Below are 42,621 nucleotides of genomic sequence, written 5' to 3'. Positions count from 1 at the left end.
TGAAATCATACTCCGGGGCCACCTCCCGGAGCGCATCCACTCGACACGTATCGAGTATGACGAGCGCGTCCCAGTCTCGTTCATAGACGTTGGTCCCGATAGGATATCGGGACAGGACAGACATTGCCGCGCCCACGTACTGGTAATATGCCCGCTCGAGTAAGGATGTCACAGGACTAGCTCTCATCGACTAGCAGTATCGTTATTCACTTCGTGTATCCTTCTGAAAGGCACTAAGCCGAGATTTTTTCACTGAATCGTATTTGGATTAGTAAACTCGTGTCAGATGGCCTAAAACGAGATTGGTAGTAATTAGCGCCTCTACGTGGAGTTTGGTTTCGCAGACGTAGATAGTCAGTCGTTCCTGAACGCCTTTCACGCTGTCATTCCGCTGGGAGGGTATCGTCGTGCCACTGCCGCTGGCTCTGAACCGTTCCACGACATTGACCGATGACTACGATTGCCTGACGAATTTAGCTGGGATGAACGGTCTTGTTCCTGAGGAACGATTAGATGACGCTATACACGCTCTCGAACGTTCTCCTGCGTGGGTTCACACCCATCGCGATAACCCCCGAGCGGTCCTACGACTAACCGAGGAGAAAGACAATGACCAACTACACCATCGGCCGCTGGCTGCTTGTGGCGCTCGCGATTGTCGGACTCGCGCTTGCCCCGGGCCTGGTCAGCGCACACGGCAACGAAACGACCGCAGACGACGCGCCCCCGTACGACGGGAACGCCGACGACTGGGCGGCCTGGATGGACGGCCACATGACCGACCATATGGGTCCCGGTAGCGTCGAGTGGATGGAGTCCCACATGGGTGTGACCGTCGATGAGATGGCCCAGGACATGGCTAAGGACGACCACGACCGCGGGATGTACGGGCAGGGCCACTGCTGACGGCTCCTGACCGTTTCGATCGCTTCGACCAAATATCGAAACCCACCACTAATTCACAATCATGACGAAACCCACCAATACTCTCGGACGCACTGCTCGTCGACTCGCGTTACTCGCCGTCCCACTGCTGGTCGCAGCGACTGGAACAGCTGCTGCCCACGGCGGCGAGAGCTACGGCGGCGGCATGATGGGCGGCGGCTGGGGCCTCTTCGGCGGAGCGATGGGGCTCTGGGGACTCCTCTGGATGGGGCTCCTCATCGCCGTCCCCCTCTACCTCGTCTATGCGCTTCTCAACCGAGAAACCGACGGGGATGACGAGGGGCCGCTCTCGGTTCTCCGAGAGCGCTACGCCCGTGGCGAACTCTCTGACGACGAATTCGAGCGGCGACGTGAACAGTTGGAACGTGCCGGATGAGCCATTCGGTACTAGTTCCAACACGGATGACTCCATCCGTGACGACCACTTCGGAACCCCACCCTTAAGTCAATCAACAGAGTACCATATTGCATGACGTACACAATACAAACGTCCGTGTCCGGTGACTTCGACCAAGTAGTCGAGACAACGGTCGACGCGCTCAAAGATGAAGAATTCGGCGTCCTCTGCGACATCGACGTCCAAGCGACGCTCGAGGAGAAACTCGGCGAGGAGTTCCGACAGTACCGCATCCTCGGTGCGTGTAATCCGGGACTGGCCCACGAGGGCCTGAACGAGGAGATCGAACTCGGCGCACTTCTCCCATGTAACGTCATCGTCTACGAAACCGACGATGGCGAGATTACGGTGAGTGCCGTCGACCCACAACAGCTCGTCGGCATCGCCGGCAACGAGGCACTCGACTCGATCGCGAACGAGGTCCACGACCGGTTCGAACGCGTTCTCGCCAGTGTCGCGGACGAATTCGACTCCGCGTCGGAGGTCTGAACCATGGCATCATCAAACCAACTCGACACCACAACCATCGTTCTCCTCATCCTCGGGGCGATCATCGTCCTGCCTTTGCTCACGATGGGGATGGGATTCGGCGGGATGATGGGATACGGTGGAATGATGGGCGTATCCGGAACGACCAGCGGTTGGTGGCCACTCGTCGGGATGCTTGTCCCGCTGGTCTTCCTCCTCGTCTTGCTCGGTGGAGGATATCTCCTCGTCCGTCGCGTGGCTGAATCACCGTCGTCTCAGACTCCCGCCATGGAGGAGTTGCGCATGGCGTACGCCCGTGGTGATCTCACCGAAGAAGAGTTCGCGGCGCGTCGCGAGAAGCTTGAACGGTCGGACTAACGGACTCTCGAAAGAGCAAGCACAGCGATTTCTGCCGATAGCCAGCGTCCCTTCGACGACCAATGGTTCGGGGCTACACCTGTGACACCCAATATGAAAGTGACGGGGAGGTATTTCGTCTGCGAGCACTGCAACACTACCTGTCACCCTCAGTGTATGGCGCGATACGAGGCGGAAGTCTATCCCGGGTGTATGAGAGAACCGAGGACCTGGACAATCGAATTCAAGGGCCCCTACTTGACATCCTCCCCGCCGTGAACGGCGAGGATTCCAACGCGGGACAGCGGGCCGGTCCCACGTCCCCGCTGGCAACTTCTCGCCTGCCGAACGAGGTCCGGCGAGGCGATACCGGGTTCGTGCGCGATACGTCGGCCCCGCGAGGGGTGTGGCGTGTTCGGCGTCCATTCGGACGCGGTATCCGCTTGCACCGTGCATCCCGTTCGTCTCGAAGAGACGGCGGGGATGCCCCCCGTCGCAGGTTTCCCCGCGTCCGGGCACGGGCCGTGCCATCGGCCTGCCTGCCCTTCGCGCCACAGTGGGCAGGCACAAGCGAGCGAGCATCGCTTTTTGATTGCCGCCTCGCGGCGACCTCGGTGACGCCCTTTCGGGAACGGTGTGGTGGCCTTCGTCGTCCGGGCGGACCCCAATCCAACCGCCAGTCTTTGCTCGTTGTGCTTACCACGACATACACTGTCAGGGAGTTTAATACCGACGGTTGCGGCCCTGTTGTCGGATTCATCCCCGCGCTAAAGCACGGGGCTTTCTCCTTGATTTTCCGTAAACCGCCGGCAGGCGGGAATCAATTTTCTGGATGCAACTGGCGAAATACGTTTTTGACTCGTGCCCGTAGCACAAATGTGTCTACAACTGTCGAACTCCCCAACGCCGACGAAGCCTGTGCGTACTGCGGGTCGCGCATCTTCAAGCACGATCCAATCTGTGTACGTGACTGCGCCGATGACTGTGGGTCGCCGACGTACTTCTGTAACTACGCGTGTCTCTCGGCGTACGTGGACGACAACGACCTGACGACCGGTAATGCGTGTGAGTGGTCGCCCGACGGCCCGGACTGCTGTTGAGTGGACTCGCCCTAGTGACGACACGGAGCAACGTCGCTGCTGTCTCCTCCGGTAGAAGCCATTCCTGGAGTTGTACTGGCAGCCAGCCAACTTTATGCACGTAGTCGACGAACATTTCTAGCGAGTATCACTATGTCGACAGAGCGCACGTCCGACGGCTTGCTCCGCATTGTCCTGATTGTCCTCGCGGTGATCGTCCTGTTCCCGCTGTTGATGATGGTGTTCGCGATGCCGATGATGGGAATGATGGGCTGGTGGTGGGGCGGCGGCATGGCCGGCGGGCTCTCACCGCTGTGGGGTATCGGGATGATGCTCGTCTGGCTCGTCGTCCTCGTCGGCATCGGCTACCTCCTCTACCGAGGTCTCGTCGGCCGCGTCGGCTCGTCGATGGCCAACGAGAGAGCACTTGAAGAGCTCAGGGTGGCGTACGCTCGCGGTGATCTGTCCGAAGAAGAGTTCGAGGAACGGCGCGCGAACCTTCGCCGCGAGGAGTCGCAGTAGGTCACGAATATGTCTCCGACAGGACAGCGGCGAGAATTCTTGACTGCGCTCGGAGCCGGCCTCGCGAGTCTGTCGGGATGTGTGGGGACTCTCCCAGGCAGTGGGGATGGCGTTGACAGAACGATTTACGTCGGGGCCTACCACTGGGGCTTCGTCATCGTTGATGACTCCGGCGAAGAACAGGAGCGTGTCAGCCTGCAACGGAACGATGTTCTTCGGGTGGTTTCGTTCAACACGCTCTCGAGCCAAGCCATGCAATCGCTTCCACAGGCGATTCGTGAGGCGATTCCTGACCACGAAGTGCTCGAAGAGCGAAACGAGGAGCGCATCTCGCCCCCTGCTGACGGCGACTTTCACGAACTGTTGGAGGCAGCAAACGAACAGTATCCCGACCACAGCCTCGCAATCATGCCATCCGGACAGATGCATATGGGCGGTGGAATGATGATGCACCCCATTGCACTCCTGCAGAGTGCCACTAGACCTGTCGTTCGTCAACTCAGTGCCACACGACGTGGTGATTACACGCTGAGCTGCCTGACCTACTGCGGCTACGGCCACTCGTACATGGAAATTGACGGTGGCATCGTCGTCACGTGAGCGGTCGTCACTTGCCACGAACCAACAGTCAACTGCTGCTAGCACTCTCGCCGGACGAGCCCGTGAACTGCCTCGGTTGTTCGAGCCAAGACATCATTCTGGGAGTGGGTCGATCAGCACCGTCGCCGTTCCATCGAGGACGATCTCGTCAGCGTCATTCTCGACGCGCGTCGTGAGTCGATACCGGTCGGCTTCAAGCTCGTCGACGATTTTGCACTGGGCTGTCAGTGACTCGCCGATGTCAACCGGGCGTCGAAACTCGAGATTCTGCGAGATGTAGATCGTGAGGCCGGGGAAGCACGCGAGGGCGGCGCTGAGCAGTCCGGAGACAAGCGTCCCATGAACGATTCGGTGACCGAATCGCGTCTTCTCGGCGAACGCGTCGTTGAGGTGGAGAGCGTTCGTGTCGCTGGTTGCTTCGGCGAACTTCCGGACATCGTCCTCGGTGATCACTTTCGAGAAACTGACGCTGTCTCCCTCCTGGAGAGACGTGGGATCTTCGATGTCGATATCGAATTCACCTTTTGCACGGCCATATGGCAGGCGAGGGAGCATGGATCCACTCACCTCGACGAGATGTGGGTGGGGCGTCCTGAGGTACTGCTGCGGAGCGCTTTCGAACAGGTCGCGGCAGTCTGTCGAACAGAAATGGAACGTCTCTTCCTGATACTCGGTAGTCGCTTCTGTGGCGTCTATCGGGATTTCCATCCCGCATACGGGATCAACTGGCATGAGTACAGTCAGCGGATTTCATCGCTTTGTTGGATGAGTGCAATCGCCGTATAGAGATTACTGTAGTGACAGCCCATCAACGTATGTGTGACTTGGCGCTCTCACGATTTCTGAAGCGAGAACGGAATGTGTTCTCTTTTTGCATTGGAGACAGAGATGCAGTGAAGTACCTCGGGGACAAGCCCCGAGGCACTCGCCTTGTCCCGCCTGTAGACCCGGTAGATCTGCGTATCAGTCGCTCGCTCAGAGCAGTCCCAGCATGAATCCAATACCCATGACGATAAGAACAGCAGCGGAGAATACGGGAAGGTACGGTGTGTACTGTTCGACTTTCGCTTCGTAGTTTTGATAGCCCGCAATCAAGAGCATCGTCAGGCCGACGATACCGATGATGACGGTAATTGCATACACGCTCATCAGTTCCAGACAGTAATTCGACCCGGCACACATCGCGATTATCTCGAACTCCTCTTCGTGAGCGAATCCAAGAACGAAGGCGAACCACGCGATGCCGAACAGTCCCCGGTCGGCAGCGTCATCAAGCTCACCATGTGAATGTGAGTGGCCACCGACGAACGGCACGAAGCCCTTTAGCCGTGAGATCCATCCACCCTCATCATGGTCATGACCGTGCGAATGCCCATGGTCATGGTCAGCTGAGTGCACCGGTCTATACGAGGAGTCCTGCTCGTGATCGTGACCGTGTGAGTGGCCAAGATCGTGATTATCGTCGTGATCATGCGAATAACCGTCCCGGTGGTCGTTGGGATGGGGTGGGTCGTGACCTTGGCCGCTGTCGTTACTGGGCTGCCCGTGTGAGTGGCCATGGAAATACTCGCGAATCCCGAGCGCGATGAGTAAGACACCGGCGACGAGACTGACTGGCCCGCCAATCTGGACGCCACCAAGTACCGTAATCGGTTCGTTAACCTGCGTGAGATTGAAGTACTCTTTTGCATAGAAGAACACGCCGACCATCGCGATACTGCTGATGAGGTGCCCGACACCGAGGATGAAACTCGCGGCGAACCCGTACACCCACTTGTTGGCCTGATCGAGTGCATACGATGCCGCGACTGGCCACCCGTGCCCCGGTTCGATGCCGTGCACCGCACCGAGGATAATTGCACCGAGGAGCAGCCCGACTGCCTCGTTGTGTAACATCTCTCTGGGAAAAAATCAGTCGAGAACGTGCATAACGGTTGTTAATACCGGAACTGGGTTCAATCATACTGGGACCTCTTGAGTAGCGGCACCAAGACAGCAGTTATGCGGACGAATTGCAATACCCCGGGCGATATCGCCACAGCATTCGATTGCGTATTGTCGCTTTTCCGCAGATAAGAGGCCAGTCTCCCTGCGAAGGGTAGTGTCCTACCGACGATAAACTTTGTCCGCTTCGGACAATGCAAGCCAAAAGAAGACCCCATCTCGGCACTATTCATAGCTATGTCCGAGCAAGCCTTGATAGCGTTAGCGAGTTCGCCCATTCCGGAGTGGGCGCTCCAGTGGGCGCACCAGATCGAGCAGACGCTCGCGCCTGCTCGGGACGTCATCAAGCCGATCCTGTCGAGCTGGTGGACGCTGGGCATTTGGTTTACAATCAATCTCATCTCGCTGGGCGTGCTGTGGTGGGACTTCGAGAAATACAACCAGAACATCCCATCGCTCATGAAGTTCGTCTGGTCGCTCGTCATCGCCTACTCGGGGCTGTTCGGCCTCGGCGTGTACTGGTTGACGGGCCGAACACAGCTCGACAGCGATTCGCTGTGGAAACAGGGCTTCCGCTCGACTTCGCACTGTTACTCCGGGTGTGGCGTGGGCGAGGTGATCGGGATTACTGCCGCGACTATCATCCTCAGTGTCTCGACGCTCTGGTTGGTCGCACTGACGTTCACGCTCGCGTTCGTTGGCGGATTCGCGCTGACCGTCGGCCCGCTAATGCAGGAGGGTGTCGGCTTCAGAGAAGCGATGTGGGATGCCATCTGGAGCGAGACGCCTAGCATCACCATCATGGAAATTGTGGCCATCGGCACCGATCTGCTGCTGGCCGGTGAGGCGGGCTGGACGACGCCGCTGTTCTGGACGGCCCTACTGTTCTCGCTGACCATTGGGTTCTTCGCCGCCTACCCCGTCAACGTCGCGCTCATTGCCGCCGGCGTGAAAGAAGGAATGGGCAACCCTGCCGAAATGGATGGGAGTCCGAACGGGGCCAACAATCGACAGGCACATAGCACTGACTGAAACTGCAACTACCTACTTTTCAGAGGTATCGACATGCCCGGAGAGTGGTTCGGGTGGCCATCTATGCTGCCCACCGCTGTTGCGTGTCTACTGTCTCTCTACCGAGTAGAAGAACCGATAGCAGTGTATTCCGGTAGTGTAGCTAACTGGGTAACAGCCGAGCATCTGAACCAGCAGTAGCAAGCAGATTGGTTAATCCGATTCTGCCCAATCAATCGTCTGCAATGTCGCTTACAGAAACCGTTTCCGAGATCGACCACCTGAGCGAGGAACAGCGCGACTGTATCGAGAACTGCAACGCAGCAGCGCAAATCTGTGAATGGTGCGCTGACGAGTGCCTCGGGAGCGAGGACATGGAGGAGTGTGCTCGACTGTGCCGCGACGTCGCCGACATCACGTCGCTGCACGCTCGATTCATGGCCCGCGACTCCGATTACAGTAGTCAGCTTGCCGAGGCCTGTGCTGATGCCTGTGAGGACTGCGCCGACGAATGTGAAAGCCACGACGCCGACCACTGCCAGACTTGTGCCGACGTCCTTCGCGACTGCGCTGAAACCTGTCGCAACATGGCCTGAGAGGGGTTATCTTCGAAGCGTGGAGCCGAGAGCGGCACTTGAACGGCGTTGCTGACTACTGCCCGCTACTCAGCAACGTTTTTTGGAGAAAGTGTCTGGCTGAGCGAATTTGCAATGGAGTGGGGCCCAGTAGTTACCATCTGAACAGCCACGTCAGCGATAGCAGGGCACGTGCCACCGCATCCATCACCGTCGGTTCTGTGCCGATTCGTTCGTTAAAGCGAGTTCGTCACAGGGTTACCCGGACAACTCCCCTACAACAATGATACCAGCCGTCGTCGCTTTCCGGTCGCTGTTCCCCAAGCGATCAAGGCTGACGGAGCATTGCTCAACCAATCCTTCGGCTATGTCGCGAGCCATCGCAAGCAGATCATCGCTACCACCCGCGATCAGTATCTCTCAAATACGTTTGACTGTCCAGTGATGGAGTTCTTTTCTAACCTCAGCGGGCAGAACAGTTTCATTATGATTGTTTGAACTACTGTAGTCTACACTACGATAGTCTGAACTACGCTATCTGCGTGTTTTATTCGTGAAGCCACTCGTACCACTCACTGAGATCGACGAGTTGGTTTTCGACTCCATCATGTCCATATTGATTGAAAACCTCGTCAACTGTCCGAGCAAGCCCTTCTGGATCGGTGTCTGGTAATTTCTGGTCGTAGTAGAGGAAGATACCGCCATGATCATACTCATGGTGTAGTGACTCGAAATCTTTCGCGTTGTTCGATAGGAGAACATTGCCATGCTCACCACACCATGCTACCAACTCGGCATCAGTCGTGTACTCTACAAATCGATCTTTCGCCTGTTCGACGGAGTGGCCACGTTCTTGGAGTAGTCGTTCGAAGACTCGACCGACGTGTTCGTCGAGTAGAATCTGCGCGCCTGTCACTGCACAGTCTCTTTAGGTTTCAGTGACGAGTCCCGAACTCGGTCAAATGCTGCTTCGTTCTCGGCTTCGAGTTCGCGCATCTCGTCAATATGCGCGTAGTAGTAGGACAGCGATTCGTAGACGTCTGCAAGGGCAACGTCGAGTTGATCCGCAACATGAGCAGGCGACTGTCCGCTGTCGATTACCCGTGCAGCAACGTGCCGAACGCCGATACGCGTGCCATCGATTCGTGGCTCGCCACCGAGCACATCGTCGTCACGGGTGATATTCATGGCCGTTAATAGGCACTCTCGTCGGTTATATCTTTCCGGTCGCTAGTTCACCTCCCTGATCGGCGCTTCGTTTGTACTGAGCGACGCTTGAGAAGTCTCTGAAACGGTGTTCTAAGAGAGGTAATCTGTCACCTATTGTGAACCAGGATTTGGGACTGGTCGCTCCGTTCGTGTGACGAACATTCACTCCACTCCTGCAAAGAAGGGGTCGCTCCCGGTTACTGCAGCTAGCACACAGCAATGCCAGCGGCAGCAGGGTACGTGCCGCCGAATTCAGTAAGGTTGGTTCCGTATCGATCTGGTCGGTAGGTCGTCTCGTCAGAGGGTGGTGTCCCCTCACCGTAGCAGTAGCGGATCAACAGGACTCTCAGATGAAGAACACCGAGTTGATTTAGGTTCGTCTCATGAACACAGGTATAGATGGCGCGAGTCGTCCATTATCACCATCCGCAAGCCGAGAATTTCTCGCTGAAGTATAGCTCGGCGTCATCAGCGGATTTAGTTGCCCGACAGTTGGATCTGGACGGCGCGACAAAGCTCATCGGCTATCCGTTTACGACTCCAGTCTACGTTCTCTACGAAAGCGAAACGGAGATCGAAAACGCAGCAGACATTGATATCGACAAGGAGTGGCTTCGCGACCGAATTACCGAACTCCCCCGCTCGGTGCAAGTCGTTGCTTTTCGATTGGTGGAACTATTGGAAGCAGCCGTGGATGTCCAAGAGGCAGACGAATTTCACCTTTACAAGGAATTTGAACCACAGAAGATTCAGCAAGCACTCAACCATGTTTCGTGGGACGCCCCGCTTCCAGAGGTCGCTGGCGACGTGATGTCAAACCTTATTCTCCGCCACTCGCTACCGAACGCGAACCATCGGACCGGAATCGCGATGCTGCAGTTCTGTATCGAGAGTGTCGACCCGGATTTCGATATGCCACGGACCCACCTTGACGATGAAACGTGGCAGGAGTGGGTTGATCCGTATATCGTCGAGTCGAAACGTCTGATCACGGTCCGGCGAAACAATGTTCGATTCAAACGGCTCGCAGAGTTAGGCGTCGATGGTGTAGAGCGGAAAGACGGCATTCGAATCCAGTTAGCCGAATTTGACTTAGACATGCACTGGCGTGAAGCCCTTACGACGTACGCGACGCAGCACGAAGCACACTGTCGGGCGTTTGCTCGTGCAACTCTTCAGCGAGCAGACCGCGACGCGCTCCTGAGTCGAACCGGACCGACAAAGCGGGAGTTCATCGACTACTTAGAAGCAGGCCTCGTCGAACGGGACTTCAAAAACCTGTTTTGATCAGTCGCGAAGCTCCGCAACTGACTGACCGACCTCGCGGACGTGCTCACTTCGCTCGAGGTCGAGTTCCTCGGCAAGGTAATCGACTGTCTCTTCGAGGCTCATAGCTGAATGGAGTCTTCCGAGCGGGATAAACCTAGTGCTGTGCCGACTATTATGGTTCACTCCCTTGACTGCGCTGGCGCTCAGATAGTATAAGAGGAGGGAATCTTCTGTACATTGGAGGTGCTGACAGCACTTTCGGAGAGATTTCTTGCCGGGAAAGTCGTCACACCTGTTGTGAACAGGAAATCGGGACTGGTCGCTCCGTTCGTGTTACGAACACTCACTCCACTCCTGTAAGAATGGGGTCGCTTCTAAGTACTGCAGCTACGAACAGTAAGGAGTTAGAGACAGCCCTAACTGGGTCAGCCAGTCGGAACAGATTTTGGATCACCGCGTGTCGAACGCGTCAATCACGTCGCTTGTCGAGTAGGTCTCGACCAGCGCCTGTTCATCGAAATCAGCGTCATCGCTCCAAATGGCTGCATCGCTGGCGAGTGCACACGCAAGATAGAGCACATCGTCTGGGTCGGTGTCGCCGAGTTCCGCTTCTGCCCTCTCGATAGCCGGATAGAAATCGTCGGCTGGAACCACCTCGATATACTGGAATAAGAGCTCGAGGAACTGTATGACTCGATCCGGTTCCATCCCGGATTTCTCGACGATCAGGTCTTCATAGGTCTCAATTTCATCATGGACGAACGCAGGTGTCAGGAGGTCCGGATTAAGCGTGACGATGAGTTCTCGGGTTTTCGAATCCGCGATGAGCGCAGAGATAACGACGTTGGCATCGATGACCAGCTTCATTCGTCGAGTTTACGCCGATTCTTCGTCGACACGCTGGCGTCCACGTTCGTTGATCTTCTCGGCGAGTTCCTGCACGTCGTTCTCGGTGAGTTCGCTTTGGCCGGCGAGTTCGTCCATCACTTCGAGTGCCTCGATTTTCTCTTGGATGGTCTGTCGCGTGACTTCACTCCAGTTGATTTCCGGGTGGTTTTCCATTCGTGCTTTGAGGTCGTCGTCCACATTGACTGTAATACTGGGCATACAGTAATCTATGCTGACACAGAATACTGTGTCTTTCGGTGCGCCTCTTTGATTAGCTCCGGTTGCTTCTGCCTGCACGGTCGATTTGTTCAGTCACCGTACGGGAGCCGGCAGATCGCATGACTCCGATTCTGCTGAAAGGTCCGTCACACCCGTTGTGAACAGCGAATCGGGACTGGTCGCTCCGTTCGTGTTACAAACACTCACTACACTCCTGCAAGAATGGGGTCGCTCCCGGTTGCTACAGCTAACGAACAGCAGCGTCGGCGACAGCAGGGCACGTGCCACCGCGTCCATCAACGCCGGTTCTGTGCCGATTCCCGTCTTATCCCGTGCTCGTCACAGGGTTACCCGGAAGACTCCACCACAACGGGCGTGACGCCGCCCGTCGTTGCCTTCCGATCACCGTTCTCCAACAGATCGAGGCCGACGTAACGTTTCTCAACCAGTCCTTCTGCTGTCTCGGTGTCCATCGCCAACAATTCCGTCTGCGTCTGCTCCCGGCCGACTTGCCGAGTCTTCTCGACCAGATCATCACCGCCAATTTCGATCAGTTTCTCCCAAACACGCTTGACTGTCTGTCGGTGCGGCTCCTTCCCCAGTTCCGCGGTCAGCGCAGTCTCGACATCGTCCTTGGTGAAGAAGACGCCACTCCCGTCAGTTCGCTCAGTGGCGAACTCTGGCCAGCGCTTGGCCACGCTAATCGCACGGTACGTGTTCTGGCGGTTCGACCGTTCGACGAACATCGACTTGACTTTGGCCTGCCGGCAGTTCGCGAAGAAATCCAGCGGCGACGAACTGGGCTCGATACCCTCGGGCAGTGTTTCTGCGTCTTCCTGCTGATCAGGGTCAGCTTCGAGTTGCTGAGCCTTCGCGATGGCACTCTTGGCGATCTCGTGGGTTTCCTCCTGTTGCTCTTCAACATCGTCGAGGCGGCTCTCGGCTTCGGCTGACTGCCCAACAGCGGTCGTCGCGATGTCGTGGGTCTGCTCCTGCTGAGCTTCGAGTTCCTCGACACGGTCCTGCAGTGAGTCGATGGTCGCGACCAGTCCTTCGAGAACACTCGAAACGGGGGGTGCCGTTTTCCCCTCTAACTGCCCCACGAGTTCCTGTAGGGCCTCGGTATCGGGCGCATCGTCGTCACTAATATCCATCCCCAGCTGGGCGGCCAGTTGGTCGTCGGTGGCTGTGCTCTCGGTCTCGTTCTCGTCGGCGTCGGTGTTGCGTGGCATACTGACCACAGGGCCCGTGCTCGGAATCGAACCGAGCAGTGCCGACCACGGCACGGGCTAGGCGTGACTGGGCGACAGCAGCGACTGGCTACTCCTCGCACCACACAGGACACAAGCCCGACCGCCGTCGGGACCGAGCATCCTCATCCCTCGACCTCCGTGCGGCGTTCGATGACGACGTCGTGGCCGTAGTCGCCGTCCCGATACTGCACGGCGAGATTCTCGACCGTGGCAAAGTCCTCGTGCCACTCGGTGTAGTGGACCAGATCCCCGACCTGGTAGCGCAGTCGCCACTGCGTCGTCTGTGTGGGCGCTGTATCGCTTGCAGGAGTCTGAGAGGGGTCTGTCCGGGCCATCACCGATCACCGTCATTGTCCGCCGAGAACGGATTGTGAGGCCGCTGATAGAGTCGAACTGAGCGATGAGGCTGACGGGAAGACCCGTATATATCTAGTGAGAAGCTTTTTACAACTAATTGGTAAATGAAGTGAATGCTGTCAGAGGAACAGCCGTGAATCTTCGGTTCTCGCGTCCGGTGGTCTGGTACTCCCATCGGACGCTTCGGCCCCGTACACGAACACGGACGCGTCTCCCAGCCGCGGCCATTGTTCTCATCCTGACTGGGGCCGTGGGCCTGCCAGTCCGTTGCAGTGTAGGTTCGCTTGTGCCCACGCGATAGTAGTCCGGCGCGAGTCATCGGCTTTCACGCTCCCGGCGTGCAGCGCCATCGAAACCCGATTCATCCAGCTGCCGGCAGTCCTCGACTGGCACACAGAACCGCGCGAGCTCGGTGGTCTGTGTCACCGCGAGTATCAGCTCCTCGCGACGGTGGCGGTCACCGGCCGAAGCAAGGCGCTGGATCGTCTCGGCGGCCAGATCCGCGAGCAAGACACCCGTGACAGTATTGTCGGCGTCGTCGACGGCGGTGACGAGCAGCCGTGGCTCGCTGTCGAGTTCGGTCAGCGCGACGACCGCGCCGACGGCGGGCGTCATCGATCTCCTCCCGACGCGCGTTTCGTCGCCGCCCAGTGCTGGTGGGACGACCGCGGTTGTTCGTGAGTCTCAGCGCTGGCTGGGCAGGCTCGTGTGACTGGGCCAGTCATGACTGGTCGGCCTCCGTCAGGGTGTGGGCACCGCCGTCGGCGACCGGCCGCGGGCGGTCAGTGCAGCGGGCGAGGGTCTCGGCCTGGTGGGTGAGGAGCTTGTGGCCGGCCTCAGTGAGGGTGTAGGCGTTGGTGCGGTCGTCGAGCGGGTCGCAGGTGATGAGGTTCTTGTCGGCGAGGGTATCGAGATTCTGGTAGAGGCGGCTGTGGTTGATCGGCTCGGGGTAGCGCTCGTCGAGGTAGGCCTTGAGTGCGAGGCCGTAGGGTTCGTCGTCGACGGCGGCGATGGCTTGGCAGACATCGCGCTGGAAGCCCGTGAGGGCGTAATGAGTCGTCATGCTGGGCCTCCTTGGCGGGCTGTGCGGTCGTTGGCGGGACTCCAACGGCTACTGTGGGCACGTGAACAACAGACAGGCCGTTGATGTCGTGATCCGAAACGACGACGTTGGTCGGTGGTCGGCTGGCGATACGACGCAGTCCGTGGGAAGGTTTCAAGGCTCCCCGTTGCGTGTGCGTTCATGCGGTTCTGGACCGACGCGGCGCCCGTGTTGCAGCACGGCGTCGCACTCGGTTTTCCAACGACGCCCGAGGAGCGACGCGTCGGTTGTGCTAGAACTGTGAGATGCGCAAGCACTTAGTGCTTTGCGTTGCTCGTAGCAAATATGTGCCAGAGAACGTGGAAGTGCGATACTGATTCAAATAGCGATTCCTTCGGAGTTACTTTGAACGTGGCAAGTGACAAGGACGCTATGGGCAAAGAGGAGCGGAAAAGACTGGTTCTCGGGCTCCTCGTAGAGAGCGGGTTACACCTCCCGCCTGCTGTGATATTCCATAACTGTAAACAGCAAGGAGCAACCTTTGAACGGCGTTCTGTGGATAATTATCTTCGGGAGCTTCGTAAAGAGGGGCTAGTTGAGAAGATACCAAATACGAAAGGCTATCACAGAGCCACTCAGAAGGGCCGAAATTATTATTTCGGCAATTAAATACTCAGTCGAGTTGCGCTGTTCAGCGCAAATACTAAGTGTCCACAGGTGGTTACTATCGAATAGGAACACACGCGCCGCTGGTCGATTTCTGCGGTTCAGGAAATCGCCCCGGTGTTGGAGCACCGAGACGCGTGGTTCCATAGATGGAAACCAATGGCAACTACGCAAGCCAATCCCCAAGAACGTATCGCCCGCAACCGACTGACCCAGCGCCCGTGCTTCGTCGGCGTCGACGGTGACGACGCTGCCCACTACTGGGACAGCTACGAAGCTGCTGTCGTCGTTGTCGACGCAAATCTGAACGCTGAGAAATTCGAACTTGTCGAAACGCCCTGTCAGACGCTTTGTGATTGGTGCGAGCACACGCGCACGAAGCGTGGCTGGGACGTCGGCCCGCACGTCGGCGGCTCACTGGTCGGCGATCTCGTGCGAGGTGTCGAAGCATGAGCTGCACCGTTGACGACCGCAAACAAGTGCGGCGGGCTGCACGAGCGATTCGGGATTCGGTGCCGACCATTGCCGTTGACGTCGTTGCGCCGAACGCGAGTCGCCATGACGCGTGGACGCTCGACGCCGTGTTACGTGAGCGTGAGAGTGTGCCGCCCGAAGTGCTTCGTGAATTGGCGCTAGCTGGGCTGACGCTGCAGCCGGTGCCATCTCAGGTCGGGTATCAGCACGTCGTGGCGACGGTGTAAACGTGTTGTAACTAGTTGATTAGAAACAGAACATTCGAATCCGACATCGTTTTCTTTCTTGTCACGACAATGTCTTAAGTACCAGGCTCGGCTGCATCGCATCTCGGGCCGCTACCGCCAATTTCCACTTCTACACTACCCAATTAAACGGCAATGATTATACTGCACTCTACGGGGTAGCGCCAGTCGCTGTTTCCAAACGCACTACTTTACCACTCGTTTGCCGACCCATCTGTCGTAGCACGTGATACTATCCTGATCGGACCTTATTCTGACTTATCGGGGAGGCTGAGAGAAGTCAGAAGACCTCTAAATAACCCTCAATGACTTCTTGCTCCTCCTTCGCGAGGTTAAACAGGTCGTAGACTGCGTCGTCAATATCGGCTTCGAGTTCTTCGATGTCCACTTGCTCTACTTCCTCGCGGTCTTCGTCACGTCGGGCAAGCAGTTCCTCAACGCCGTCGTCACTTCGAGGAATTGGAATAGTCGTCTCCTCACCACTCTTGACGTTTCGACCGTCCACGGCTACCCGCACGTAATCGGCTCGCGCCTTCCGTGCCCCTCGGTCGTCGGAGTACATTGCGGCGTCGCTAATCGTGTCTGACCGTCCGGCCTGCACGGTGAAATCTCCCTCAACGTCACCTTGCACTTCGGCGCTCACCGGATAGCGACGGGTCTGCCACTCGTAGGTGATGTAATCGACTTCGCCACCGTAGTCGCCGAGATACGCCTCGGGGAAACGGTCGGTCTTGCTGTCAAGGTCGATGGTGTCAACGATTTCTTCAGCCTTCTCGCGCATCAACCCGTGGACCCCCGCGCTGTCTTCAGTCACGCAGGGCAATTTCTCGACGTACTGTGAGCGGTACTCGTAGAATCCGCCCATCTTGACTGTCGTGATGTGTTTAAAGTAGAAATCGAGTGCTTTTGAGTTGAGTTGGCAGGCCATCTCCTCGGTCAGGTTCCGATGGGATTCATTCAACTCAATTCCGTATGCCGTTTTGAAGTACCATACGCCTTCGCTGTCCATCATGAACCGGGCATTTTCGGAAATGTGGGCACCAATGATTTTTGGCTTCTCGAACCGTTCATGGCTCTTTGGATAGATGAAAGCATACCAGTCGTCTCGCCCTTCCATTCGGCCACTTTCTCGCCCCTCCAATACCTCACGGTGGGCCTCGAAGTAGTCCCAAGTTAGCGGGAGGTTCTCCCGTAAGTATTCAGAGTCATATGCCTTCGTAGTCGGTCCGTCTTCATTATTTTCAACATAGTGTGGCAAGATAACATGAAGGCCGGACCATTCACCACGCCACCGTTCGATGTCTTTTCCCTTCAACCACGGACACAGTAAATCTGTCTCGATCTCGTATTCTTGGTTCTCGCCCGTAGGGACAACTCTGACTGTGTCACCTCCATCTTCGGGTTGTATTCGGTCAGCATTGACCGGCGTGACCAAATAGACTTTATTCGCGCTCGTTTGTGTACCAGCGAAGATAGCGTCCGTAATGTCCCCGAAGTTCCCGGTACTGTTCGACTCCAATTTCTCGAAGACCTGCAACTCTTCCGGCGGCATTAGCGCCCAGTAGTCGTCCTCCGCGAGCTTCTTTTGCGGGAAATCGAACACGTCGATAAACTCATCCTCGTAGCCCGGCTCGCCCCGGTGATCGCGCACCGACTCAATAATAGTGTCATCCAATTCACGGTCGTCATTGCCGTCCGTTTCAGCCTTGACTCGGACGCATCGGATGTCGTTGTCTTCTCGGGCAGCCTCCTCGGGTTCGTCTTCGAGAATCACGATGGCAGGGTAATTGGTCGCGTCCTCGAACACGCCGGAGTCACGGAAGTCATAGACTTCCTGGATACGACTATCCTCCAACAGAACCTTACGAAGGCCTTCACCATAGTCTGTGACCATGAATTGGTTAGGAGTGATGAAGCCCAGTTTGCCCGTCTCGTCTCGAAGCCAATCGAGTCCTCGCTCGTAGAACGGACAGTAGATGTCATAGTTGCCAGTCGTCGCATCATACAGCTGGTCCATCATCGCTTTCTGTTGATCGGGGAGGTTCTGGGTGCGGACATAAGGCGGATTCCCAACCACGTAGTCGTACTCCATGTAGTTCTTGACAACGAGGGCCAACACCGTGTCCTCGAACATCTTGAACAACCGCCCGTCGTTGTGTTCCTCTTTGAGGTACCGCACGTTTTCCAGCATGTCATTGACGTACGGTTCTAAGAACTCCTCCATCCCAGAGTAGTCCTGCGACGTGTAGCGGTTGACGCGCTCCTCAAGCCCGCTCTGATAGGTCCAATCGAAATCCCTGCCGAACTCCTCGGCAAGTGCCATGTGGTCCTTCACAGTGTCCAAGACGCCTTGTAGTGCCGCGAAGTATTCGCCGAAGTTCTTGACGTCCGTCTCGGATTTTATCGTCGGATACAGCGGCATCCGTACTCGGCGAACAAGGAATCCGTCTTCCGTTTCTACGCCTTCCTCGTCTTCGACCTCGACTGGGAGTGGGACCGGAATCTGTACCTCTGTCTCGTCTTCTTCCCACGCATCCAACGGTGACTGCCAACTATCCGCGTCACCTGTGCCGAGGTCAACGCCGGAGAGCTTTCGCTCGTTGCGGAGCGTATCGGTACGGTAGATAGGGAGCCGACGGAGCGTGAAATCCCGGTTGCTACCCTTCGCCTTTCGATACGCCGGAAGAATTGCGACCACGAACCGAATTTGCGCCATCAAGACGGCGAACGGGTGTATGTCGAGACCAATGATTCTGGGGCGGGTGCAAAGATCCTTGAGGTGTTCTTCCCAATCGGGTTCGTCCTCATAGCGTTCTACGTCTTCGATGTATCGTTGAACGGCTTCTACGAGGAACGTGCCGGACCCGCATGATGGGTCGATGAGTCGCTGGTTCGAAACTCCCCGGTCGTACCCCACGCCGTCCATGATGTAATCAACGACTGGCTGTGGTGTGTAGAACTCGCCAAGCGCTTTTCGCGTTTCTGGGTCGAAGTACCGCTGGTAGAGGTCCCCGAGGAGGTCACCTTGAACGTCCGCGAAGTCGAACCTGAGAACGTTGAAGAACATTTCGGCGACGGCCCGACTGAAACGGTCCCGAGTAGCCTCGCTGATTCGTTCGATACTCCCAGTCCCTTCCGCGACCTTCTTGAACTGGTTTGCGCCAGTCTCATGGCCCCGGGACAGTTGTTCTTCATAGCCGTCGGTCCACCAGACGAAGATGTCGTCTTGGAATAGACCCTCGACCAACTGGTCCTGCATATCGTCAATCAGATTATCAGCGGCTACCGGGAAGGCATCGAGATTGATTTTGTCGCTGAAACCCTGTAGCCCGCGGAAGTAGTCACCCATCCCGTTGTAGCCCGTCCCCGCGAAGAAATCGTGGTCCTCTGTCGCCTTTGCCAACAAAAGCCGAGCAAGGAGTGCGTGACCACTTTCCAGACAGAACATGAAGTCTCGGAGCGACTGCTTGCCGTTGATGAACGGCTCCCATGACCCAGGTACCTCGTCCGGTTCATCTGCATACGTGGCTTCCCAGAAGTCGTAGGCTCCTTTCACGAACTTCGCTTCTTGGTCATCGCGCAGTTCGTGGAGCAGGTCCATCATCCCAGTAACGAGGTCGGCAAAGGGACTGTCTTTTTCGAGTCGGAAAGTGTCGAAGAAGTGTTCCTGCCCCAGCTCCGCTTGCTGATCCAGCGGTATCGGGTCGATGTCCGAAAGGAACTCGTTCACGTCATCAGGGTCAGTGAGGTCGAATTGCCGTTTCTGAAGGGCGCTAAACAGATCTCTTGCGTCGCCCTCGGTTACGGACTCGGTTGAGAGAGCCAGCATCGGCCGATCTCGGTTCCGGCGATACAGTCGGAGTTCTTCACCGTTCGTCAGAACGCCGAAGTCTGCCCGGAGGTTGTCCATGTAGTGGAATAGCTGGTCTTCGTTGGATACGAGGTCTCGCCCGGTGGTTTTGAACTCGTAGACCGCAGTAACAGCCTCGTTAGTGTCGAGCGTAATGTAATCCGGGCGGCGGTCATCGGGAAGGGTGAACTCACTTCGGATGTCCGTCCCGGTCCCCTCGTACCCCAGAGCAGTATAGAATCCCGTTTCGAGGAACAAATTTTCAACATCCCGCTCACTCATATCCTCATCGGTGCGTGCCCCGATGGAATCGAGAGAGTCAAAGAACTCAGTCGGACTCGGCATGTATCTGCTTCTTTACTACCGGTTGATAAACGTTGACTAAACGAACTGCTCTTACTTGTCCGTCTTTGTGGTCCATGATCTGTTTCTCAGATAGCTCGCGATCGTGCGATTTCGGTACTACTGGTAGGGCTCTCTCGGTGTCGATCTCTTCGTTGATGAAAAAGAGATAGCGTGAGAGCATTATTGACACGTCTTCCATTGTTGGTTTCCTACCGAAGTGAAAATCGGGGTGCGGCGTAGAAATCAGCAAGTACGGACTGATTCGAAGCTGTAGTAGTTTCAATCCCCAGTGTGAGACCTCATTCTGTATCAAGAACGCCGTTCCTGATCAGATGACGCCGATAAATTGGTGAGAGGCTATTAACCTGGGCCGCTAACTTGGTTTTATATTCTTCGTCATTATCTACGTTGGGCGTTTCCAAATCAAGTGCTATCGACCGGTCAATTCCCATATCCATTAGTTGAAGCCGTTCGGATTCGTATGAGCCGCGTTCAAGTCGCTTGTCAAAATTTAGCATAAACTGGTTATCATAGTCCTCAATTCCATCAAAAATATCACACAGAATCTGGTAATATTTTACAAGCATATAACGAACGTCGTCATTGATGATCCGCATGAGCTCCTTGATTACGGAATCGATATTCTGGTTCCCAAGTGCGTCTTGTCTTAGATCTATTAATTCATTATAACTCCGACCATTGAGCCAGTGATAGGCAGTGTATTTGAGGTGGTTTAGATTGTGCGAGTACATTGATTCGGATCGCGCCGGTTCGATGCCGTATTCAGGATCCGCAACGAAGTGAAATATTGTATTGAGATGCTGGGTGACTGAAAAGAAAGACTGTTTTAGGTCAGTAGTGACGACCTCCCATGGCTCGACAGCTGAGTTCACATTTTCGTATAGCCGGTTCTGAAGGACTGGATCGACTGTAGGATTCTTTCTAAGAATCTCGACTGGGATCCGGATCTCTGGTAGGTTAGATTCTAGTTCTTCGAGAACAGCTGCTGCCTTTGACTCCGCTAATCCTTTGCCAGTAAGATACTCTTTGATACTCTCAGGCTGCTTCAGGTAGCGATTGCGAAGGAGGACAATTGTGTATCGAAGTCCGTCATCTGTTATCTCGTTTGTATCTCCTGTCGCAACTAACTCAAGGAGGTCATCGGTACGGTTTTCAATTGTGTTAGTAGTTGCAGCTGTGACTTCCTTGTTAACTGATGTGTTAAGTCGCTGGTCGGCCCATTCATCATTTTCTCGATCAATATAGTAGATTGTCCCATAGAGTTGATTTCCAACCCGTCCAACTCTGCCAATCAAATTCTGCATCTCGAAATCAGAAAGGGTTTTTTCGCGCCCTTTTCCAGGATCAACGAGATACATCCGCTGGGCAGGCAAGTTTACACCTTGAAGGAGTGTAGAGGTGCAAGCAATCAAATCTAGTTTCTCATCCCGATAGAGGGTCTCGATTTCGTCGCGAGCAACTTGAGGAACACTCCCGTGATGAAAAGCGACACCACTTTGAATCGCTTCAATGAGCGCGTAGTCTTCATGGACTGTCCGCTCCAAATATTCTATAAGGCCCTCCGTTTCTGGCGGTTCTGTCTGACTGCGCGATGCAGCAACTCCAAGGGCCATATTTTCTGTGGCTCTCCTCGTCTTACCATAGGCAAGTGACTGATCCCCCATCCCGAATTCTTCGACGAATCGCCGTACTGTCTGTTTCTTATTATTGAGTGTACTGTAGCTCAGACCAGTTGGGCGATTCAGATCTAATTCGAGTGTATTCCCAGAGGGACTTTTGAGTTCCACATCAATTGTGTCTGACCGTTTCCGGAAGGTAAAGCGAGCCTCCAATTGAAAGACCGGGTTGAAAACGGTCTTAATATCGTCTGCTTCTCCATGAACAACCCCTTCCAAGGCATCTGCAGGATTATCGATATAGGGGCCCGCCGCAATAATTTGAGTGTTGGGCCAAACCGATTCCAAGTTTTCTAGAACATTCTCAAAGAGTGGGCCTCGACCGCCGTCTTCTAACTGCTGAAGTTCGTCCAAGAAAACTAAATCGAGGTCAATATTTTCTTCCTCCTCATAGTCAAACAGCTGTAAGCAGCGTTCTGGAGTGATAACAAGAAGAAATGAGTCCTCGACTTCGTCTAAATGTGCGCTGGTGCGTATATCAATGAGTTCGCCAAGTTCTGTGCGAAATTCCGAAGCTACTTCTGAGATAAGTGCTCGGGATGGAACGAGATATACCGCTTGATACTCCTCGGAAGATGCGATTGAGTGTCGAATATATTGTTGCATTAGGAATGACTTCCCTGAGGAGGTGGGTCCGGAGAAAACTACGTATTTTTCATCAAGATGATCCCAGACACGTTGCTGAAACCGAGTGAGAACCGTCTCACTATCTAATCGGTGATATTCTTCAATAGCGTCCAGTTCAGCGGCTAACAGGGATTGTGAAGGATCACTAATTGATTCGACCAACTCCGCTGTTGAATCGTTGAGTGCGTGAGCGCTTGGAAGGCTGCCTAGTCGAGAGAGAATTGTATACAGATACTGTTGATAGATTCTCTTTGAGTCCTTATCACAGGTAGTGTATAGTAGAACAGCAGTAGCCAAGGCTCGCTTTCGATGGTCATCGTTTGAGCTGTTGGCGAGAATTGACCCCATCCAGGCTGCCCTTTGGCGATCTTGTTCAGAAAGAGGAGCAGTATATTGTTCACCGATATCTTTTCGAAACACTTCCTCTGTTAGCTCGTCGAGAGTTTGATTCAAGAACTCGCTATTAGCTGCGACGTCGTACGTACTCATGCAGTCCCCTCTTCTGTCTGGTCAGCGTCTGATTCAGGACTCTCTTCATCGAGGATGTGACGGAGCCCGGGGTCGATAGCTAATAGCATCCGTTTTCGAAATTGGTCAATATCCGGTACTGGTAGGAAGAGGAACAATAAGTGGGCACGCCTAAGACGATCAGAACCATTCTCAACTTGATTTTCTGCCTTTGATAGCGGCTCTAGGTCAGCAATACGTGTTTCGATAAGACTCTGAATCTCTTCTTCAGATGTTGATACGCTCTCAGCATCGGTAAGCTCTTGATCTTCATAACAAACAAAAATTGGATGAAGAAGCGGATGATCGTCAGGTGAAGCGGAAACAACATTAGAGAGATAATCAAACTGCTCTTCGTTGAGGTTTTCACTAAATCCTCGCGGAGCGACGCTCAACTCTTGGTCAAGATATCGATGGGACTGCTCTTCGTGGAATTCTGAAATGCTACTTACTGCTTGTCGAATCCCTCTTGTGAGGTCTTGATAGACCTTTGCTTCGCCAATACCAAGGCATTCGTCGCCGTCAAAAGTTCCGAAGAAAAGGTTATCGCAGCCGTAGACTTCGTGACTATAGTTCTGTTTACGGGAGATCTTGTGAGAAATCATAGGTAGGTCAAGAAATCCATCTGCTAATAAAAATAAGATAAATTCGCCCAGTGTACCATCTTGTCGAAACTGCTTCCCAATACCAGCCATCTCCTGTGCTTTGATGCGCGGAGTTTCTCCTTGTTCTTCAAGACGTTGTATCTCATCTTCAGAGAAAACATAGTACACGAAGCGGTTTCGTAGGAACTCTTCTAGACCATTAAAGGAAAAGCCGGCTGGTGAAATTTGAACACAGTAGTTCTTAATATGGAGGTTATCAACTGAATCAGAGTCTGTTACATAGACGTACTCTTCAAGGTCTGTTTGACTGATAACAGTCGCATCCTCCCAGTTGAAACCGCTCATCTTGTTACTAAGTGGTAACAACCAACTCTCTTAACTCTCCCGACAGCATTTATCTTTTGAGCAGATCTTGTATTTGATAGGAATTGGTCTACAATATCCAAAGTAGTACCCGATAGTGATCACCCCCACGTCCCATCAAGCGACGCCTGCAAAGACCGATTCTCGCTCAGAAACTCGCGCCGATACTGGCGTGGCATCTTCTCTAACGCCCACACATCGATCTGGTCGGGATCGAACAGCCGCGGAAACGCCTCGATTTGAGCTACCCCATTCGAGCGAATATTCGAGGACAGCAAGTCCATGTCCCAGTACCCCTCAGCCAACGCCACCGTTTTTAGTGAATCAGCTAGCGAAATGGAATTACGCTCAACCGGATTCGACGTCCGACCACCATCTGCCGGTGGCCCATAGATCGACCACTCGACACCGTCGGTGAGAATCCCGTAGGGTGAAATGAACCCCTCGATGCCGAGATACTCTTTGATATCCTCTGCCCCACGCTCGACATCGTTCATGGCCTTCACCTCGCCAATGTAGGGGATTTCAGTACTCGTTAGTTCGAAATCCGGCCACCGTTTCCGATAGACACCAGTACTCCGCGGTTCGAGTTGGTATTCCAGCCCCACCGCCGAGAGCAGCGGCTCGACCAAATTGAACCGCGTATACGCTTCTGGCTTGTAGGCCAGATCGACTGCATCCAACGAGATAGTCCCAAAGAGCAACTTCTCGAACTCTCGCCGTGACGTTTCCGACCGTAGGTTAGCAAGATACGTATCGAGAACGTGACGGACATCTCTGGCTGCGCGGGCTGCTACATTCGTGTCCATTCGATACCAGAGGGGTATCTGTCGCTTCTAAAGTATTTATGGTTATCACTAGAGCAAGCTGAGTACCAGCCATCGTATCAATATAACCGGAAGAATATTCAATACTTGGTAGCTAATTAAGGTTATAGTGAAACCAACTGGGAACCAACGAACGCGGCGAGAACTACTAGCGACAGTCGGAGCGGTCGGAACAACGGCACTTGCTGGGTGTGGCAGCACAACTGAGACGCCCGTTGGTGAACCCTCGGAGAAAGAAGTGCCACCTCCAACAGTCGAGACAGGCGATACGTGGTCGCTCATTACTACGGACTCTCAGCCACGCCTGATCACAGAAGGATCGAAGCTCTTCATCAACTACCAGGCTGTGGGCCACATCAACCGCTATGAGAACGCTCAGCTACGAAACCGGATCAAGCAGAACACCTTCGGAGAGGTGGATCGTCCCTTTGCCGTCTCCTTCTGCGGGCGTGTCGATATCTTCCCCAACAGCGTGTCTTTCGCAAGCGATCTCGTTGCAGACGTCGATGGGCGGATGCTGGAGCGACTCAAGCAGGCAATGAGTGACTTCGGCGTCCAGAACGTCACCGAGAGTGGCACACAGACTGCAGCAGGGATTCCAGCAGATTTGCAGGTCGTCGAAGGGGAGTATCAGATTGACCCCGTCGAGATACAAGGACTGGATATCCCACACAGTGACACCTCCCGGCTCGAGTTCGGCGGTGGGACGCTCCCGATAAAGGGTATCGTCACCAACTGGAAATCCGAGGGGTCGATTCTCGCCGCTGGTGGTGTCTATCCCACTGGACAGTTCCGTGACTCACACACGGTCGAGATGTCCGATGCTATCAATCTGACCGTGAATGTCGACCTCAGTATCGCGCCAAACAAGCGTGAACAGCAAGCATTAGAGTTCATCCGAAGCGTCTCGCTCTAAGTACACTGAATAGAGCTGTTTCATGTTGTGCCTCGCTGCCCCTCGACTTACGGCACGACGAACGACTCAACGTCATCGGGTATCTCACCGACCTCGATGACTGAGACGTCAGCACAATTCAGGTCGTTCGGAGGTGATCCGTACGAGGCTCGTAGACCTCGCCCTGCTGCGTCAGCGTCTCGATCTCGTGCTCAGCCGTGTCCTGGCCAATGCCAACCATGTGGGCCCGTGTGACGACCGCAGCAATCGGTGCGCCGTCGTCGAATTGCCCCGCCAACGCGTCGATGATCCCACGAATGTCCTGGCTGCTATCTCGCTGTGTGGTCGCTGCTGTTGGGACATCATTACCAATCACGACTTCCTGTGGCCGTCTGCAATCGACCTCGAGTTCCCCACTAGCAATGGATTCGACCGCTTCGGTTACCTGCTCGTCGTAGACACGAACAACGAAGCCGCTCCTGGACCGTCATAGACGGCTTCAACATCAACGACATAGCTGTCGGGAAGCTGCTGCGCGACGTGCTCTTGCAGCTGTTCTTCTGCTTTTGCAGCGAGCTCGCCGGCTCGTTGCTCGTGTTCGTTACTGGTCTGTATGTGGTCGGACGCACTCGCAACCAACTCTTGTGGACGCTCTTCAGACACAGCCCGGGGGACAAAAGGATAGACTGTAGTCTTTAGCAACGGTGGGTAGAACGCACGCTTCGGCCATCAAGACGTCCCAGCCACCGACGAATACACGGCCCTCCGCCGCGCCCGCCTGTGTGCTTCGGTACGGGAGATCGGTGCCACGAGGAGATACAGCTATGCACAACACGACCGACACGCCGCCCACATCGCCCCAAACAACCGTCGACGAATTTGTGGAGGCACGATGAACACCGGTCAGCATACCGTCCTCGCAATCGTCACCAGCATCGCCGCGAAAGTGTGTTTCGCCAGTATTACCCAGCACAGTATCTGAAACAGCCACTCAGTAGGAATGTGAATTGACCATTTTCAGAAATTCTATGGGGCCAGATTCTGTTACTCATATCGTCACTGGTTATTTATACTTTTCGTGGGATATTATCTTCATGGACGAGTCAGAGGCTCCCTTACAGGACACAATTAGCCATCTTGAACGGGCATTAGAAGTTGAAGAAGCGGACAAGACCAAGTACCATGTTCGACAGGCTCTCCAACTCCTTTACATAGAGTGAACGCAGTAGTAGTCATCTCCCCCAGTTGTCTCAATGGTGTATGCGATCCTCTGTATTGACCGTCTGACCCCCTCCTCCTCCTCCGCCTGCGCCTAAAGACGCAGTAACGACTGGGTGAGTTGAGGAGGTGTCAAATAGACTTACACGTTGATACGGCTGCACCGCGAATGACCAAGTATACCGACGTACCACCGGACACAGTCATTCATCGACTTCATACAGACGTACCTCCAGGATCATCCAAAACGCTGCAAGGACTGTGGAAACGTCGTCCGCGCCTGGTCGGAGTGACGCGTAGAAAAGCGTGATGAGGACGGCCTTCATTTCGTGCAAACTTGTCCGGAGTGTAGGACAGAGGACGACGTGTTTCTCAACCTCGTCCCAAACATGAGTGATCTCGAGGCTAGGGAGGGTGAGGCGTGACATCTCTCTCGGAATCGCTTGAATCTGCGACAATACGAGGCTGAACCTGGGTTGGTGCCTAACTCTGTGTTTGACGGATGAACTCGTCAAGTTCTCCTTCAATGAGTGTCGCGACGCGCTCACTATACTGCCAGAGTGCCGCGTTGAGTCGCTCTTCGGTTTCGTCGTCGAAGTCGTCGGCCCCACGGAGGACGGAATCCGTGGTAATCTGTGGATGGTAGACACAAACGACGCCGAGAGAGATATCCGAACTCGAGGTTCCCACTGTGTGAATGCCATACTGATCGGTTCCCCAGAGACCATCGCTGCCCCCTCGCTCCAGTTCGGAGTCGAGCGCATCCAGCAGCTGCATCTCTTCGGAGGAGAGGATGGAATTGTCTCCTTCGAATAGTTCAGTGTACGCCTCCATTCGGGCATTTCTCGTCCACTGGTTCAACTGGGAACGTGCCCGTAATACAAGCTGTCGTTCGTCGGGAAATTCAGCCATAGTTATATGAGAATGGCTGTGGTAATCAACGTTCGTAGGGTGGCTCTAGATGATGCGCATTTATGGTTCTAAGATGAGAAAAAGAGTATCCGCTCACCTTCAACTGTTGGCGTCCGTGCTGTGACTTCTGCGATATGGACTCGGTTATCAACGCTCCACCATACTATGGACATCTGCGTGTATATCGGGCTCTTTGAGATCACGACAAACGTACAGCGTTGGCTCAGAATCTAGTTTGGCGTTCAATACCCTACAATATTCACGAGTGGCTCTACTTCGGTTCAGCTGAGACACTACGCATCTGTGTGGTCACTTAATACAGAATTCTCACTGAGCGACCAAGTCATCCCGTTCACGAAGAATTGTGTTCCTGAGCCGTGGCAGATAATGAGTGAGATTAGTCGTTGTGAGGATGCCAACGAGCTCGTCATCGTCGATGACTGGGAGCCGCCGGATCGAGTGCTCTTTCATCAGCGCGGCAGCGGTGTGGATATTTTCCGTGCTGGCAATCGTGACGAGTGGCGTACTCAGAAACGCAGCCACACGAACAGAATTGATATCAGCCCCCGCTGCAACCTGCTGCATGATATCGGATTCAGTTACGATTCCGAGGTATTCGCCCGTCTCGGGTTCAACTACGACTGCCGATCCGATATCATGATCGGCGAACAGTGTCGCGACAGCACTAATTGTCGTCTCTGGCGGAATCGTTCGAACTGACGGTGTCATCACATCACCGACGGATTGGTCAATCATACTACTAATATCCTCTGGAGACGGTTAACCCTGTGCACGCTCTCAATCGGCTAATTCAGTAAAATATAGAACGTGCCCACCATACTATCTCTATCCTCTTATTGACCAATCCACAATACAGAGACCCAGTCGTTGCTCTCTGTTTCAGGGAGCGAGTGACGACATACTTTCTCGGTAGGTGTGCGTCCGATACAGAGGTTTTCGGTCAGATAGCTTCGACTGTAAGGAAACCACCATCATAGCTCTCGATTCGAGAATTACTGTAAACAAACGAGACAGCCAGTCAGCGCTCGGTGTCCTCATCAAGATATTCGAGCAGTGGTCGAATCTCCCCGAAATATGGTCCTTTGACGATCTCCTGAGAGTCCATATCCCACTCGATGAAGCCGTAATCGGCGAGTTTCGGAAGGTGATTGTGATACAGTGCCGTCCGTACCTGATGCTTGGTTTGCAGTGCCCCTGCATCCACAGTCTCGTCCGCGTGGACAGCGGCGTCCTGTGAATTGTCGTCGAGAAGTGCGACCAACAGGTGTCTCCGGTGTTCGTTCGCTAAAGCATCGAAAGTTGTGTCGTTCATATTGTCGAGGGGGGCCCCAAGCGAAAACCGACCAGGCAAACTGACCGGTTTCACTCCCTCTGCATAAGAGAGGTATTGGCCCCAGAAAACGGTGTTGTGAGCGCTAACAGACCAATACGGGATTTCACAACATCTGGGCCCAATACTGTGTATCTGTGATTAGCGAATGTGGGATATCCTACTTAGTCGAACGTATTCTGTGGATTCCCGAAATACTATCATCCCTGTGAGAGGTCTATGACTCTTCTTCAGCGCCGGCCTCAGCGTGCGCGTCCGTCTCTTCTGTCCCCTGCAAGAAGAAGTGGTTGAAGGGTTGAACGTGTCGCCGTCGCATCATCTCCGAACTCTCGATTTTGACGCCGATATCGTGGATCGCGTCGGTGATTCTGGTGATATCGCTCGTGCTCGTCCCGACGACGTCGACGTGCATGTTGCGCCGACCAGTCAACATTTCACGAACGTCGATGACGCCCTGGATCGCCCTGATGTCCTCTAAGTACTGTTTGAGTTCCGTGGGTGGTGCGGAGATGACGAACGTCACTTGCAGTGGGAGGTTGGCGGCCTCGTAATCGACCTCGGGATGGTATCCTTTGATGATACCATCTTGTTCGAGTTGCTCGATTCGGTTGCGAACGGTACTGGCCGAGACACCAGCCGTGTCGCCGATTTCCTGTGCCGTCTTGTTGCGGGCATCTTGCTGGAGCAAGTAGAGAATGCTCCGGTCTACATCGTCCAAATCTCGACCCATGGGATGGAGTACGGCGTGGAAGTACTAACATATTCTTGCCGCACGATTACCTCGTGCATCACCCTCGGTGCAGGACGCAACGTGTTCGAAAGGTGCAGAAGATCGGACGAGAACAGCTGATCGATAGTTCGACTGAACTGACCGACAGAGGGCGATTTCCTCACTGCAATCTCCAAAACACACTCGGATACCCATCAGCCCCACGTCCCATCAAGCGACGCCTGCAAAGGCCGATTTGCGTGACTGGCCGCATACACCAAGATTGTAGCGGCAGTCCCCGTAGAGACGATATGGTGGCACCAGAAGCGAATGACCGTCTTGCTGGTGCGCCACCCAGCGCCAAGCTCGTCTACAAAACACTGGAATACGAGGGAGAGCTAACCCAGAGTCAGCTCGTCGATGAAACGCGGCTCTCAGTGCGTACTGTCCGGTATGCGCTTGGGGAACTCCAAGACCGAGACATAGTTCGCGAGGAGATCTATTTCGCTGATGCCCGCAAACGGCTCTACTCGCTCACGTCAGCCGATGAGTCGTCTGAACCCACGGATAGAGCGTGACAAGAGACAGCTCAACGACCGGCGTGCTATCGACCGCTGTAGTTACAACAGCTGGGGCAGCAGAGACCCGAATGGGCAGTAATTCGAAACCGAGTGGCAAATCACCACTCCTCTCGTGGTGGTAGTTCGGCACCACAGTACTGACAGAATCGCATCGGCGCACGCGGTTTCTCCCGCCCTGTATCGTATGAGAACTCACGGCCACACTCCGTACATGCTGCCTTTGGCATTGGTGTCTCCGAGAGCCGGTATCACACTACTGGCTATACAGCACCTATGCCCGCCTGCGTGGTAAAGATGCGCATGGGATTGACGAAAGCGGGCGACCAATCTACCCCTACATAGAATATTCGACGACACCGCACACCGCAACATGAGAGAACTTGGTCACTCGTTTTCGAGTGCCGCATAGATCTCTGCGTGCCGACGTCCATCAAGTTCCCCCATCTCCAGTGCAATCTCGCGGCGTTCTTCAGCACTCTCGGCCGCCTGATACTGTTCGTACAGCTGGCGGACCTCGTCATCAACCGGGGCCGAGGGATCGTTGCTGGACGCCATTACTATCTCGAACATACACAGTGTGGTCGTTTATCAGTTAGCACAGGCCCGGAAGTAGATGACTGCCGTGTCGGTGTCGACTGTGGCCTCGTTACTCGCAAAGCGGTGCAGGAGGGCCCGAATCTCATCACCGTACTCAAAGGGATACCCATTGTCGACTATAAATACGGTATGTCTGCACTGCATTTTGTCGGAGAAATGTCCTATATTTATTGGAATATATTTATCTATTTATAGAATTATATTACGTTTATGAATAGATCTTATACTGGTGCCGACCTATTTGTTGACACACTCGAAGAGTATGGCATTACCCACGTGTTCGGCAATCCAGGAACGACTGAGTTGCCAGTTATACGAGCAATAAATACACGGGATATCGAGTACGTTCTCTGTCTGCATGAGGACATTGCCGTTGGAATGGCGGGCGGATACGCTTCTACTCGGCGGTATCACTCACACAAAGATCCAACAGTGACACCGGTCGGAGTAGCAAATCTTCATTTAGCTCCTGGTCTGGCACACGGCCTCGGCAACCTCTATAATGCGAAAATGCTCAATGCACCCGTCGTCGTTACTGCTGGAAACTACAGTAGAGACTCGCTGTTCGAGGAACCCGTACTCGGAGGTGACTTAGTCTCGTTAGCCAATCAATTCGTGAAATGGAGTGCCGAAGTTGAAGATGTCGAATCGTTGCCAGCGATGCTACGCCGGGCGTTCCGGATTGCACTCACCCCACCAACAGGTCCGGTCTTCCTGAGTCTCCCGTTGGATGTCCTGCTAGCTGAGACAAGTGCACGGCCTGAACGCTTGGGCCCCATCGCTACTGCTGGCCCGGGTGATCCAACGCAGATTCTACATGCGACTAATCTGTTAGTAGACGCAATCGACCCAATATTAGTTGTCGGCGACGCCGTGGCTCATGGTGGAGAAAATGCGATTGATGCAGCCGTCGCTCTGGCAGAAGCCGCTGGTGCGAGAGTGTACGGAGAGATACTCGCAAGTGAAGTGAGCTTCCCGTCGGACCATCCCCTGTGGATGGATTATTTGCCGCTTGCAAACGATTCGCTCGCGAAAGAATTGCTTGCGACAGATACTATCTGCTTTGTCGGATGTTCAACAAATACAGCATTTCTCCGACAGGATGGCGATCTGGTCCCTTCGGACACGGTTTGCATTCATATTTGTGAAGATGGTACACAAATTGGAAAGAACCAGCCAGTTGATGCCGCTATCATTGGTGACCCGGGGTCAGTACTGTCCGAACTCGCGAAAGAATTGCGCACAAAAGTCTCGAAAGAGGTTCGAGAGTCTCGAAAGACCGAAGCAGCAAAAGAGAAAGTCGTGGTTGCAGAAAGAACAGGATCTCTTCTAGAACCACAGACATCGAACCCAGGTGTCTCGAAGACAGAGCTGGCAGAAATCATCAGTGAAGTCGCCTCAGACGCACTGATTATCGACGAAGGGCTCACCGCGCGGGCTGCACTACTCTCCCGAATGAACCTCGCTCCAGGACAACTCATCTCGAACAAAGGACTCGGACTCGGATACGGCCTTCCGGCAGCAGTTGGTGCTTCGGTTGCAGAATCCGAATGGGGGTCAGAGACGCCAGTATTGGCATTTATCGGAGATGGGTCGTTTCTCTATTATCCACAAGCTCTCTACACTGCAACCCGCCATAATATCGATCTCACTGTGGTGGTCTCAAACAACCGTAGTTATCGAATCCTTCGAAACAACTACGCGCTTCTATATGACGATGACAGAGCTGATGAACTCGATTGTCTCGTGTTCAATACAGAAGTGGATATCTCACAGATAGTTCAATCACAAGGGGTAGCGGGGACTCAAGTCGAAGACACGACAGAACTATCCGGAATTCTGTCCGAGGCAATCAGCAATCCGGGGCCGGTGGTAGTCGATGTCCGTGTCCGCGACTGATTAGGGAGGAAACCAATCTCAGTATTGCACACGTCTCCCGTGCACTCAATGAGCTCCGTGAGGCGGATCTCGCTACACTGCTTGTCTCCGAGGATCGTCGCAAAGGTCGCGTGTATGGACTGACAGACGATGGTCAGGACGTCTGGGAGACAATCGAGACACAAAACATGGTTGACGCCAGCTGACCTAGCTCCAGCAAACTCACAATCTGCTGAGAACCACACAAAATCGCATGCTGTGACCGGATATACTTGTATCAGCGGGCAGTACCACCCGCTATGACTGCCGACGAAGCGCCGGTCCACCACGGCACACTCCCTGAACCGACGAATCTTCGAGACACACTCGAGCGAGCTGGGATCGAACATCTCGACGTCGACGAGGAGCGAATCGTCGTGATCTATCAACAGGCGATTCTCATGGTCACCGCCACAGACGGCCAGATAACAGCCACACAGGAGCTCGACATTGAACTCTGGGAAGCAGCGCCACGCTCGACAGCGCCGGACTCCGATGCAGTCCTGACTTCGTTCACCGACGAACTGGCGGCTGCGACTGGGACGCCACAATAATACCCCGACCCCAAGTCGTCTCGAAACCGAGAGAGACGACACCCTCGCTACGTTACTCGTAGTAACTCAGCCGCTCGGTCACTGCAGCAAACGCCACGTTCGCTTGCACGGTTTGAATTTCGACAGCGACGCGCTCACCGAGTTCCGTGTCGGGGACGATCACGACATACCCCCGTTCGACGCGCGCCACTCCATCACCTTGCTCGCCGATATCTTCGATTTCGACTCGTCGCGTCTCCCCCTCCTCGACTGGCGGCCCCTGTGTCCGCTCAGCTGCTGGCTGAGAGTCCACACTGCTCCGACGCGTAGTCGACTCAGTCGGGAGCAGCGCAACCCGATACGTCTCACCGGCCTCCAACTCACCGGTCTGTACCTCCTCAGCAGGAACGTCAATAACGAACGACTCACCATCATCCTCGATCTCAGCAGAGAACAAATACTGTAGTTGTGGCGGAATATCCATGTATGCAGACAACCTCGTTTGCTGGGACGTCATCGGCCGCCTACTTATTCCCACGGATACTGCCCATGGCGCTCGTAGTAGTCCATAATCTGCTGGTCGAACTCTATTTCGTGTGGGAGCGGGTCGTCGATATCGAAACTACTTTCGAGACATCATCTTGCCCACAGGATGCTTATAAAATACGGACGACTGGGCCGCTGTACAGAGAAATGGATGTTACTAACTATTTCAGATTTCGTTCTCGATGTTTGAGCCCTCACGCGTACTCTTCACTCAGCGAAGATACGGCACAAAGCCGGACCATCGACAAACGAGACTTTTCGCGTTAATCGTCTGCTGTGTAAGCACCGCTCCGATGTTCGATCCGATGCACTTCGAGAATCAGCCCCTCGTGATCGAGAATACAAGCGAGGCGATACTGTCCGACCCGTAGTTTCGAAAATGGGCCGCCAGTTAGTGGCTCGACAAACTCGTCTGGTTCTCGCCACTCAGAATCAACGACATCGTCTAACTTCGAGACCAAGCGATCCTGAACATGAGGGTCAAGCCCGTCGAACTGGGTGGCTGCTCGTGTTGTGAACTTCCAAGTCCAGTCGTCACTATTCGTCATCTTCGTCTCGGTCCATCATCTCAACAACTTCCTCGCGTGAAACCAACTCTGCATCACCGGAGCGAAGATCGTGTTCGGTTGCTGCAATCTGTTTCCACCCTTCTCGAGAGAACGCAGGATGCTTCACCGCGTCACGCGCGGCATACCGAAGGAACTCGCTTCGAGAATTGAATCCCTCTTCCTGCCACGTTGCATCGATATCTTCGAGGAACGCCTTGCTCAGTCGAAGGTTTATCTGGACTGTTTCTGGTCCGTCCTCAGTGCCCGCGGTATCAGCATCGGACATATACTATTGCTTTACGGACGCATATGTGTAAGTCTTCGCATAGGGCTCTAATTTGGAAAGCTGCTCATTGGTCTTACTGCTCTCCTTGTAAATGCCCTCGAATACTTCTCCCGTCGCCTGTGTCCGGCGATGCTCGGTGGCAATAGTTTCAATGTCGCCAACTGCTTCATTATGTGCCTGTTCGTCTGCTAGACGGTGATCAGTACTCATGCTGAGTCTCTCACCCACCAGGAGTGCACGAAATTCTAGAGGCCACATAAAAGAAGTAGACCGAACCAGCTGAGATGTCACCGCCAACTCGACGACTTCACTACCACGGATACTGCCCGTGACGCTCGCGATAGGCCCCGATCTGCCGGTCGAACTCGATTTCGTGTGGGAGCGGGTCGCCAGCGTGGGTATCCTCGTATGAGACACCGTCGGGCAGCCACTCGCGTGATTGCGCCTCGTCGGACTCACTCGACACGCCCAGCTCAAGAAACCGTGGGTGGTCGCAGACGTCGCAGGTCCAAATTTCCCGTCCAGTCACCGGGGCCGAATCGAGACCGTCCCGGCTAGCATATGAGTGTGGTGTCAGCTCCTGACACCCAACGCAGTAGTAGCGGTGCTCAAGACTAGCCGGGTCGCCGACGGAATACTCCTGAACGATCCCGGGCACCAACCAATACTCCGCCTCGCTCTCCTCAATTCGCGTTGCCAGTGCTTCGAACTGGCTGTACTCGGTCAGGCTGTCACCGTCCTCGACGAACAACCGTGGCTCGGTATCTGGGCACTCCCAGTCCGTCTGCTCGACGGCAGTTTCCAAGAGTGTCCGCCCCACAGAGCGGTCGGCCCGGACGATATCCGGTAGGGACGGCCACCCATCGGTTAGTTGCGGGGCTGGTTCGGCGTCGAACGCTGCCCGGCACTTGACTGTTGCACGGGCGGCTTCAGTGCCGGTCGCCAAGTCGTCACTGACAGCAAAGGCTGCGGAGCCGAATGCCTGAGCGTGGTACCGAGTATTCCCCTCGACGACGGCGAGGACGACACGACCGAACGACCACTCGTCGACGGACTGCTCGTTCTCGACCGTTGGGTCGACGAGAGCGTCCCCCGCACAGAACGGACACTGCACTTCTGCTTCAGGGAGCGGCTTCGAACAGGTCGAACACTGGGAGGAGTCAGCACCGTCGGGAGTCCGGTAGTTCCCAGGGAGGTCCTCGGTCTCGTCGGCGTCAGCATGCGGGTCTGCGCTAGCGCTCCCGCGGATATCTGCCGGGTCGAAGCTGGGGTTCCGATCGGTCACACACAGGGATTGTCTCGTCTTCATTTATAAACGTCAGCCCACTGCCGTGTCACAGAAAACAGATCGATAGGAGAGGGTGCGAAGTGAACCCCTCCATTGTCTGAATCACAACAACGGCAATTCAGCCACGCGAAAATTGGCGTCTCTATACCCATCGCTACTGCTACGGGTTAGAAAGTTGTTTGGTTTACATATGTCTGACAAATGTTTATATAATGTCTGATATTCAGCGGGAGTATGGGAGAAACAAGTGGGGGTCTCTCTGAACAAATCGTCCAGCAAGTAGCAACAACCACCAACAGCGACGTGGTTGAGTTGCCACCACTGTACGACAGTATCAACCCAGATGCGCTGGAGACGACCATTGAAGGGATGTCTGGCGGTGCCATCTCATTCAGATACGCCGGGCACGAAGTAACAGTCGCTCAAGACGGCACAATCAGTCTCGAAGAACAGCCGACTGGCTCTACCACCCCGGAAATTGCTCCGTGAGCGACGATTGATCCGGTATTGTTCCATCAGCTGCTGATTCAAGATGTCTTTTAGTGGCGGTATCGCTGTGAGAGTATAGCTCAAAAACGTTGTAGGCAATATTACTCGCCCAGCGGCGTGACGTCGAACGTCTGGAGATGGGACCGCAGGCGAGCGTAGGCTCCCCCACCACTCCCCGAGGTCACACAGAACCGGTTGGGCCGAGCAGCACGAGGGTTGCCACCCGCGTCGATCCAGCGCGCCATCGTGAACTCCTGTGCGTCAAGTTCGTCTTCGTCCTCGCCCGTTTGAAACACCGCTGCAACCACGGGTGTTCCGTGGTTCTCGGCTCGATAGGCGACCTCGACTGCCTCGTGGTCAGCCTCGAATCGCGTCCAGCCCTCGAACGTCGCTGGCGGGTCCGCAGCGAACGCCTCGATCTCCCGGCGTTCTTTCGTCGCTTCGACGGCACTCCGCCACGCCTGTTCGATGGCTTCGAACTGTGCCTGCTCGATACCCTCCAGCGTCTCCATTTCGAGACGATCACTTGCCCACGCCAGCACAGTCTTGGCTTTCTTCGCTCGCTCGTTGTGGTCTCCATTCAGGCAGCCGAAATCTCGTTCTCGGGGCGACAGTGCGAATACCATCTGTCGCCAGTAGCCCGGATCGGCTGCTCGGTCTTCGCCACGGTCCGGTGCCCACTCGGCCATCGAGTGTCGGATTTCCTCGTGGTGGCCGAAACCAGTCCGATGGCCGCCAGCAGCAAGCACCCGTTCGGCAAGGTCAATCATCTTCTCGGTTTCGTCAGCGGGCACTTCCTCGGGACGGTCAACGTCGACGTAGAAGGGCAAGCCATACTCGGCCACGAGAACGCGGTCGATATCGGGACCGATAGGTGCTTCTTCGAGGAAGGTCGGTTCGACTCCGTCAACTGATTCGACGTGCATCTGTGGAATGCCTCCACCCGCTGGAGGCCGCACAAAAATAGAGAGGGCAAACACGCCCGAAGCAGCGTTTATACGAGACTTATCCCTGTGAACTTCCCATATGTGACGGCTAACTTTCAATTAGCTGTGAGACTCGTGAACATGGCAGAAGCAGCGCCAACAGCACGGTCCCTACAAGAGCGACTGGGTCGCGTCTACCACCAGCCCGTCGACGTCGGATCATGGACGAACAAGCGAATCACCGTCAATTATCGAGTCCCCCTCGAGCAACTCGATCAGTTATTACCGTGGTGTGTTACGCCAGAAGAAATCGAGGATACTGGAGACGGAATGCTCAGCATGTGTGCCTGTGATTTCACAGTGACAAGGTTCGGTCCCGTCCCACTGCCACCCGTTCACACGAACGAAATGCTCTGTCGAATCAGCGCGACCGTCCCGAAAGACGGCGAACAAAAACGGGCCTACTATACACTCCGATCCGACACCTCTTCGAAAGTGCTGGGTCTCTTGGGTGGGCATTTTTCCCATTTCCGTAAAGCGACCTCCTCGTTCGATCGAGTCGACAACGACGAAACGTACGCACTAGAATGCGAGGCCGAGGACGACCTCTGTGGTGGTGCGTTGACGGCCTCATTGAATTCCGTCAGTGACGAGTGTCCCGACTCAACAGTGTTCGACAACGTAACAGAGGCAACCGACTTTGTTCTGGAGCTGGACGGTAGCTGTGGCTATAATTTCACCAAGGACAAACTCTCGTTTCAGAATATCGAGTACCCCGAGTGGGACGTTTCGTTCTGCCACGACTTCTCGTTGTCATCCTCGTTGCTGGACTACTTGGCCGAGACATATGACCTTGACATGACCTTCGATTGCACACTCTACATGGCCGATGTCGACCAAGCTTGGAATCGATCCTGGTTATACGACCCGCATGAAGCAACAGGAGAACTTACTGACGGACCTCAACCAACGGAACCAGTTATCGAGGGAAAGTAAGACGATGCTCTTCGATGTTCAGGGGACGATCGACCGCCGCATCCTCGTCAACTATCGGATCGACCCGGAGGTTCTGGCTGGGGAATTACCAGCCCCCTTTCGACCACAGACTGTACAGGGCTACGGGATTGGCGGAATCTGTCTCATTCGATTACGAAACCTTCGCCCACGAGGGGTACCTGCCGTCTTCGGGATGAGTTCGGAGAACGCCGCTCATCGGATCGCTGTCGAGTGGGATACAGACGGCGACACTCGTTCAGGCGTGTATGTCGCACGACGGGACACAGACTCACAGGTAAACAGCATGCTCGGTGGGACGCTCTTTCCGGGGCTTTTCAAACCTGCTTCCTTCGAGGTCGACGAATCGAACGACCGATTCGAGGTTGCGATGACCAGCGAAATCGACGAGACACAGACAGCAGTTACCGGTAAAGCAAATGGGTCGCTCCCAGAAGATTCGATATTCGACTCACTGCAAGCGGTATCAGCATTCATGGAAAACGGTTCGATGGGATACTCGCCAACTGAGCAGGAGGGTGAATACGACTCGATGGATCTCCACATTCCAGACTGGGAAGTGCAACCATTCTCCGTCGACGCTGTCAAGTCCAGTTATTTCGACGACTTCCCTGCAGGTGCCGCCAAATTCGACAACGCACTTCTCATGCGAGGGGCCTATCATGAGTGGCACGAAGGAGAGCCGATCACCGCAACTGCAGGAGCTTGACTAGGCATCGATAGCTCGTCCAACGTTTCTTGCTCAACCCATGCGAACGTCACAGAAGGAGCAATTAGCTCAAGAATGGAGAACACTCCCCTCTTCGATTAGACCAGTATTCACCACCGGAGATCCTGCAGTCTGAGTGGTTCCAGTGGCGGTAAACCCCTCTGGATACGATCCGTGGTGAACGACTGTGCTGGCCATAGATCGTCAGGGAGTGGCTCACAGACCGCTTTCGGCGCCGGTTCGACGACCCCCTCGTTGAGGATTCGTACTTGGGCTTTTGTCGTAAGCGGGGTTTGCATAACACGTTCCTGTAGCCAAGCACCGCCGTAGTGAAACGCGACTGGAGTCGGAACCATGAACGGATCGCGGTCGATAACATCCCCGATGCGGCGAATAGCCTGAGATAACGAGAGTTCCTCTGGTCCTGTTACAGCCACAGTCGTGTTGGAAAGACGCTCTTCGGTCAGCGAGGACACGATTACATCCACGAAATCCTCAATAGCGAGTGGGGAGAGGTAGCGGTCCTGAAAGCCGATCAGTGGGAACACAGGAACTGTAACTAATGCACGTACAATGTGGTTGAGCATGTGATCTCCCTGTCCGTACGTGACGCCTGGCTTGAGGATGGTGTGGTCAGTATCCGCGTCTCTAACAATCGTTTCAGCAGCCCACTTGGACTCGTGGTAGGCTGAACCGCAGTCTGGTCGCGCTCGCAGAAAACTGGTCAGTATGATCTTAGAGATTCCAACCTCTTCCGCTGCCTCGACGACATTCTTCGTTCCCCTGACGTGGACTGTCTGGTAGGTTTGTGTGCCTCGTTCGAAGTTGATTCCCGCGAGGTGCGCAATCGTGTCGCACTTCGAAAATGCCTCCAGTAACGTTGATTTGTCATCCACAGAAGCAGCGACGAATTCGGCATCTTCGATTCCTTGGACATCCGAATGTTGTTTGTTTGCCCCCCGAGAGATGAGAATTGGCTGATGGCCGTCGGCAAGAAGCCGGCGAGCCAAGTGCGTGCCCATAAACCCCGTACCGCCAGTAATTCCAATGTACATCCGTCCTACAGACGATGCTCATAGTCGATAGTAAAATGTAATTCCCAAGTTTCCCACAGATAGGATGATGTTTACAGGTAGTCTAGGAGAATGCCCTGGGGTTGAATCCGATAAGCAAGGATATAAACCAATAAGTGAACATACCACTAACCAATAGACAGCGATGGAGTACAGTCACCGCTACCCGGCATACCCGACACAAGCGGTAGCGGCTGAACTGGAACAGCACATCGACATTCATCGCCAAGCGCACAACTACACCCTCTACGAGTACGAAAACAAGGACGCCGACAATATCGGCTCCGCATACAGGCACCACGACCGACTCACTGACTGGAAAGACGAGTTTCCTGTCTTCAAAGAGGTTCATTCAAAAGCACTCCAGCGAACCGTCACACGGTTCTACGACAACCTCTCGAATCTCTCCAAGCAGAAAGAGAACGGTCACAACGTCGGGATGCTCAACTGGAAGTTACCGAGGGAGTTCCAGAGTATGACGTATTCGCAGTCCGGCTTCGAACTCAAAAACACGAGTGGCCGACGCGCAACCCTCTGGCTCTCCAAAATCGGAGACATCAAAATCCGCTACCACCGCGACATCCCAGACAAAGCCACCATTAAAGAAGTCACCATCAAGAAGGAGACGACCGGCGACTGGTTCGTCTCTTTCGGACTGGAGACCAACGACGCTGACCTGCCAGAGAAACCCGACGTGGACTCTTTGGACGCGAGCAACAGTGTGGGTGTCGACCTCGGCATCCTCAACTATATCCACACCTCGGACGGCAAGACCGTGGATTGGCTCAACCTCGAAGACGAGTACGACCGTCTTCGCCACGAACAGCGTAAACTCTCGCGGAAGGAGAAAGGCTCAAACAACTACGAGAAACAACGCAAGCAGGTCGCCACGGTCAAGCGACACATCCGTCGCAAGGTGCTGGACTACCAGCACAAGATTACGACATGGCTTGTCCGCAAGTACGACGCCGTGTTCGTTGAAGACTTGAATGTGAAGGGGATGCTTCAGGGTGACGGTAACGCTCGCAACAGACAGGACGCGGCGTGGCGACAGTTCATCAGACTCCTCGAATACAAGGGAGAGTTGTATGGCTGCCACGTCAAGCAGGTCGAAGCGCGGGGAACGACAAAGGAGTGCGCAAAATGTGGGGTAGAGACGGCGAAACCTATCTGGGTGCGGGAACACTCCTGTCCGTCATGCGGATTCGAGACAGATAGGGATGCGAATGCGGCGATGAACGTCCTGAAACGCGGCTTTCAGAAGCTAGGGCTGGGATGGCCCGAAGACACGCCCGTGGAGACTGCGTTCCCTACGGACACGCCTGACTTTCAGTGTGTGTCTGCAAAGCGCGTCGTAGAAACGGGAAGCCTCGGGGCTTGACCCCGAGGCTATTCACTCTTCGTTGATTCGAGGTTGAATCGTCCGCATTCGGTCACCGTACTCTGCTTCGTACTCAGCAAGCAGCTGTTCGAACTCTTCGAGGGCATCCGCTGCGGTCTCGCCTTTCGCTTTGATCGTGATCTTGTCTTCGTCTCGGGTACCGGTGCCGCGTTTGAGTCGGGCCTCGACACTGGCCCCAATATCTGTTCGTTCGACTCGCTCAACGTCGTCTGAAGTGGTGTCGTCGGACATAGTTCGTCTCGGGAGCGCACTCTCTGGTACGCCCCGCATCCATCGGGGGCGCAGAAAATCAGTCCTGTTTGATTTTGAGCGAGTAGACCTGTTGCCGAGCGTCCATCGTCGAGATGCGAGCGGTGACGATGTCGTTCTCCTCGAGCGTTCTCAGCGCAGTTCGAATGGTCCGAACAGGGAGAAGCGTTGACTCCGAGAGTTGCGACTGTGTGAGTTTCCCCTCGTATTCGAGGGTCTTGGCAACCAGTTTTGCACTCGGGGGCAGCTCTTGCAGCTCGGCGGCGTCCGAAACTGAACAAGAGCTTTCAGTAGGCATTGGTTCGCAGTAGGACCCTCTCTCAGCATAATATCCTACCGAGTGTGTACGGTACATACACAACCGACTTTAGTTCTGATTTGACCGACACGGGCTTCAGATGAAATGACTGAAAGGCCGCTACTCGACATCGTATCGCTCCTCGACGAGCGACCAATAGTATTCGCGGTTATCGACGTCAACGTCATCGCAAGCGTTAGAGGATTTCGCGATCACGCTCGCAAATCCTGACTCAGGAGTCCATCCCTCAGCCTGTCGAGTCGCTTCCCACTCACGGACAACCGCCTGCTGGCCGTCACGAGTCACATACAGCACGCGCAGTGCTGGCCGTTCTCGATTCGGTCCAGCAACGGGTGCGTTAGTTTGCCGACTCACTGTCCATTCCAAGAGAAGGCCACCCCGACACTGAATCGCGTACAGTGGCTGCTCGTCCTCCCCAACTGGTTCTTCCTGGCCCTTTCGCGCCCAGGACTCAGGCAGCGGCCGATTGTCGGTCTCATCTTTCCAGCGCCATTCGAGTGTCGTGCCTGATCGCTGTGTGCTACCCATAGTTGGTCTCTCTCACTTGCCAGGAGAGTGCACAAAATCACGGGAGTAGGCCTCTACCGCAATTTTCTTAGATCATGAGGAATGAGTACAATCCACGTCGGACTCACCATGAAAACAGCCGAGTCCCCTACCCCGAACAGCGACCCCGCCAGCATTGAGACCCACGTCGCGGCCCAACCCGACGGCACTC

The 42,621-nt window shown here is 54.8% G+C and carries 50 protein-coding genes and 1 pseudogene; 21 read left to right on the top strand and 30 right to left on the bottom strand.

The features are described 5' to 3' along the window. The first annotated feature begins 609 nt into the window (after positions 1-609). The 4 genes from EGH23_RS22685 (at position 610) to EGH23_RS22670 (ending at position 2,188) form a co-directional block, all read left to right on the top strand. Positions 610-906 (top strand): hypothetical protein, encoded by a 297-nt coding sequence (locus EGH23_RS22685; protein ID WP_220582271.1) that lies wholly within the window; start codon positions 610-612, stop codon positions 904-906. A gap of 61 nt (positions 907-967) precedes the next feature. Further along, entirely contained in the window at positions 968-1,321 is a 354-nt protein-coding gene (locus tag EGH23_RS22680) for an SHOCT domain-containing protein (RefSeq protein ID WP_220582270.1), read from the top strand. A gap of 93 nt (positions 1,322-1,414) precedes the next feature. Further along, positions 1,415-1,831, top strand: a complete 417-nt coding sequence (locus EGH23_RS22675) for a DUF302 domain-containing protein (protein WP_220582269.1) — start codon at positions 1,415-1,417, stop codon at positions 1,829-1,831. A 3-nt stretch (positions 1,832-1,834) separates the two neighbouring features. Then, a complete protein-coding gene (locus EGH23_RS22670) occupies positions 1,835-2,188 on the top strand; it encodes an SHOCT domain-containing protein (protein WP_220582268.1) in 354 nt (117 codons plus the stop codon). Between the two features lie 233 nt (positions 2,189-2,421). Here the strand turns inward: EGH23_RS22670 and EGH23_RS22665 are convergent, their stop codons facing one another. After that, on the bottom strand, positions 2,422-2,616 hold the full coding sequence (locus EGH23_RS22665) for a hypothetical protein (RefSeq protein ID WP_220582267.1): 195 nt from the start codon (positions 2,614-2,616) through the stop codon (positions 2,422-2,424). A gap of 429 nt (positions 2,617-3,045) precedes the next feature. Here EGH23_RS22665 and EGH23_RS22660 point away from each other — a divergent pair, with 429 nt between their 5' ends. From EGH23_RS22660 to EGH23_RS22650, 3 genes are all read left to right on the top strand, one after another. Next, positions 3,046-3,267, top strand: a complete 222-nt coding sequence (locus tag EGH23_RS22660) for a hypothetical protein (protein ID WP_220582266.1) — start codon at positions 3,046-3,048, stop codon at positions 3,265-3,267. A 132-nt stretch (positions 3,268-3,399) separates the two neighbouring features. After that, positions 3,400-3,768, top strand: coding sequence for an SHOCT domain-containing protein (locus EGH23_RS22655; protein WP_220582265.1), 369 nt, complete (start codon positions 3,400-3,402; stop codon positions 3,766-3,768). A 252-nt stretch (positions 3,769-4,020) separates the two neighbouring features. After that, positions 4,021-4,368 (top strand): cupredoxin domain-containing protein, encoded by a 348-nt coding sequence (locus EGH23_RS22650; RefSeq protein WP_220582264.1) that lies wholly within the window; start codon positions 4,021-4,023, stop codon positions 4,366-4,368. A gap of 93 nt (positions 4,369-4,461) precedes the next feature. Here EGH23_RS22650 and EGH23_RS22645 read toward each other — a convergent pair whose 3' ends face one another. Further along, the gene (locus EGH23_RS22645) at positions 4,462-5,100 is read right to left on the bottom strand and encodes a MaoC/PaaZ C-terminal domain-containing protein (protein ID WP_220582263.1); all 639 of its coding nucleotides are present in this window, start codon (positions 5,098-5,100) and stop codon (positions 4,462-4,464) included. Between the two features lie 243 nt (positions 5,101-5,343). Continuing rightward, on the bottom strand, positions 5,344-6,264 hold the full coding sequence (locus EGH23_RS22640) for a sulfite exporter TauE/SafE family protein (RefSeq protein ID WP_220582262.1): 921 nt from the start codon (positions 6,262-6,264) through the stop codon (positions 5,344-5,346). Between the two features lie 285 nt (positions 6,265-6,549). Between EGH23_RS22640 and EGH23_RS22635 the strand changes: the two genes are divergently transcribed. Together EGH23_RS22635 and EGH23_RS22630 are read left to right on the top strand one after the other, a co-directional pair. Then, the gene (locus tag EGH23_RS22635; protein WP_220582261.1) at positions 6,550-7,344 is read left to right on the top strand and encodes a DUF4396 domain-containing protein; all 795 of its coding nucleotides are present in this window, start codon (positions 6,550-6,552) and stop codon (positions 7,342-7,344) included. Positions 7,345-7,568: 224 nt separating this feature from the next. Then, on the top strand, positions 7,569-7,919 hold the full coding sequence (locus tag EGH23_RS22630) for a four-helix bundle copper-binding protein (protein ID WP_220582260.1): 351 nt from the start codon (positions 7,569-7,571) through the stop codon (positions 7,917-7,919). A gap of 526 nt (positions 7,920-8,445) precedes the next feature. On the opposite strand, the gene EGH23_RS22625 is transcribed toward EGH23_RS22630, so the two are convergent. Next, positions 8,446-8,814, bottom strand: coding sequence for a DUF5615 family PIN-like protein (locus EGH23_RS22625; protein ID WP_220582259.1), 369 nt, complete (start codon positions 8,812-8,814; stop codon positions 8,446-8,448). After that, the gene (locus EGH23_RS22620) at positions 8,811-9,086 is read right to left on the bottom strand and encodes a DUF433 domain-containing protein (RefSeq protein ID WP_220582258.1); all 276 of its coding nucleotides are present in this window, start codon (positions 9,084-9,086) and stop codon (positions 8,811-8,813) included. Before EGH23_RS22620 ends, EGH23_RS22625 begins: the two co-directional genes overlap by 4 nt. Positions 9,087-9,506: 420 nt before the next feature. Between EGH23_RS22620 and EGH23_RS22615 the strand changes: the two genes are divergently transcribed. Further along, positions 9,507-10,394, top strand: a complete 888-nt coding sequence (locus EGH23_RS22615; RefSeq protein ID WP_220582257.1) for a DUF8172 family protein — start codon at positions 9,507-9,509, stop codon at positions 10,392-10,394. Positions 10,395-10,826: 432 nt separating this feature from the next. On the opposite strand, the gene EGH23_RS22610 is transcribed toward EGH23_RS22615, so the two are convergent. The 6 genes from EGH23_RS22610 to EGH23_RS22585 all read right to left on the bottom strand — a co-directional run bounded on the left by EGH23_RS22610 (position 10,827) and on the right by EGH23_RS22585 (position 14,156). Next, positions 10,827-11,243, bottom strand: coding sequence for a PIN domain-containing protein (locus EGH23_RS22610; RefSeq protein WP_220582256.1), 417 nt, complete (start codon positions 11,241-11,243; stop codon positions 10,827-10,829). 9 nt (positions 11,244-11,252) lie between these two features. Further along, positions 11,253-11,483 (bottom strand): hypothetical protein, encoded by a 231-nt coding sequence (locus EGH23_RS22605; protein WP_220582255.1) that lies wholly within the window; start codon positions 11,481-11,483, stop codon positions 11,253-11,255. Positions 11,484-11,830: 347 nt separating this feature from the next. Further along, positions 11,831-12,715 (bottom strand): hypothetical protein, encoded by an 885-nt coding sequence (locus tag EGH23_RS22600; protein WP_220582254.1) that lies wholly within the window; start codon positions 12,713-12,715, stop codon positions 11,831-11,833. 143 nt (positions 12,716-12,858) lie between these two features. Continuing rightward, positions 12,859-13,071 carry a hypothetical protein gene (locus EGH23_RS22595; RefSeq protein WP_220582253.1) on the bottom strand — a complete coding sequence of 71 codons (213 nt, stop codon included), beginning with the start codon at positions 13,069-13,071 and terminating at the stop codon, positions 12,859-12,861. A gap of 337 nt (positions 13,072-13,408) precedes the next feature. Further along, a complete protein-coding gene (locus tag EGH23_RS22590) occupies positions 13,409-13,708 on the bottom strand; it encodes a hypothetical protein (RefSeq protein ID WP_220582252.1) in 300 nt (99 codons plus the stop codon). Positions 13,709-13,814: 106 nt separating this feature from the next. Beyond that, the gene (locus tag EGH23_RS22585; protein WP_220582251.1) at positions 13,815-14,156 is read right to left on the bottom strand and encodes a PadR family transcriptional regulator; all 342 of its coding nucleotides are present in this window, start codon (positions 14,154-14,156) and stop codon (positions 13,815-13,817) included. Positions 14,157-14,546: 390 nt separating this feature from the next. On the opposite strand from EGH23_RS22585, the gene EGH23_RS22580 reads away from it, so the two are divergent. From EGH23_RS22580 to EGH23_RS22570, 3 genes are all read left to right on the top strand, one after another. Continuing rightward, the gene (locus EGH23_RS22580; protein WP_220582250.1) at positions 14,547-14,804 is read left to right on the top strand and encodes a hypothetical protein; all 258 of its coding nucleotides are present in this window, start codon (positions 14,547-14,549) and stop codon (positions 14,802-14,804) included. Positions 14,805-14,960: 156 nt separating this feature from the next. Beyond that, on the top strand, positions 14,961-15,254 hold the full coding sequence (locus EGH23_RS22575; protein ID WP_220582249.1) for a hypothetical protein: 294 nt from the start codon (positions 14,961-14,963) through the stop codon (positions 15,252-15,254). Further along, the gene (locus EGH23_RS22570; RefSeq protein ID WP_220582248.1) at positions 15,251-15,502 is read left to right on the top strand and encodes an acyl-CoA dehydrogenase family protein; all 252 of its coding nucleotides are present in this window, start codon (positions 15,251-15,253) and stop codon (positions 15,500-15,502) included. The genes EGH23_RS22575 and EGH23_RS22570 overlap by 4 nt, the downstream gene beginning before the upstream one ends. A gap of 298 nt (positions 15,503-15,800) precedes the next feature. On the opposite strand, the gene EGH23_RS22565 is transcribed toward EGH23_RS22570, so the two are convergent. From EGH23_RS22565 to EGH23_RS22550, 4 genes are all read right to left on the bottom strand, one after another. Further along, positions 15,801-19,715: an Eco57I restriction-modification methylase domain-containing protein gene (locus EGH23_RS22565; RefSeq protein WP_220582247.1), complete on the bottom strand. Its 3,915-nt coding sequence runs from the start codon at positions 19,713-19,715 to the stop codon at positions 15,801-15,803. A 299-nt stretch (positions 19,716-20,014) separates the two neighbouring features. Further along, the gene (locus tag EGH23_RS22560; protein WP_220582246.1) at positions 20,015-22,528 is read right to left on the bottom strand and encodes a DEAD/DEAH box helicase; all 2,514 of its coding nucleotides are present in this window, start codon (positions 22,526-22,528) and stop codon (positions 20,015-20,017) included. Continuing rightward, positions 22,525-23,496: a HamA C-terminal domain-containing protein gene (locus tag EGH23_RS22555; RefSeq protein ID WP_220582245.1), complete on the bottom strand. Its 972-nt coding sequence runs from the start codon at positions 23,494-23,496 to the stop codon at positions 22,525-22,527. The genes EGH23_RS22560 and EGH23_RS22555 overlap by 4 nt, the downstream gene beginning before the upstream one ends. A gap of 119 nt (positions 23,497-23,615) precedes the next feature. Then, on the bottom strand, positions 23,616-24,146 hold the full coding sequence (locus tag EGH23_RS22550; protein WP_220582244.1) for a hypothetical protein: 531 nt from the start codon (positions 24,144-24,146) through the stop codon (positions 23,616-23,618). Between the two features lie 433 nt (positions 24,147-24,579). On the opposite strand from EGH23_RS22550, the gene EGH23_RS22545 reads away from it, so the two are divergent. Together EGH23_RS22545 and EGH23_RS26945 are read left to right on the top strand one after the other, a co-directional pair. Then, positions 24,580-25,257 carry a DUF6517 family protein gene (locus EGH23_RS22545; protein WP_220582243.1) on the top strand — a complete coding sequence of 226 codons (678 nt, stop codon included), beginning with the start codon at positions 24,580-24,582 and terminating at the stop codon, positions 25,255-25,257. 1,073 nt (positions 25,258-26,330) lie between these two features. Then, complete coding sequence (locus EGH23_RS26945; RefSeq protein WP_268899503.1) at positions 26,331-26,456, top strand: hypothetical protein; 126 nt, start codon at positions 26,331-26,333, stop codon at positions 26,454-26,456. A 481-nt stretch (positions 26,457-26,937) separates the two neighbouring features. Here EGH23_RS26945 and EGH23_RS22540 read toward each other — a convergent pair whose 3' ends face one another. The 6 genes and pseudogenes from EGH23_RS22540 to EGH23_RS27330 form a co-directional block, all read right to left on the bottom strand. Then, positions 26,938-27,366 carry a DUF7539 family protein gene (locus EGH23_RS22540; protein WP_220582242.1) on the bottom strand — a complete coding sequence of 143 codons (429 nt, stop codon included), beginning with the start codon at positions 27,364-27,366 and terminating at the stop codon, positions 26,938-26,940. 327 nt (positions 27,367-27,693) lie between these two features. After that, on the bottom strand, positions 27,694-28,122 hold the full coding sequence (locus tag EGH23_RS22535) for a CBS domain-containing protein (protein ID WP_220582241.1): 429 nt from the start codon (positions 28,120-28,122) through the stop codon (positions 27,694-27,696). Between the two features lie 283 nt (positions 28,123-28,405). Next, positions 28,406-28,699: a DUF7344 domain-containing protein gene (locus tag EGH23_RS22530; RefSeq protein WP_220582240.1), complete on the bottom strand. Its 294-nt coding sequence runs from the start codon at positions 28,697-28,699 to the stop codon at positions 28,406-28,408. Positions 28,700-28,934: 235 nt separating this feature from the next. Further along, on the bottom strand, positions 28,935-29,447 hold the full coding sequence (locus tag EGH23_RS22525) for an Lrp/AsnC family transcriptional regulator (RefSeq protein WP_220582239.1): 513 nt from the start codon (positions 29,445-29,447) through the stop codon (positions 28,935-28,937). 944 nt (positions 29,448-30,391) lie between these two features. Then, positions 30,392-30,577, bottom strand: a complete 186-nt coding sequence (locus tag EGH23_RS22520) for a hypothetical protein (RefSeq protein WP_483867129.1) — start codon at positions 30,575-30,577, stop codon at positions 30,392-30,394. Positions 30,578-30,595: 18 nt separating this feature from the next. Beyond that, a pseudogene (locus EGH23_RS27330) lies at positions 30,596-30,730 on the bottom strand (type II toxin-antitoxin system death-on-curing family toxin); the annotation flags it as partial. Between the two features lie 84 nt (positions 30,731-30,814). On the opposite strand from EGH23_RS27330, the gene EGH23_RS22515 reads away from it, so the two are divergent. Both EGH23_RS22515 and EGH23_RS22510 read left to right on the top strand, forming a co-directional pair. Beyond that, positions 30,815-32,503: a thiamine pyrophosphate-binding protein gene (locus tag EGH23_RS22515; protein WP_220582237.1), complete on the top strand. Its 1,689-nt coding sequence runs from the start codon at positions 30,815-30,817 to the stop codon at positions 32,501-32,503. A gap of 278 nt (positions 32,504-32,781) precedes the next feature. Then, entirely contained in the window at positions 32,782-33,075 is a 294-nt protein-coding gene (locus EGH23_RS22510; protein WP_220582236.1) for a hypothetical protein, read from the top strand. Positions 33,076-33,127: 52 nt separating this feature from the next. Here the strand turns inward: EGH23_RS22510 and EGH23_RS22505 are convergent, their stop codons facing one another. The 5 genes from EGH23_RS22505 to EGH23_RS22490 all read right to left on the bottom strand — a co-directional run bounded on the left by EGH23_RS22505 (position 33,128) and on the right by EGH23_RS22490 (position 35,719). Continuing rightward, positions 33,128-33,538 (bottom strand): TRAM domain-containing protein, encoded by a 411-nt coding sequence (locus EGH23_RS22505; protein ID WP_220582235.1) that lies wholly within the window; start codon positions 33,536-33,538, stop codon positions 33,128-33,130. A 325-nt stretch (positions 33,539-33,863) separates the two neighbouring features. Further along, a complete protein-coding gene (locus EGH23_RS27110; RefSeq protein ID WP_328766856.1) occupies positions 33,864-34,148 on the bottom strand; it encodes a type II toxin-antitoxin system RelE family toxin in 285 nt (94 codons plus the stop codon). Continuing rightward, on the bottom strand, positions 34,138-34,434 hold the full coding sequence (locus tag EGH23_RS22500) for a ribbon-helix-helix domain-containing protein (protein ID WP_220582234.1): 297 nt from the start codon (positions 34,432-34,434) through the stop codon (positions 34,138-34,140). Before EGH23_RS22500 ends, EGH23_RS27110 begins: the two co-directional genes overlap by 11 nt. Before the next feature lie 3 nt (positions 34,435-34,437). Next, the gene (locus tag EGH23_RS22495) at positions 34,438-34,644 is read right to left on the bottom strand and encodes a hypothetical protein (protein WP_220582233.1); all 207 of its coding nucleotides are present in this window, start codon (positions 34,642-34,644) and stop codon (positions 34,438-34,440) included. Between the two features lie 100 nt (positions 34,645-34,744). After that, entirely contained in the window at positions 34,745-35,719 is a 975-nt protein-coding gene (locus tag EGH23_RS22490) for a hypothetical protein (RefSeq protein WP_220582232.1), read from the bottom strand. Between the two features lie 237 nt (positions 35,720-35,956). Between EGH23_RS22490 and EGH23_RS22485 the strand changes: the two genes are divergently transcribed. Next, complete coding sequence (locus EGH23_RS22485) at positions 35,957-36,211, top strand: HalOD1 output domain-containing protein (RefSeq protein WP_220582231.1); 255 nt, start codon at positions 35,957-35,959, stop codon at positions 36,209-36,211. Between the two features lie 101 nt (positions 36,212-36,312). On the opposite strand, the gene EGH23_RS22480 is transcribed toward EGH23_RS22485, so the two are convergent. Further along, positions 36,313-37,137: a hypothetical protein gene (locus EGH23_RS22480; protein ID WP_220582230.1), complete on the bottom strand. Its 825-nt coding sequence runs from the start codon at positions 37,135-37,137 to the stop codon at positions 36,313-36,315. A 141-nt stretch (positions 37,138-37,278) separates the two neighbouring features. Here EGH23_RS22480 and EGH23_RS22475 point away from each other — a divergent pair, with 141 nt between their 5' ends. Together EGH23_RS22475 and EGH23_RS22470 are read left to right on the top strand one after the other, a co-directional pair. After that, positions 37,279-38,133, top strand: coding sequence for a hypothetical protein (locus EGH23_RS22475; protein WP_220582229.1), 855 nt, complete (start codon positions 37,279-37,281; stop codon positions 38,131-38,133). Next, a complete protein-coding gene (locus EGH23_RS22470) occupies positions 38,069-38,860 on the top strand; it encodes a DUF2071 domain-containing protein (protein ID WP_220582228.1) in 792 nt (263 codons plus the stop codon). The genes EGH23_RS22475 and EGH23_RS22470 overlap by 65 nt, the downstream gene beginning before the upstream one ends. A gap of 110 nt (positions 38,861-38,970) precedes the next feature. On the opposite strand, the gene EGH23_RS22465 is transcribed toward EGH23_RS22470, so the two are convergent. Then, positions 38,971-39,915: an NAD-dependent epimerase/dehydratase family protein gene (locus EGH23_RS22465; protein ID WP_220582227.1), complete on the bottom strand. Its 945-nt coding sequence runs from the start codon at positions 39,913-39,915 to the stop codon at positions 38,971-38,973. 163 nt (positions 39,916-40,078) lie between these two features. Between EGH23_RS22465 and EGH23_RS22460 the strand changes: the two genes are divergently transcribed. Beyond that, positions 40,079-41,314: an RNA-guided endonuclease InsQ/TnpB family protein gene (locus tag EGH23_RS22460; protein WP_220582226.1), complete on the top strand. Its 1,236-nt coding sequence runs from the start codon at positions 40,079-40,081 to the stop codon at positions 41,312-41,314. Positions 41,315-41,326: 12 nt separating this feature from the next. Here the strand turns inward: EGH23_RS22460 and EGH23_RS22455 are convergent, their stop codons facing one another. Next, positions 41,327-41,566: a DUF7389 domain-containing protein gene (locus tag EGH23_RS22455; RefSeq protein ID WP_220582225.1), complete on the bottom strand. Its 240-nt coding sequence runs from the start codon at positions 41,564-41,566 to the stop codon at positions 41,327-41,329. Between the two features lie 58 nt (positions 41,567-41,624). Further along, positions 41,625-41,882 carry a winged helix-turn-helix transcriptional regulator gene (locus EGH23_RS22450; protein WP_220582224.1) on the bottom strand — a complete coding sequence of 86 codons (258 nt, stop codon included), beginning with the start codon at positions 41,880-41,882 and terminating at the stop codon, positions 41,625-41,627. Positions 41,883-42,621: the final 739 nt, after the last annotated feature.

The organism is Haloarcula nitratireducens (assembly GCF_019599505.1).
This window is presented reverse-complemented; position numbering and strand designations above follow the sequence as displayed.

Coding starts and splice junctions, on each gene's coding strand:
- EGH23_RS22685 (WP_220582271.1), top strand. CDS start 610: ATGACCAACTACACCATCGGCCGCTGGCTGCTTGTGGCGCTCGCGATT.
- EGH23_RS22680 (WP_220582270.1), top strand. CDS start 968: ATGACGAAACCCACCAATACTCTCGGACGCACTGCTCGTCGACTCGCG.
- EGH23_RS22675 (WP_220582269.1), top strand. CDS start 1,415: ATGACGTACACAATACAAACGTCCGTGTCCGGTGACTTCGACCAAGTA.
- EGH23_RS22670 (WP_220582268.1), top strand. CDS start 1,835: ATGGCATCATCAAACCAACTCGACACCACAACCATCGTTCTCCTCATC.
- EGH23_RS22655 (WP_220582265.1), top strand. CDS start 3,400: ATGTCGACAGAGCGCACGTCCGACGGCTTGCTCCGCATTGTCCTGATT.
- EGH23_RS22650 (WP_220582264.1), top strand. CDS start 4,021: ATGCAATCGCTTCCACAGGCGATTCGTGAGGCGATTCCTGACCACGAA.
- EGH23_RS22645 (WP_220582263.1), bottom strand. CDS start 5,100: ATGCCAGTTGATCCCGTATGCGGGATGGAAATCCCGATAGACGCCACA.
- EGH23_RS22640 (WP_220582262.1), bottom strand. CDS start 6,264: ATGTTACACAACGAGGCAGTCGGGCTGCTCCTCGGTGCAATTATCCTC.
- EGH23_RS22635 (WP_220582261.1), top strand. CDS start 6,550: ATGTCCGAGCAAGCCTTGATAGCGTTAGCGAGTTCGCCCATTCCGGAG.
- EGH23_RS22630 (WP_220582260.1), top strand. CDS start 7,569: ATGTCGCTTACAGAAACCGTTTCCGAGATCGACCACCTGAGCGAGGAA.
- EGH23_RS22620 (WP_220582258.1), bottom strand. CDS start 9,086: ATGAATATCACCCGTGACGACGATGTGCTCGGTGGCGAGCCACGAATC.
- EGH23_RS22615 (WP_220582257.1), top strand. CDS start 9,507: ATGGCGCGAGTCGTCCATTATCACCATCCGCAAGCCGAGAATTTCTCG.
- EGH23_RS22610 (WP_220582256.1), bottom strand. CDS start 11,243: ATGAAGCTGGTCATCGATGCCAACGTCGTTATCTCTGCGCTCATCGCG.
- EGH23_RS22605 (WP_220582255.1), bottom strand. CDS start 11,483: ATGCCCAGTATTACAGTCAATGTGGACGACGACCTCAAAGCACGAATG.
- EGH23_RS22600 (WP_220582254.1), bottom strand. CDS start 12,715: ATGCCACGCAACACCGACGCCGACGAGAACGAGACCGAGAGCACAGCC.
- EGH23_RS22595 (WP_220582253.1), bottom strand. CDS start 13,071: ATGGCCCGGACAGACCCCTCTCAGACTCCTGCAAGCGATACAGCGCCC.
- EGH23_RS22590 (WP_220582252.1), bottom strand. CDS start 13,708: ATGACGCCCGCCGTCGGCGCGGTCGTCGCGCTGACCGAACTCGACAGC.
- EGH23_RS22585 (WP_220582251.1), bottom strand. CDS start 14,156: ATGACGACTCATTACGCCCTCACGGGCTTCCAGCGCGATGTCTGCCAA.
- EGH23_RS22575 (WP_220582249.1), top strand. CDS start 14,961: ATGGCAACTACGCAAGCCAATCCCCAAGAACGTATCGCCCGCAACCGA.
- EGH23_RS22570 (WP_220582248.1), top strand. CDS start 15,251: ATGAGCTGCACCGTTGACGACCGCAAACAAGTGCGGCGGGCTGCACGA.
- EGH23_RS22565 (WP_220582247.1), bottom strand. CDS start 19,715: ATGCCGAGTCCGACTGAGTTCTTTGACTCTCTCGATTCCATCGGGGCA.
- EGH23_RS22560 (WP_220582246.1), bottom strand. CDS start 22,528: ATGAGTACGTACGACGTCGCAGCTAATAGCGAGTTCTTGAATCAAACT.
- EGH23_RS22555 (WP_220582245.1), bottom strand. CDS start 23,496: ATGAGCGGTTTCAACTGGGAGGATGCGACTGTTATCAGTCAAACAGAC.
- EGH23_RS26945 (WP_268899503.1), top strand. CDS start 26,331: ATGGACGAGTCAGAGGCTCCCTTACAGGACACAATTAGCCATCTTGAA.
- EGH23_RS22540 (WP_220582242.1), bottom strand. CDS start 27,366: ATGGCTGAATTTCCCGACGAACGACAGCTTGTATTACGGGCACGTTCC.
- EGH23_RS22535 (WP_220582241.1), bottom strand. CDS start 28,122: ATGATTGACCAATCCGTCGGTGATGTGATGACACCGTCAGTTCGAACG.
- EGH23_RS22530 (WP_220582240.1), bottom strand. CDS start 28,699: ATGAACGACACAACTTTCGATGCTTTAGCGAACGAACACCGGAGACAC.
- EGH23_RS22525 (WP_220582239.1), bottom strand. CDS start 29,447: ATGGGTCGAGATTTGGACGATGTAGACCGGAGCATTCTCTACTTGCTC.
- EGH23_RS22520 (WP_483867129.1), bottom strand. CDS start 30,577: ATGTTCGAGATAGTAATGGCGTCCAGCAACGATCCCTCGGCCCCGGTT.
- EGH23_RS22515 (WP_220582237.1), top strand. CDS start 30,815: ATGAATAGATCTTATACTGGTGCCGACCTATTTGTTGACACACTCGAA.
- EGH23_RS22510 (WP_220582236.1), top strand. CDS start 32,782: ATGACTGCCGACGAAGCGCCGGTCCACCACGGCACACTCCCTGAACCG.
- EGH23_RS22505 (WP_220582235.1), bottom strand. CDS start 33,538: ATGGATATTCCGCCACAACTACAGTATTTGTTCTCTGCTGAGATCGAG.
- EGH23_RS27110 (WP_328766856.1), bottom strand. CDS start 34,148: ATGACGAATAGTGACGACTGGACTTGGAAGTTCACAACACGAGCAGCC.
- EGH23_RS22500 (WP_220582234.1), bottom strand. CDS start 34,434: ATGTCCGATGCTGATACCGCGGGCACTGAGGACGGACCAGAAACAGTC.
- EGH23_RS22495 (WP_220582233.1), bottom strand. CDS start 34,644: ATGAGTACTGATCACCGTCTAGCAGACGAACAGGCACATAATGAAGCA.
- EGH23_RS22485 (WP_220582231.1), top strand. CDS start 35,957: ATGGGAGAAACAAGTGGGGGTCTCTCTGAACAAATCGTCCAGCAAGTA.
- EGH23_RS22480 (WP_220582230.1), bottom strand. CDS start 37,137: ATGCACGTCGAATCAGTTGACGGAGTCGAACCGACCTTCCTCGAAGAA.
- EGH23_RS22475 (WP_220582229.1), top strand. CDS start 37,279: ATGGCAGAAGCAGCGCCAACAGCACGGTCCCTACAAGAGCGACTGGGT.
- EGH23_RS22470 (WP_220582228.1), top strand. CDS start 38,069: ATGAAGCAACAGGAGAACTTACTGACGGACCTCAACCAACGGAACCAG.
- EGH23_RS22465 (WP_220582227.1), bottom strand. CDS start 39,915: ATGTACATTGGAATTACTGGCGGTACGGGGTTTATGGGCACGCACTTG.
- EGH23_RS22460 (WP_220582226.1), top strand. CDS start 40,079: ATGGAGTACAGTCACCGCTACCCGGCATACCCGACACAAGCGGTAGCG.
- EGH23_RS22455 (WP_220582225.1), bottom strand. CDS start 41,566: ATGTCCGACGACACCACTTCAGACGACGTTGAGCGAGTCGAACGAACA.
- EGH23_RS22450 (WP_220582224.1), bottom strand. CDS start 41,882: ATGCCTACTGAAAGCTCTTGTTCAGTTTCGGACGCCGCCGAGCTGCAA.